Origin of the sequence: Burkholderia sp. BCC1999 (assembly GCF_905339975.1) — a bacterium.
GTDB lineage: Bacteria > Pseudomonadota > Gammaproteobacteria > Burkholderiales > Burkholderiaceae > Burkholderia.
Genome location: NZ_CAJPHP010000011.1, coordinates 169,144 through 225,835 on the forward strand (window position 1 = coordinate 169,144; position 56,692 = coordinate 225,835).

Genomic DNA, 56,692 nt, shown 5'->3' on the forward strand with positions numbered 1-56,692 from the left:
GTCACGGGCACCGTGATGTGGTGGAAGCGCCGCCCGGCCGGAAAGCTGGGCGCACCGTCGCGCGAACGCGGCACGCCGCCGATGCGCTGCTGGATCACCGGGCTCGTGCTGCTCGGCATCGTCTTCCCGTTGATGGGCGCGACGATCGTCGCGGTCTGGTTGATCGACCGTCTGCTGTTCGGCCGTGCGGCACGCGCGGCAGCCTGATTCATCGCGCGCCGGCGCACGCTGCGCGCCGACACGGCAAGCCCGGGCCACGGCGTGGCTCGGGCTGTTCGCGCTCGTGCTCGCGCTCGTCGCGCCACTGATCTCGCAACTGCGCGCAAGCGCGTCTGATAGCGGCCTGCCGGCCGCGCCGATCTGCTCGGCAACCGGCAACACGCTCGTGGCGCACGCGGAACCGCATGCGCCCGCCGATGCGCATGTCGACCGTTGCGGCTATTGCGGCTTGCTCGCCGGCCATCCGCCGTTGCAGTACGCGGTGTTCCTGTCCGCCTCCCCGGCCGTGCAGCATGCGCCGCCCGAGCCACCGATCCCCGCGGCCCGCCACCCGGCGAAGCGCTACGCGCTCGCCGCCCGTGGGCCACCCTCCGCCCGCGCCTGACGCACATCGCGACCGCGTCGCCGCACACCGCGCGGCGCCGTCCACTTCGCCTGCCCGCCCTGCCGGTGCCCGATGTCGAGCCCGCGCGCGTGACCACACGCGGCGGCCGGCACCGCGCGTGGCGCGCATCGTGTCCGTTTCATCATCGTCACCCTAACCCTACGTATAACGACATGTTTCCCTTGACCCGTATTGCCGTCGCGCTGTCCGGCGCGATCTCCGTGCTCTCCGCGTCAGCCGCATGCGCACAAGGCGCCGCGCCGACCGACGTCCAGACCGACGCCCCTGCCGCGGCGACGCTGCCCGCGATCAACGTCAACGCGGCCCGCGCAACGGACTCGCTGACGTCGAAATCGACCGTCGACCTGAAGCGCACGCTCGACCGGACGGTCGGCTCGGTAGGCTTCGTCGACGCCGACAGCTACCAGAACACCTACGCATTCACGCTGCGCGACGTGCTGAAGGACGTGCCCGGCGTGTTCGTCGAGAACCGCTACGGCCAGGAGTTGCGCCTGTCGATCCGCGGCTCGGGGATTGCCCGCGCATATCACGCGCGCGGCCTCGAGATCCTGCAGGACGGCATCCCGACCAACCTCGCGGACGGCAGCGGCGACTACTACCAGATCGATCCGCTCGCACTGCAGGCGGTGCAGGTCTACAAGGGCGGCAACGGCCTCGCGTACGGCGCGTCGACCCTCGGTGGCGCGATCGACTTCATCACGCCGACCGCCCACACCGCCGACGCGCCCAACATCATGCGCGTGGAAGGCGGCAGCTACGGCACGGGGCGCACGAGCGCGCAGATCTCACGCGTGATCGGCCCGCTCGACTTCCTCGCGAACTTCAGCGTCAATCATTCGGATGGTTATCGCGATCACTCGAAGGGGCAATACGAGCAGTTCAACGCGAACGTGGGCTACCGGTTCAGCCCGGCCGTCGAGACGCGCTTCTACGTCGGCGTGTACGTCATCGACCAGTTGCTGCCGGGCACGCTGTCGCTGTCCGACGCGCTGAACAATCCGACCAAGGCGGCGCCGAATGCGATATCGGGCGATCAGGCGCGCAACACGCGCACCGAGCGGATCGCAAACCGCACGACGGTGAAGCTCGATTCGGGCGAACTGCAATTCGACACGTGGGCAATTCACAAGAGCCTCTATCACCCGATCTTCCAGGCGCTCGACCAGGACGGCTGGACCTACGGATTTGCGCCGCGCTACGCGGGCCGCCTGACGCTCGGCGGGATGCGCAATGACCTGATCGTCGGCGCGCGCTTCTTCGGCGGCCGCACGCAGGCGAACCAGTACGTGAACGTCAACGGCAACAAGGGCGCACAGACGCTCGATTCGACGCAGACGGCGTTCAACTACGAGGCGTACGTCGAGAACCGGCTGTTCTTCCTGCCGACCGTCGCGCTGATGACGGGCGTGAAGGCGCTGCACTCGGTGCGCGAGTACATCGACAACGGCGGTCTGCCGCGCGACCCGAACTACAGGTCGACGAACGCGAGCTACAGCGGTGTCAATCCGAAGCTCGGGTTGATGTGGCAGCCGGACGCGAACACCCAGGCCTACGTCGACATCACGCGCAGCCAGGACGTACCCGACTTCACCGACCTCACGCAAACCTTCTCGAACACGACGCGCTTCACGCCGCTCGCATCGCAGCACGCCTGGACGATCGAGTTCGGCACGCGCGGCTCACGCGAGCGCGTGAGCTGGGACGTAACCGCCTATCGCTCGCTCGTGCGCGACCAGTTGCTGCAGTACACGACGAACCCGGACGTGCCGGCGTCGACGTTCAATGCGAACAAGACGGTGCTGCAAGGGATCGAGGCCGGCGCCTCGGTCGAACTGTTCCGCAACGTCACCGGTCGCGGCGTGGGCGACAAGATCACGCTGTCCGGCATCTGGAACCTGAACGACTTCCGCTTCAAGAACGACCCGCAGTACGGCAACAACCGGATCGCGGGCGTGCCGCTGAACGTGCTGCGCGCGACGCTGGGTTACGCGCGCCCGAGCGGCTTCCACATCGCGGCCACGCTCGACTGGGTGCCGTCGGGCGCGTGGGCCGACGATGCGAACACGTTGCGCGTGCCGAGCTACGCGCTGCTCGGGCTGCAGGCCGGCTACGACTTCCGCAACGGACTGTCGCTGTTCGTCGACGCGCGCAACCTGACCAACAAGCGCTATGTCAGCGACATCAGCACGGTCGCCGATGCGCGCACCGCGAATACCGCGATCTTCTATCCAGGCGAAGGACGCAGCGTGTTCGCCGGCATGCGGTACGCGTTCTGATGGGCCGCCTGCGGCAATGCTCGTTATACAGATTCAAAGGAAACCGAAACATGAAGTTCAGATTGATGCTGCCCGCCGCCGTTCTCGCGGCCTTCTCTCCCGCCGGGCAGGCACAGGAAAGCGGTATCGACAGCACGGGCGCCACGCTCGCCCCGATCCGCGTCGACGCGCAGAAAGCGCCCGCGCTCACGCAACCGCTCGACACCGGCAGCCATCTCGGCCTGTCGTCGCTCGAAACGCCCGCGAGCGTCGAGCAGATCGATCGCAAGACGCTCGACACGCGCGGCGACAGTTCGATCATCGACGCAGTGAGCCGCGCCGCCGGCATCAGCGCGTCGCCGCACCCCGGCAACGGCAACTCGGAGCTCGCCGCGCGCGGCTTCGTCGGTGCGTCGTCGGTCACGCAGCTCTATGACGGCGTGCGCCCGTACGGCGCGATCGGTGTCACGTTCCCGTTCGACACGTGGTCGGTCGACCATATCGACGTGCTGCGCGGCCCGGCTTCGGTGATCTACGGCGAAGGTGCGATCGGCGGCATCGTCAACATCGTGCCGAAGAAGCCGACGCGCACGCCGATCCGCAACGAGCTGCAGGTCGGCGGCGGCACCGAGGGCACGGCGCGCGCCGCGTTCGGCAGCGGCGGCGCGATCAACGACAAGCTGTCGTACCGCTTCGACATCAGCGGCAACCGCTCGTCGAACTGGGTCGACCGCGGCGATTCGCGCAACCTGTCAGTCTCCGGCGCGCTGCGCTACGATGTCACGCCCGACCTGTACGTGACGGCGTCGTATGCGCAGGGCTTCATGCACCCGATGCAGTATTTCGGTGTGCCGCTCGTGAACGGCGCGCGCGATCGCGCGCTCGACAAGAAGAACTACAACGTCGGCGACAGCGACATCGCGTTCCGCGACAGCTGGGCCACCGTGTCGGCGAACTGGCAGCCGAGCGACAGCCTGAACGTGACGACCACGCTGTACCGGATGAAGAGCAACCGTCACTGGAAGGACGCCGAGTACTACACGTACCTGCCGTCGAGCGCGCAGGTCCGGCGCAGCAGCTACACGGAAATCTTCCACGACCAGGAACAGTACGGCAACGTGACGACGGCCGCCGTGAGCAGCGCGCTGCTCGGCATGCGCAACACGTTATCGACCGGCTTCGAGTTCAACCACACGACGTTCCAGCACGACAACAACTCGCCGTATTCGGGCACGTCGACGGTCGATCCGTTCAACTTCGACCCGGGCAGTTTCATCAACACGGCCGGCACGTATCCGAAGTACCGCAGCCAGTCGAACCAGTACGCGCTGTTCGCGGAGAACCGGCTCGAGATCACGTCGCGCTGGTCGGTGATCGGCGGGCTGCGCTACGACCACGCAAGCGTGAACCGTGACGATCTCGTCAACGGCGGCGCGTTCACGAAGGTGTTCGCGAATACCGGCTGGCGCATCGGCACCGTGTACGACGTGCGGCCCGGTCTCGCCGTGTATGGCCAGTACTCGGTGTCGGCCGATCCGGTCAGCTCGCTGCTGTCGCTGAATGCGTCGAAGGCGAACTTCACGCTCGCGACCGGCAAGCAGATCGAGATCGGCGTGAAGCAGTCGTTCCTCGACGGCAAGGCGGAATGGACGCTCGCCGCGTACCGGATCGTGAAGAGCAACCTGTTGACGGCCGATCCGGTGAACCCGAACCAGTCGATCCAGGTCGGCCAGCAGTCGTCGCGCGGGCTCGAGGCGACGGTCGGCGCGGAGATCGCGAAGGACTGGCGGGTCGACGCGAACGTGTCGATCCTGCGCGCGAAATACGACGATTTCCAGCAGTCGTCCGGCGGCACGACGGTGTCGCGCGCGGGCAATGTGCCGGTGTCGGTGCCGCAGCGGCTCGCGAACCTGTGGGTGAGCTGGCGCTTCGCGCCTGACTGGACGGGCATCGCGGGCGTCAAGTACGTCGGCAAGCGTTTCGCCGATACCGCGAACCAGCTCGTGATGCCGTCGTACACGACCGTCGACCTCGGTCTCGCGTGGAAGCCGCGCAAGGACACGACGATCACCGCGCGTGCGTACAACGTGTTCAACCGCCGCTACGTGCAGTCCGCGTACTACAACGAGACGCAGTACCTGCTCGGCAACGACCGGCGCTTCGAGGTGCTGGCGAACTACCGGTTCTGACGGTACTTGCGCGGCGGCGCGGCCGGTCAGTCTCCGGCCGCGCCGCCGCGGGCACGCACACGCACATTACGCGCGCGTGCCCGCCGCCCGCCCCGCCATCCACTTCCGGTAGCGCCGCGTCTGGCACTGCGCGGCCAGTTGCTGCCGCACCAGTGCACGCAGCGGCGACACCTGCGGGTGCGTGCGCCGCCCTTCGCTGAGCCGCGTGAGCTGGAACTTGACGACGGCCATGTTGGCCAGCGCGCCCAGCGCCTTGTTCTTCCACCGGATCGGCTGCAGCACCGGCGCGCTGTCCTTGCCCGCGCGCCAGTCGCGCGGCAGGTTCGGATCGATCGACAGCGCGGTCGCGATGCCGACCATCGCCACGCCGCTGTTCACCACCTGCTCGGCAACCGCGCGGCGCCGGATCCCGCCCGTGACCATCAGCGGCATCTTTGCGACGGCCGTGATGTCGCGCGCGAATTCGAGGAAATACGCTTCACGGGCCAACGTGCGCCCGTCTCGCGCCTCGCCCTGCATCGCCGGCACTTCATAACTGCCGCCCGACAGCTCGACGAGATCGACGTCGAGCGGATTCAGCAGTTCGACCACGCGCTTCGCGTCGTCCGCGCTGAAGCCGCCACGCTGGAAATCGGCCGAGTTCAGCTTCACCGCAACGACGAACTCCGGCGACACCGTCGCGCGCACGGCCTTCACGATATCGAGCAGCAGGCGCGCGCGATTCTCGATGCTGCCGCCCCACTGGTCCTGCCGGCGGTTCGTCAGCGGCGACAGGAACTGGCTCAGCAAATAGCCGTGCGCCGCGTGAACCTGCACGCCGGTGAAGCCGCTTCGCTCCGCGAGCTGCGCGGCGCGCACGAAGCGCTGCTGCACGTCGCGGATATCGGCTTCCGTCATTTCCTTCGGCACCGGGAACTGCTTCGACAGCGCGCCGAGCGCGAGCGGCACGGCCGACGGCGCGAGCGTCGTCTGGCCGAGCGCGGCCTGCATCTGGCGCCCCGGATGATTGATCTGCATCCACACGTGCGCGCCGCCCGAGCGCGCGATCTGCGCCCAGCGACGGAAGCGGTCGAGATGCGTGTCGCTCTCGAGCACGACGCCGTTCGGCCCCGTCATCGCGCGGCCGTCCACCATCACGTTGCCGGTCAGGATCAGGCCGGCCTGGCCGTCGGCCCACGCCTGGTACAGGCGCAGCAATGCGTCGGACGGTGCGTGGTCCGCATCGGCCATGTTCTCTTCCATCGCGGCCTTGGCCAGACGGTTCGGAATCACCGCCCCGTTGGGCAGTGTCAGCGGCGCAAACAGATTCATGGTGGACATCCTCGATTGACGATGCCCAACGATAACTTTAAAGTCAACTTTAAGGTCAAGCCCTTTTGGAGTACACCATGAAAATCGGCGAACTGGCGAAGGCAAGCGGCCTCGCGGCGTCGCGCATCCGTTTTTACGAAGCGAGCGGCCTGCTCGAACCGGCCCGCCGCCAGGCCAACGGCTATCGGGAATACGGGTCGGAAGCGTTGACGCGGCTCGCGATCATCGACCGCGCGCAGCGCGCGGGCTTCGCGCTCGACGAAATCCGCGCAGTGCTGCCGCCCGATCTCTGCGCGTGGCCGCGCGACGAACTGCTGGTGGCGCTGCGGCACAAGGTCGACGAAATCGCACTGCTCGAACAACGGCTCGTGCAGAACCGGCAGCAGCTGGAGACACTGATCGACGAGATCGAGAACAAGCCCGAAGGCGAGGATTGCGCGGGCGCCGCGCAACGGATGCTCGACCGGCTCTGCGAGCAGGCCAGCCAGCCGCTCGAACCGGCGCCCGTCGTACGGCCGGCACGCAAGCGCGCGTGACGGATTGCACTGCGCCACCCATCGATCAACCCGAGCCGCGGCGAGACGAGCCGATGCAAGCGCATCGGCTTCCGCTGCGCACCCTCATGACCCTTTCCGCATGACGATCCCCCGTATCAGAGGATTTCTCGTCGCCGCGCTGCTGACGTTCGGCATCGGCAATGCCTTCGCCTCGACCTGCGACGACACGCATTCGTCGATCCGTTGCCCGGACACGTCCGCGCTGCCGGACGACATCGTCGCGCAGTTGCCCGCCGGCTACGAAGCGCTGGATGCCGCGTCGGGGCGCCTGACCGACGGCACCCGCAACGGCTATGTCGTCGTCGCGCATCAGCCCGGCGATTCGATGAGCACACCGTCGCTGCGCCCGCTGCTGATCTTCCTGCAGAGCGCGAACGGACGCTACCAACTGGCCGCTCGCAACGACACCGTGATCATGAAAGCCGACGAAGGCGGAATGGGCGATCCGTATCTCGACGGCGTCGCCGAGAACGCGCTCACGGTCGAGCCTCGCACGTTTACCGTCGAGCAGGGCGTATTCGCGGGCCACAACCACTGGCGCGACCGCGTGACGTTTCGCTATGACGTCGCGCACCGCACGTGGGTGTTCCATCGCGAAGTGTTCCGGAACTGGCAATTCAACTACGAGCAGGACGGCGATGCGCTGAAGGCCGACCCGGTACGCGTCACGCGCGCCAATGCGGCCAAGGCCGTTTCGTTCGAAGCGTGGCGGCCGAGCTACTGGTGCGAATCGAGCGAGCGGCACGACAGCGATCCGGCGTGCCGCAACAAGCATTGACGGCGGCGGCCCGGCAGCCATGCGGCGCGGCTGTCGGGATTTGCTTACGTCGCAGGTAATCGACGCGCACCGCCCGCGCCGCGATCATGGCCCCATCGACTCACGAACCGCAACGCCACGGAGCCCGCCATGACCGCCTATGCCATCGCCCACCTGCACGACGTCGACCTGTGCGACGACATCGTCGAATACCTCGAACGCATCGACGGCACGCTCGCGCCGTATGACGGCCATTTCGTGATTCACGGCGCGCGGCCGGAGGTGAGCGAAGGCGTGTGGCGCGGCGACCTGATCGCGATCGCGTTTCCCGATCTCGACACGGCGCGCGCCTGGTACGAATCGGATGCGTACGGGCAGATCCAGCCGCTGCGTGCACGACACGCGAGTGGCCCACTGATCCTGATCGACGGCGTCGACGAACGGCACAAGGCCACCGACATCCTGCGCTGAATCGCGACGCCGGCGCGGCCGGCAGCGCTTACGACGCCTTCCGCTCCATCGGCTCGCCGACGACGAAGCCGCCGCCCTGGAACCGCTGCGCGGGATCGTCGTACTCGGCGGTCGGCGCCGTCACCGGGAACAGCTCGGCGAACTGCTCGGAGCTGTCACGCGGACGGAAGCCGAGGAAGCCGGCCTTCGTGTTGTCCCACCACTTCACCGGATTGTCCGACGCGCCGTAGACGATCGCGTGCCCGACGCGATTCGTCAGCAGCGAGCAACGCACAAGCTCGATGAAGTCGCGATAACTGAGGAACGTGACCAGCATGCGCGGATTCTTCGGCACTTCGAACGACGAGCCGATCCGCAGGCACACCGTCTCGATCCCGAAGCGGTCGAAGTAATAGCGCGACAGCGATTCGCCGAAGCACTTCGTCACGCCGTACAGGCTGTCGGGACGCAACGGCGAATCGGCGTCGAGCACTTCCGTGACCGGATGGAAACCGATCGCATGGTTCGAGCTCGCGAACACGACGCGCTTCACGCCATGCTTGCGCGCGGCTTCGTACAGGTTGTACGTGCCGGTGATGTTCGCGCCGACCAGATCGTCGAACGGCGCGTCGACCGAAATGCCGCCGAGGTGGACGATCGCGTCCACGCCTTCGACGAGCGCCATCACGGCCGGGCGATCGGCCAGGTCGACCACGCGGATTTCTTCATGCGCGGCCGCGTCGTCCAGCGCCGCGATGTCGCTGACGCGCACGACGTCGGCCCAGTCGGCGAGCGCGCCGCGCAACTGGCGGCCGAGGTTGCCGGCCGCGCCCGTCAGCAGCAGGCGCCCGAACGGTTTGCGCGCCGCGGTGGATGAGGCGTTCATCGAATCTCCTTGAATCTGACCAAAATCGGAAAACGTTTTCCAACTATACGCGGTGGCGCGGCCGAACGTCAATGGTCGAACCTGTTCGCAGCCATCCGCACTTTCCCGATATCGGCCAGTGGCCGCGGGCCGGCTTTTTCTGCCACAATCCGGCGTTATCGAACGAAAACGTTACCCTTCCGATGAAAAAAGTTTCCCCGACGATCCGCGACGTGGCCGCGGAAGCCGGCGTGTCGGTCGCGACGGTATCGAAGTACGTGAACGGCACGCAGCGCTTCTCGCCGACCGTCGAGGCGCGGCTCAAGGAGGCCATCGACCGGCTCGGCTACCGTTCGAACCCGCTCGCGCGCTCGATGATCACCGGCCGCACGCGCACGATCGGCCTCGTGATCCTCGATATCAGCAACCCGCACTTCACGAACGTGGTGAAAGGCGCGAACCGCGTCGCGCTGCAGCACGACTACACGCTGCTGCTCGTCGATACGGAAGAGAGCCAGGCGCGCGAACGCTCGCTGATCGAGGCGCTCGCGCAGCGCGTCGACGGGCTGATCGTCAGCACGCGGATGCCCGACGACGAAGCCGGCTGGATGCTCGACCTCAACAAGCCGCTCGTGCTGCTGCGTCGCAGCCCTGGCCTGCCGATTCCGAGCGTCGGCATCGACAACCGGCTGTCGACCTACATGCTCGCGCGTCACCTGCTCAATCTCGGCCATACGCGCATCGCCTATCTCGGCTTCGGCACCGCGCGTGTGAACGACGAGCGGATCCAGGGCGCGCGCGACTGCCTCGCCGAAGCGGGGCTCACGCTCGACGTGCACGACGCGCATGCGCCGACCGCCGAAGCCGGCGAACGCGCGTGCTCGCGCGTGATGCTCGGGCCGCAGCGCCCGCAGGCCGTGATCTGCTACAACGACCTGATCGCGCTCGGCTTCATGAAGGAAGCCGCGTCGCTCGGCTTCCGGCTGCCGCAGGACGTGTCGGTCGCGGGCATCGACAACGTGCCGTACGGCGCATACGCGGCGCCCGCGCTGACGACCGTCGACATCCAGAGCGAGAACATGGGCGAGCTCGCGATGCAGAAGCTGATCGACGCGCTCGCGGGGCGCACCGATGCGAGTTATTCGACGTTCGAGCCGCGCCTGATCATGCGCGCGTCGACGGCATCGGCCGGCTGACCACACGCCCTTCCCGAACGCCAAAAGAAAACGCGCTGCCCTCGGGCGGCGCGTTCGCTTTCCGGGACGCAATCAAGCGTCGAGTTTCGCGGGCTTCATCTTCGGCGTGAGCACGTGCATCACGGCCAGCGCGATCAGGTAGGCCGACGCGCCGATCGCGAACAGCACCCAGTAGTGGCCCGTGCGCTGCAGCACCTGGCCGATCACTTCCGAGAACAGCACGCCGCCGATCGAGCCGGCCATCCCGCCGATGCCGACCACCGACGCGACCGCACGGCGCGGGAACAGGTCGGACGCCGTCGTGAACAGGTTCGCCGACCAGCCCTGGTGCGCGGCGGCGGCGAGGCCGACGATCAGCACCGCGGGCCACAGGCTCTGCACCTGCGACACGAACGCGATCGGCAGCACGCAGCATGCGCAGATCAGCATCGCCGTCTTGCGCGCGCCGTTCACGCTCCAGCCCGCGCGCAGCAGCACCGACGACAGCCAGCCGCCGCCGATGCTGCCGACCGTCGTCAGCGCGTAGATGCAGACGAGCGGCAGGCCGATGTGCTGCATGTCCATCCCGCGCGACTCGTTGAGCCACTTCGGCAGCCAGAACAGATAGAACCACCACACCGGATCCGTCAGGAACTTGCCGATCAGGAACGCCCACGTTTCGCGCTTGCGGATCAGTTCGCCCCAGCGCGGCGCACCGGCGTTCGCATTCGCGGCATCGAGCGCTTCGGCTTCGTCGCGCGGCTCGTCGTACTCCGCGGCGAGCGCACGCGTGTCGGCCTGGCGATAGAGCACGAGCCACACCACGAGCCACACGAGGCCGATCGCGCCGATGATCACGAACGCCGCGCGCCAGCCGTAGGCCACCGCGATCGCCGGGATGATCGCCGGCGCAAACACCGCGCCGATGTTCGCGCCCGAGTTGAAGATGCCGGTGGCCAGCGCGCGTTCGCGGCGCGGAAACCATTCGGCCGTCGTCTTGATCGCGGCCGGGAAGTTGCCGCCCTCGCCGATCCCGAGCAGCGCGCGCACGAACGCGAAGCCCGTCACCGAGCCGACCGCCGCATGGAGCATCGCGGCGATGCTCCACACCAGCATCGCCACCGCGTACGACACGCGCGTGCCGAGCCAGTCGACGATCCGCCCGAAGCCGAGCAGGCCGAGCGCATAGAACGCGGAAAACGCCATCACGATGCGGCCGTACTGCACCTGGCTCCAGCCGATGTCGTGCTGGAGCATCGGCGCGAGCAGGCCGAGGATCTGCCGGTCCATGTAGTTGATCACGGTCGCGAAAAACAGCAGCGCACACACGGTCCAGCGGTAGCGGCTGGCGGCTGCGCGCACGGCGCCGACGACGGCAGATTGCATGAATGTCTCCGATGCGCGGCCGCGCCCGTCGCGCCGCACTGTGTTCGTTGACCGGCGACCGGCGCCGGGGCGATCGGCTCGCGCGCTGTCGCACTGGCCCTTTCACCAATCAATCTGGAAAACGTTTTTCAAAGGATAGGGCGTCTGCCGGCGCCCTGTCATTCGGGGATTTCGATGAGTCATCTCAAATTGGCCGCGGCAAAAGAGACGACTGTTTCGTAGATTGGCATTAACCGTTTTTCCCGGATTTTCCCGACGCGCGCAGCGAGGGTGGCCGCCGAACCACATGTCCGATTCCAGCCAGAATCGATCGCGGGGATGGTTTACAGTCGCGACATGCGCCTCGATCCCGACACCTGCTGTGACGCCCTGCTTTCGCGGAACCGCCGCTCGACGGCGGGTTCTTCGCAGGCGTGGCGACGACGAGCGTGTGTTGCCGCCCCGTCTGCCCGGCGCAGCCGCCGAACGCGCGGAACTTCAGCTTCTACCCGACCGCCGCGGCGCGCGTATGCCGCATTGCATGTGTGGCGCCCTCATGGAGATGTAGCGCGATGACTCCCGCTCACCTGATTCCGAGCCCGCTGGGCGACATCGCCGTGCGCATCGAGGACGATGCGCTGACGGGCCTGTACTTCGTCGGCCAGAAATACTTTCCGGCAGTGGCGATCGTGACCGAAGCGGACGCGCACGCGATGTCGCCGATCGCACGCACGGTCGCGGAAGAAATCGCCGAGTACTTCACCGGCACGCGCGACACGTTCTCGGTGCCGATCCACCTGCGCGGCACGGCGTTTCAGCAACGCGTGTGGAAGGAACTGCTCGCGATTCCGTTCGGCGAACTCGTGTCGTACGGCGACATCACGGAACGCGTCGGGCTGCCGATGAGCGGCGCACGCGCCGTCGGCGGCGCGGTCGGCCGCAATCCGGTATCGATCATCGTGCCGTGCCATCGCGTGGTCGGCGCGTCGGGCAGCCTGACCGGCTATGCGGGCGGCATCGACCGCAAGCGCGCGCTGCTGTCGCTCGAAGGCGCCGAGTTCTCGCGCGGCATCCACCACCCGGTGCAGCAGGCGCTCGCGTTCTGATCGACGGCGTGCGTCACGCGCTCAACACGGGCCGGCGCGCTTCACGCTTCGCATACGCGCCGGGCGTCACGCGGAACTTCGCCTGGAACAGCGCGATGAACGACGACGTCGAGTCGTAGCCCAGTTGCGCGGCCACCGTGCCGATCGGCTCGCCCGCATCGAGCAGCGGCAGCGCCGCGAGCAGCCGCACGGCCTGCCGCCATTCGGTGAACGACAGCCCCGTGTCCTGCCGGAACAGCCGCGACAGCGTGCGCCGCGTCGCACCGACCTGATGGCCCCATTCGTCGAGGCTGCGCGTATCGCCCGGCGCGGCATGCAGCGCACGCGCGATTTTCAGCAGCCGCGGATCGCGCGGCAGCGGCACCGTCAGCGGCGCCGGCTCCATGCGTGCGATCCGGTCGGCGATCAGGCACACCAGCGCGCCGTCCGGCCCCGTCTCGTCGTAATTCACCGGCAACTCGCCCGTCGCGATCACCAGCTCGCGCAGCAGCGGCGTCATGCAGAGGATCGTGCAGTCGTCGTTCACGTCGTCGCGCGCGATCGCCGCGTCGAGATAGAGGCTGTGGAACGCGACGCAATCGCGCGTCGACACCGCATGCGGCACGTGCGGCGGAATCCACATCGCATAGTGCGGCGGCAGCAGTTGCCGGCCCGACGGCGTCGACACCTCGAGCACGCCGCTCGTCGCATACATCAGCTGGGCCCACGGATGACTGTGCGCGTCGACGCTCACGTTGCCGGGGATCCCGAACGCGCGCACGTACAGCGGCCTCGGCAGGCGCGCCATCGGCGGCACCGCGTAAGGGTCAACCGATTGTCCCGCCAGCAACATAAGACGTCCTCCGAAGGTCATTGCACGAACGAGCGCGATGCTACCGTGGCGGCTCTTCTTTCACACGGCTTCCGTTCATGAGCGCTCACACCCGCACCACCCGTAAGACCGTCACCGCGATCCGTTCGACCAAAGGCATCGGCAGCCTCGTGTCGCTGACCGCGTATTCCGCGCCGATGGCGAAGCTCGTCGACGAAGTGGCCGACGTAATCATCGTCGGCGACTCCGTCGGCATGGTGCTGTACGGGATGCCCGATACGTTGCGCGTCACGCTCGACATGATGATTGCACACGGTGCGGCCGTCGTGCGCGGTGCCGCGCAGGCGTGCGTCGTCGTCGACCTGCCGTTCTCGACCTACCAGGAATCGCCCGCGCAGGCCTATCGCTCCGCCGCGCGGCTGCTCGCCGAAACCGGCGCGCAGGCCGTGAAGCTCGAAGGCGGCAGCGAGATGGCCGACACGATCCGCTTCCTGACCGAGCGCGGCATTCCGGTGATGGCGCATGTCGGCCTCATGCCGCAGCAGGCCAACGCGACGGGAGGATTTCGCGCGCAGGGCATGGACCCGCGTTCGGCCGCGCAGGTGTTCGACGCCGCGTGCGCGGCCGAGCGGGCCGGCGCGTTCAGCGTGGTGATCGAAGGCACGGCGGAAGCCCTCGCGCGCCATCTGACCGAAACGCTGACGATCCCGACGATCGGCATCGGCGCGTCGCCGGCATGCGACGGGCAAGTGCTCGTGACCGAGGACATGATCGGCGCGTTCGATGCGTACACGCCGCGCTTCGTGAAGCGCTATGCCGATGCGAATGCGGTGACGCGTGACGCGATCCGCCAGTACGCGCACGACGTGCGGCAGCGCATGTTTCCGGAGCCCGCGCATTGCTTCGGGTACGGCAAGCCGCTGCAACTCGCGGATACAGCCGCGGCTGCGTGATGTTTGATGTGTGATGCGTGGCGAACGACGCGGTCACGTCACGCGCGCTTGCGCATCGCATGCGCGACCCGTGCATTCGCTTCGAATTTCGCGCGATGCGTCGAGAAGAACGTCCGAACGTTGCGGACGTTCGATGCGCCCGTGAACAGGCGCCGCGCGAATTCATCGTATTCGGCGACGTCGGCCAGATCGGCCACCACGACGAAATCGGGCCCCGGCGACACGCGGTAGCACTGCGTGACGGCCGGCTCCGCGCAGACGTACGTTTCGAACGCATCGTAGTCTTCGGCCGTCTGGCGATCGAGGCTGATCTCGATCAGCGCGGTGACGGCCGTGCCGATCGCGACAGGGTCGAGCACCGCGACCTGCCGACGAATCACGCCGGCTTCCGTCAGCCGCCGCACGCGGCGCATGCAGGTGGGCGGCGACGACAGCGCGCGCTCGGCCAGTTGCAGGTTCGACACCGACGCGTCGTCCTGCAGGATCGCGAGGATGCGCAGGTCGAGATCGTCGAGGGTGATGCCGGCCATCGGCGGCTCCTTCCGGTCATGAAATGAAATTTAATTTCAACATGATAGATGATCTACCATTCATTTCACTTCTTCTTATTTTTTGAAATTTAATTCCATTTCACTGATTCTACTATCGCTCTCACTGGTCCAGACGGGACATTTACGGAGCGCGATATGTGTGGAATTGTCGGGGCGGTCGCCCAGCGGGACATCCTGCCGAACCTGGTCGACGGCCTGAAGCGGCTCGAATACCGCGGCTACGATTCGTGCGGCGTCGTGGTCTACCGCGACCGTGCGCTGGCGCGCGCCCGCAGCGTCGATCGGGTAGCCAACCTGCAGCGCGAGATCGCCGAACATGTGTTGTCGGGTTACACGGGCATCGCGCATACGCGCTGGGCCACGCACGGTGCACCCGTTACGCTCAACGCACATCCGCACTTCTCGCCGAGTGACGCCAATGCACGCATCGCGCTGTCACATAACGGGATCATCGAGAACTGCGATCAGCTGCGTGCGGAGCTGCAGGCACATGGCTATGTGTTCGCCAGCCAGACCGACAGCGAAGCGATCGCGCATCTGATCGACCACCTGTACGACGGCGATCTGTTCGACGCGGTCCGGCGCGCGGTTGCGCGACTGCGCGGCAGCTATGCGATCGCGGTGATGTGCCGCGACGAGCCGCACCGGATCGTCGGTGCGCGCGACGGGATGCCACTCGTCGTCGGTGTCGGCGAAGGCGAGAATTTCCTGGCGTCCGATGCGATCGCGCTGTCGGGCATCACCGATCGCATTGCGTATCTGGAGAACGGCGATGTCGCCGACATTCAACTGCATCGCTACTGGATCGTCGATGCGAACGGCCAGCGCGTCGAGCGCGCGGTGCAACGCGTCGCCGCGCATAGCGGCGCGGCCGATCTCGGGTCGTACCGCTACTACATGCAGAAAGAGATCTTCGAGCAGCCGCAGGCCGTGGCCGATACGCTGCTCGATGTTTCGTCGATCATGCCCGAACTGTTCGGCGACGGCGCGTGGCGCGTGTTCAACGACGTCGATTCGGTGCTGCTGCTCGCGTGCGGCGGCAGTTATCACGCGGCCTTGACCGCGAAGTACTGGATCGAGAGCATCGCGAAGCTGCCCGCGAGCGTGGAAATTGCCAGCGAGTTTCGTTATCGCGACAGCGTGCCGAATCCGCGCACGCTGGTTGTCGCGGTGTCGCAGAGCGGTGAAACGGCCGATGTGCTCGGGGCCGTGCATGTCGCGAAGAAAAGCGGGATGACGCATACGCTCGCGATCTGCAACGTCGCGACGAGTGCGCTGATGCGTGAATGTGCGCTGCAGTTCGTCACGCGTGCGGGGATCGAGATCGGGGTGGCTTCGACGAAAGCGTTCACGACGCAGCTTGTGGCGTTGTTCCTGCTGACGTTGTCACTCGCGCAAGTGCGCGGGCGCTTGAGCGACGACGAGGAGAAGGCGCATCTGCGCGCGCTGCGGCACCTGCCCGATGCGATGTCGAAAGTGCTCGCGCTGGAACCGCAGATCATGGCGTGGTCGGAATTGCTCGCGCGACGCGACAACATGCTGTTTCTCGGGCGTGGAATGCATTATCCGATCGCGCTCGAAGGCGCGCTGAAGATGAAGGAGATTTCCTATATTCACGCGGAGGCTTATCCGGCCGGCGAGCTGAAGCATGGGCCGTTGGCGCTCGTCAGCAACGAGATGCCGGTGATCGCGGTTGCGCCGAACGACATGCTGCTCGAAAAGCTGCGGTCGAACATGCATGAGGTCAGCGCGCGGAATGGCCGGCTGTTCGTGTTCGCGGATGTGGACTGTGGGCTCGTGCCGAGTGAGGGGATCGAGGTGATTCGGCTCAACGAGTACTACGGGCCGCTGTCGCCGATTCTGCATACGGTGCCGATGCAGTTGCTGGCGTATCACGCGGCGTTGGCGCGGGGGACGGATATTGATAAGCCGAGGAATCTGGCGAAGTCGGTGACGGTGGAGTGAGGGGCGGCGTTTTCAGCCGGTATTGCTGATGTCAATTAGTTTCGTTTACGCCGGTCACAAAAATTTCGTTTACGAGGGATGTCGGGAACTCGCGACCCTTGCAGCACTAAGCGTATAGAAAATTAATTGATGAGACGCGTCGAAGGGGGCCGAGCAACCTGCGATTTGCGACGGCGCCTTAGATTTTTCGCAAAGCGCAAGCTTCCGCACTGTCGCTTCCTGAAACCGCCATTTGAAGGTCGCGGCCAACTTACCACCAGTTGTTCTGGCGAAAATGAAAGCGTCTCGTGGTTCCAAGTAGAAGCGTCCCGAAAGCGGGTCCCTTTTGCCGAAGGGCCGGCCCCGTAATCCGCGGGACACTATTACAGACCACTGAGAATTCCTAGAAAGGACGTGTCAAGCACCGCCACGCTCGGGGCTTATGCCCCACCGTTCGCTCGGTAGCTCGGCCAAAAGCCATAACATCCACTTGTTATGTATGCGGTTCGCCGGCGCCTTGAACGCCCGCGCAAGCAAGGGGATGTCGTCGCGCGGTCCCGCGCGTAGGATTTCGGCTGCCTGCACCGTAGAAACAGACAGAATTGCTGCCGTCTTTGGTTTCGCCATCCGCCAGTCAGCATCTCGTTGTTCCGCTGACGAATGCTGAACTTCAAGGATTGGTGTACAACAGAGAAAGCTACAGTTGGACTGCATGAGTTGCGTGTGGTTACCGTCAATTCCGCAAAGATAAATATCGGAATTGCCGCGACTGCTGAAGTCGTTCCATCTCATTACGCGTCAGAGGAGCGTATTGCTCGAATTTTGGCGCGGTTGATGCGCGGGCTTACGCCTCGCTCCAGAGCATACGGAAAGCGCATCAGCAGCAACTGCTTGAGTTCGCGGTAAAAAATCGCAGCTCACAGGAGTTGATGAACCTGTTTTCGCACGTAATGAAGCGCGCAAGAGAAGAAAATCCGGGGCCAAAGAACGTCGGTGAGGCCTGAATGGATACAACGCAACCGTGCCTTCAAAGACCATTTGCCCTCGGCTTCAGCCGAGGAGGACGCGTCGACGGCCGAGATGGACTCGCGAATAGTCGGGTACAAATTGGGCTACATCGTCGGCCATAGTTTCGGCGAAACAGTGAGGCAAGCTACTGGGGTTGAAGGAAAACGGTGCCGGAACGCCTGCAAGCACTGGTCCAAGACGCTGGGACAGAATCTCCTTCTGAGGCCGCGTGCTAGGACATATCTCGCGTAAGGAGAACTGTTGAACACTGCGCCTCCATCGCATTCCCTACGCATTGCAAAATGCATGCCTTCGGTTTGGCAGTGAAACAACATCATAAGCCCTTGTTTTTCCGGCCGAAATGGCTACGTAAGCGCAACTTCGCGGCTCGTAAACGGAATTAATCGATATCAGCAGTATGGCACCGCCACAAATGCCCCGTCCAACAGCCGCTCTCCGCTTCAATTCCGGAAACGGCTCAACCCGCCCGCACGAAATGATGCTCCACCCTCGTGCGGAGCACGCCATCAAGCGAAGCAAGCCGTTCGCGCAACCGCACCGCCTGCCCTTCCGTCATTTCACCGAGCACGATCTTTTGCTCGAGAACGTCGCCACAGCGGGTGATGGCCCACCGATCGACCGTGGCCGTTTCGCCTTCGAGCACAGCAGCCGCGGTCGAGACGATGCCCGGATTCCGTCTCGATACGAGATGAACCGTGTGCGTCAACGTGAAACCGGGAAGGAACTGCGACCAGTCTTCACAGACGGTCGGGCGGGAAGCGGAGGAAACTTGGCTCATGGTTGCTCCGGATGATTGGTGATCGAACCGGTGCCAGCCATGCTGTTCCCGTTTCGTTGCCGTGAATCGGCCGCATCGCCTCAAAGGCGTCCACCTTGCCCGGGAGGGCAGGTTGGCGTCGGAAAATCCGACTCTGGATGCTTGATTTCTTACGTTCGACATTCCGAACGTGCGTTCATTATACTGAAAAACGGGCGTCGGGCAAGAAGCTGCGGGAAAGCGGCGCTTCGGGCGGAGATGCCCCCGATCCGGCCCTCATCTGCGACTCGACAGCAAGCGCTGTAGCAGTCGCACCGAACCTGTCCGCGCTTTCATGGGCGAGGCGGTTGAACAACAGGCTAACCACGCGCCTGCATCAACCGCTCCCCGAAACCCGCTACTTCGACAAACCCAGCTTCTTCGACACCACGACGCCGCTTGACGGACTCACCAGCCGGATGTCATGGAGGTCCATGTGCAACGTGGATATCTTCGTCGTAATGTCCGTCGGCTCCTCGATACTCGGATCGGCATGTTCGGTTTGTTCGGTCAGGTAAGGCCGAACCAGGCGCCCCGAAAAAACGAGCGCGAAGTTGCCCTGCGTTTTGGCGTACTCGGCGGGCGAAAGCCGCATGCGGCTACGAACCGTGGTCTTTTTGCCTTGCCCGGACTCGAGTTCGATGATCTCGACGTGCTGGATGTACCCTTTCGCCTTCGCTTCGGGTGCAATCACGAGCCCGCGCCCTCGCGGCCCCGTCGTGACCTTGCTGAGCAGGATGCCCGTGCGATCTTCGCGCTCCCCATCGAACAGGTCGACATCCAGCGTCAGAAGGTGCCGCCGTGACCGGTACCTCACGCCGTACCGCACCGGCACCACGAACGTCACGTCACGATCCAGATCGACGGCCGCCAGGTCGGGGTTCGGGACATGCCGGTCGGCCGCGTCGGAGACCAGGCCGCGAACCCGGTCGCGCAACGAAGGCGCGAGCGTGCTGACGTGCAGCTTCTTCAACGCATCCCGGATCGCAACCGGATCGTCGCCGACAATCGGTCGCGCCGGTGACGTGTCGTGATTGACAGCCGACGCGATGCGCGTCGTGCCGTCGGCAGCCTCCGCCTCTGCATGCGCCGCGACTGTCGCCAGCATCGTCGTCAGGGCGACGATGCACGCGAAGCTCGAGCGAACCAATTTGGATTTCCGGTGAAACACGACGAACTCCTGAAGTGCTTGCAGATCGATTAACGACGAGCACTATAGAGTGGAATGCTCGGCGGCGCACCCGCCGCTCGAAATTCACCGATGGCCACGCGCCCCACATCCTAGGATCATCGTCGGCAAGGCAGCAGGTCAATGGGTACACTCCCGTGTTGCCCGGAAGACGACAACCGGCGGGAAGCCAGCGGCGGCGCCCATCAGGAATCCGCAACCGCATCCCCGCCCGTCCTCCTGACGATACGCGGCCGGCGCATTCGAGCCTCGTCTCGAATGCGCTCGACGCCCCCCCCGAAGATCCCCGTCTGCCGCCGATCGAACACCCCATTCACGCACGGATACGGCAGTGTGCGCCGCACATGAGGCGGCCGCAGCGCTCAGGAAGTCCGTTGGCAGGCTGACCTTGACATCAGATCCGCCCGCCGCCCGCCTCAAAACACCGTATGCAACCCGACCCGCGCCACGGCCTGACTCGCCGAACTCGATGCGCCATTCGGATCCAGCACGCCGTTCACCTGCGCGTTCGCGCCGCTGTTTGCCCGCTGATAATCGGCCGACACGTACACCATCGTCCGCTTCGACAACAGGTACTGAAGCGCCACGCTGACCTGATGCGCGTGGTTGTCGTTCACCGCTTCATTCCCCTTCATGTACATGTACTTCGCGCCGAGGACGACATCCGGCCTGATCCGCCACAGGCCGCCGGCTTCGGCCATCCACACAGCGGCATCGTTGAACGAATTCCGCACGGTGGTCATCAGTGCAGTCGCCTTCACGACACCGAAGTCGTAGTGCATGCCGACGCCCCAGTTGCGCACGCTGGTCGACTGCACGCCCGGCGCCGGGCCGTACTTCTCGTTCGTGTAGGCCGCGCCCACGCCGAAAGCCCCCATTTCGTAGTTCACCCCGGCACTGACGGCGTTGTCCGCGCCGACCGAGCCGGCCACCCCGCCGAACGCGTACATCACGCCGCCGGAAAAACCCGAGACCGTCGGCGACGTGTACTTGACCGAATTCGCGATCGGCTTGCTGCCTGCGGTGCGGTCCCAGTCGAACGCACCGGTCGGGTTGTCGGGGAGCGCGAGCCGCTGGAACGGGCCGTTCCGGAAACCGTACAGTCCCGAGATGTCCCTTCCGATCGCATTCCCCTTGTTGAAGAGCGCATCGACCATGAAGTCGTATTGATTGCCCAGCGTGATGCTGCCGAACCGGTCGCTGTCGATGCCTACGTAGGCGTTGCGCCCGAAAATCCCGGTTCCGATGATGCTGCCATTCGCCATGGAGAACTGGTTCACGAGCGCGAATGTCGCGTGGTACCCGCCGCCGAGATCTTCGGTGCCACGAAAGCCGAAGAGGTTGGGCGCGTAGATTCCGTCGTCGAACTTGACGTTCTTTCCGCCGCCCTCGTTGCTGACGTACGAGATGCCGGAGTCGATCAGACCGAACATCGTCACACTGCTCTGTGCCCATGCGCCTTGCGCGACGGCAAGAACCGCCACTGCTCCAAACCTGAGTTTCATGTTGTCTCCGTCTTTTTTATGGAAATACGAGTCCGTCACCGCGCCGGATGGCGGGTGATCGCTCATTGCTTCTTGGGGAATCGCCTTGATTCAGGCAGTTACATCAACACCGTGAATATGATTAGCTTTACTTACTTATAAAAACGAAATTCCTGACGCGAACCCGAGAATCAATCGCCTCTTGAAATGACCCACGCAGCGGAATCCACTTCAACCGCCACGGCTTCCAGTCCAGCCCCCGTGCACGGTCCGTCGATGCAAACCCCATCGTCGAAGCGAAACAGCGCGCTGTGATGCGCGCACATCAGCACCTGCGACCGATAGCAGGAAACATTGCCCGGCACGAAATCGAGCGGCACGGAGAAATGCGGGCAACGATTCACATACGCCCATACCTGCTCACCCCGCCGCACCACGATGACGGGACGCCCGATGCAGGCTTCATCGACGACCCGCGCGCCGCCGTCGGGCACCTCGGACACGCGGCAGAGTTGTCTCGCTTCCATCGCTCACACCCTCTGCTCGGGGTTGCCGAGGCTCCAGTCCCACGGACGCACTTCCACGCGCGAGAAGAGCCCTTCCTTCACATACGGGTCGTTCCCGACGAACTGCATCACCGCCTGGATGTCGTCGGCCTCGACGACGAGCAGCGTGCCGTTCATCGCGTCGCCTTGCGGGTCGAGCGTCGGCCCACCGAGCCGCACCACCACGCCGTGCTCGGCAGCCGAACGCAGATAGGTCCGGTGAATCGGCCGCATGCGGTCGCGCACGTGGCGCATACCGGGCTGGTCCGTCGCAAATACCGCGAAAAATCGAGCCATGACGATCAGCTCCGGTCGATGGGGTCATTCATCACGTCTTTCTCCGTTGGCGCATCGGGCCGCTCAATGCGGCGCGCGCCCTTCCCATGCATCCTGAAGCAGCGCACGAATCGCTGCGCGCTCGATCGGCCGCGGATTCGCATACGGGTTCTTGCACGCAAGATCGGCTGCTTCGTCGAGGCCTGCCTCCGGCATCCCGATGTCTGCTAGTGCCGGCGCGATACCGAGCTGCTCGTTCAGCCTGAAAAGCAGCGGGCCGGCGTCGGCCGCGTCGTTCCCACCCAGCGCCAGCGCGACGCGGCGCAGCGCATCGGGCGCCGCGGCATGGTTGTAGTGCGCGGTATGCGGCAACATCGCCGCGTGCGTCTGCGCGTGCGGCAGATTGAACGTGCCGCCGAGCGTGTGACAAAGCTTGTGGTGCAACGCCATGCCGACCGCACCGAGGCAAGTGCCGGCAAGCCACGCGCCGTACAACGCGCGACTGCGCATCGTGCGATCTTCCGGATCGCGCACCACCACGGGCAACGCTTCGCCCAGCGCGCGAATCGATTCTTCGGCCATCAAGCTGATCACCGGGTTCGCGTCTTCCGCGTAGAGCGCCTCGACCGCGTGCGCCATCGCATTGACGCCCGACGCCGCCGAAATGCCCGGCGGCAGCGACAACGTCAGCGACGGGTCGTACAGCACGGTACGCGGCAGCACGCGCACGTCGCGCCCGGTGCGCTTCAGCCGGCCTTCCGTGAGCCCGTAGATCGGCGTCATCTCCGAGCCCGCGTACGTCGTCGGCACGGCCAGGATCGGCAGCGACGATTCGAGCGCAATGGCCTTGCCAAGCCCGATCGTCGACCCGCCGCCGATCGCGATGCAACAGTCCGCGCCCAGCTCCGCGGCCATCTCTCGCGCCGCGTGTGCGACTTCGAGCGGCACGTGCATGACGGCCTGCGCACACACGCCGGCCGCGCGCTCGCCGAGTACTGCCTTCACTCGGTCGGCCAGATGCCGCTGCTCGGGCGTCGACAGAATGAGCGCGCGGCTGGCGCCGAGCGTCGACAGCTCGTCCGGCAGCCTGTCGAGCGCGCCCCATTCGAACACCACGCGGGAAGGCGTGCCTTGATAGACGAAGCGCTCCATGAAAGCCTCAGCGCTTGAAGTGCGGCGGCACGTTGCCGTCGACGTTGACCCACACCGAGCGCGCCTCCGTGTAGTCGTGCATGGCCTCGAAACCCATCTCGCGGCCATAGCCCGACTTGCCGACGCCGCCGAACGGGCTGCCCGGATTGACGCGCTTGTAGCAGTTGATCCAGCACATGCCTGCATTGATCTGCGATGCCATCTTGTGTGCACGCGACAGATTCTGGGTCCAGAGGCCGCTGCCGAGCCCGTATTCCGTTGCGTTGGCGATGGCAAGCGCTTCTTCGTCGCTGCCGAAACGCAGCACCGTGACGAACGGGCCGAACACTTCCTCCTGCGCGACGCGGTCGCTCGCGCTCTTTGCCTCGATGATCGTCGGGCGCACGTAGTAACCATTGGCGAGCGCCGGATCCTGCGGTGCGCTGCCGCCCGTCAGCACGCGGCCACCCTGCTCGCGCGCGACGTCGACATACGACAGCACGCGATCGAGGTGCTGCTTCGACGTCAGCGGGCCCATTTCGGTATTCGGATCGAGCGGATTGCCGATCCGGATCGACGACGCGAGCGCGACGAATCGCTCGAGGAACGCGTCCGCGATCCGTTCATGCAGCACGAGGCGCGAACCCGCGATGCACGCCTGCCCCTGGTTGTGAAAGATCGCCCAGGCGGCCCCGTTGATCGCCGCGTCGAGGTTGGCATCGTCGAACACGATGTTCGCACCCTTGCCGCCCAACTCCAGCTGAACGCGCTTCAGGTTGCCCTGCGACGCCTCGACGATCCGCCGGCCGGTGGCCGTCGACCCCGTGAACGCGATCTTGCCGACGCCCGGATGTTCGGCGAGCCGCTGGCCGGCCGTATGGCCGTAACCGGGGACGATATTGACGACGCCCGCGGGAAACCCGACTTCGGCCATCAGCTCGACGATGCGCAACGTCGACAGCGGCGTGATTTCCGACGGCTTGAGCACCACCGTGTTGCCGGCGGCCAGCGCCGGGCCCATCTTCCAGCTCGTGAACATCAGCGGGAAATTCCACGGCACGATCTGGCCGACCACGCCGATCGGCGCGCGCTGCACGTAGTTCAGGAAGCCGGTCTCGACCGGAATCACCGAGCCTTGCAGCTTGTCGGCCATGCCGCCGAAATAGCGGAAGCAGGCCGCCGTGCGCGGCACGTCGAGCGAACGCGAATCGCGAATCGGGTGGCCGGTGTCCAGCGATTCGAGCTGCGCCAGCTCCTCCGCGTTGGCTTCGATCGCGTCGGCCAGGCGCAGCAGCAGACGGCCGCGTTCGGCCGCCGGCAGCGCCGACCATTTGGGAAACGCGCGCGTCGCGGCGTCGACGGCCAGATCGACGTCCGCCGCGGTGGCTGCCGCGATCTTCGCGATGACGGAGCCGTCGTGCGGGTTCAGCACGTCGATCGTGCCGCGGTCGACGGCGTCAACGAAGCGCCCGTCGATGAAGAGTTGGGTTTGCATGAATCGTCCTCGGTGTATGGCTGAAGCTGAAGCAGTCGCTGGCGCGCGGCTCAGAATGCGATCGGATACGGTGCGAGCTCGCCGCTCTCGTAGCGCTGCGGCAGGTTCGGCGTCGCGTTTTCCCAGACCAGCAGCATCGATCGCTTGGTCGAGTAGCCCTGGTGACGGATGTCGGCCGGCATCGCGCAGATGTCGCCTGCGCGCATCGTGACGCGTGCGCGCGGCGCGCCGGTGTTCTTGTCGCCGATGTCCCACACGATTTCGTCGGACAGTTGCAGGAACCATTCGACGCGGTCGTTGCCATGGAACACCGGCAGGATGAATTCCTCGGTGGTCGGGCAGAACAGGCTGCGCCCGCACACCGACGTGACCGACGGATTCCACGTGACGTCCGAGCGCGACAGGTACTTGAACAGGTTGAATGCGTGCAGCTCGCCTTCGAAGCCCGGCTCGACATGCACTTCCGGCTCGTCCTGCGCGACGTCGAGGAACGCGCGGTTGACCGGCAGTTCGTCGCGCAGCGGCGAATCGCCTTCGAGGCCCGGCATGCGGCGCGTCGCGATGCGCGTGCGCTCGATCGCCGCGCCGTTTTCACCGTGCTTGCGCCCGAATGCGGTGCCGGTTTCCTCCGGCGCCGCGAACGGGTCGAAGCCTTCGTTCGTCCAGTCGTGCAGCATCGCCTTGAAGGTCGCCATGATCGTCGGCGTTTCGAAGGTCTCGGTGTAATCGACACCGGCGTCCTTCAGGATGCCGTTGAACGTGCCCGCATACATGTCGACCTTGCCGTAGTGATTGCGCGTGCCGAACACGTGATCGAAGTTCACCCAGCCGTAGAAGAAGCCCCATGCGACGTCGCGCATCATCGCGCGCAGGAACGCGTCCGCCGGCATCGCATGCGTGCGGGTCTGGCCTTTCGCGGGCCAGCTGATCTTCACGAAGTATTCGTCGCGCTGGAATTCGAATGCGCCGAGCTGGAAGCGGCGGTAGCCGGTCACGGCATCGGCTTCGGTCGATCGCACCAGATCGGCGGCAAAGCCCGTGGACGGGTCGAGGGTTTCGAGGGTGGCCATAACGTGTCTCCTGGGATAGTCGAATGAGGTCGGAAGGTCAGTGCAGGCAGATCTCGGCCCACTTCTCGACGGACAACTCGCCGAGGATGGTCTGCACGAGCGCGACGCCCGGCCGGCTCGCGGTGAAGCGATAGGCACAGCCGGCCGGCAGCAGCGCCTGATGGCCCTTGCGCAATACGACGTACCCCATGTTCCGGCCGGCCGGTTGCTCGCCGGCGCTCACGGTGCCGCGCCCCGATGCCGGCGGGTTGTCGAGCTTGATGAATTCGATCCGGACTTCGCCGTCCATCTGGATCGTGAACTCGTCATGCGCACACGCGAACCACGGCGACTGGCCGTCGGTCCTCAACACTTCGATCACGTATTCGAGATTCTTGCCGGCGACGACCTTTTCATAAGGGGCCGACTTCGACGCCACCTCGAAGACATTCGAGAAGGCGTAGTGCTGCGCGCTGCCGCTGGTGATTTCGATCTCGCCCTTCCGGTAACCATCGAGCGAGCCGAAGACGGTGTGGAATGCCGTGCTGGTCATTTCTGTCTCCTGAGTTGAACCGCTTGTTGGATTCCACTCTAGGGGCAAGGGACAGCAGCAACAAGGCAACGGATGGCGATTACGGCATTTGCGTTTCGCGAATAATCCGCCCGGTTCAACGCACCCAGCCGCGCTCCAGCAGCGGGAGATCCCACGAGGGCTCGTCGCCGATGTATTCGGCGAGGAATTCGACCAGGGCCTTCACCTTCAACGCCTGTCGCTGCGTTGCGGGATAAACGGCGGCAAAGCTCAGCGGCGCGAGCTGATAGTCGGTGAGGATCGGCACCAGGCGGCCCGCGACGAGCGCATCGCTCGCCACCAGCGTGGGCAAGCAGACCACGCCGCCGCCCGTCAGCGCGTATTCGCGCAACAGGTGAACGGAGTTCGAGCGAATCATGCCCGGCAGCTCCATTTCGACGACCTCGTCGCCGCGCGTCATCGTCCAGCGGTTGCGCGACGGATAGCCCGAATACAGCGCCGTCGTGTGCTGCAGCAGATCGCGTGGATGTTGTGGTGCACCATGCGCGTCGACGTACGCGGGCGCCGCACAAAAGAGACGCCGGACCGTGAACAGCCGTCGCTCGATCAGCGATTCGGAAATCGGCGGGAAGATCTGGAACGCGATGTCGAACCCTTCTTCGACAGGGTCCACGACACGGTCATTGACGATGATGTCGAGCTGGATGCCCGGGTAGCGCTGATTGAATGCGGCCAGCGGCACGCCGAAGTGATCGAGCGCGAAACCGGGCAGCATCTGGATGCGCAGCCGCCCGGTCGGCGTCGCGCGAAGCTCGCGCATCTGGTCCGTCAGCTCGTTGACGCGCCCGACCACCTCCGCACACTCGCGATAGAACGCCTCGCCCACTTCGGACAGACGCACGTGGCGCGTGCTGCGATGGAACAGCGGCGCGTTGACGAACTTCTCGAGCTGCTGGATGCGGTTCGTCACGACCGAACTCGTCACACCCAGTTGCCGCGCGGCCTCGGCGAAGCTGCTCGCCTCGGCCACTCTCACGAATGCTTCGATGCTCAGGAACCGGTCCATGCCCCGCCCTTTTTCGACAGCGAAAACGGCAGTCTACCTGTGCGGGTATCGGGTTGTGTCATGCGAAAGGCGTCACAGTGTCGCCAAATCGATGTCAATCGACGGACGCACCGGCATTACCGCGATTGCTCTCCGGTTGCCAGTTCCGGCTGCACGACCGCGCGGCGCTGCAACACGGCCGGTGCGGTTTCCTTCAGCAACAGGCTGACCACGATGCCCAGCACGACCGCGCACATCGGCAGCCACAGAATATTCTGGATGCCAAAGTGTGCGGCGACATAGCCGCCCATCGCCGGCGCGATGCCGCCGCCGAAGATTTCGCCGACGCCGACCACCACACCGATGGACGTCGACACGAGACCGATGGGCGCGGCCTCGGTCGCCACCGGGCCGGACAGCAGCGACACCAGCCCGAGCGTGAAGAACGACGCGACGAACAGCACGCCGAACAGCGCCAGCGGCTGCGGGCCGAGGCCGCGGAAGATGTAGAGCATTACGGCCGTTCCGGCGAAGCCGACGATGCTCGCGATGCGGCGGCCGACCAGATCGGACAGCCCCGGCAACCCGAACTGCCCGAGAAACCCGCCGAAGCCGATCGCCGACACGACGAGGCCCATCTTCTGCGTGCCGAGCGACAGGTAATCGGTCAGGTACAGCGGCAGCAGCGCGCCGAGCACGAAGACGCCGGTCATCGCGCAGCACAGCGCGGCCATCGCCACGAGGATGTTGCGGCTCTTGAGCACATGGCCGAGCGATGCCGGCGCGTGTTCCGATGCGACTTCCTTCACGACTTTCGGCTCGCGGATCACGAAGAACATGATCGCGCCGAGGATCAGGCCGGGCACGGCCACCAGCGCAAACACCCAGCGCCACGACACGAAGCCGAGCAGTTGCGTGGCGATGATCGGCGACAGCGCGAGGCCGAACAGCGCGAAGCCGCTTTGCTGCAGGCCGAGGTTCAGGCCGCGCCGCCGCGGATGCGACGCATCGGCCGTCGCCGCGAAACTCGTCGGGCAGAACGAGCCCTCCGCGACGCCCATCAACCCGCGAATCGCCATCAGGCCGAGCAGACCGCCCGCGAGCCCCGAGAAACCCGACAGCAGCGAGAACGCGATGATCGCCGGAATCAGCACCTTCCGGCGGCCGACCTTGTCGGAGATGCCGCCCATCAGCGCCGCGAAGATGCCCCATGACAAGCCAAGCACACCGATGCAGTTGCCGACGTCCTGCGCGGTCAGGTTGAGGTCCTTCATGATCGAAGGGAACAGCGGCGCGATGAGCCAGCGGTCGAGGCCGACCAGCCCGAAACCGAGCGCCAGCAGCGTGACCGCTTTCCACTCGTATGAGGTATCCCACTCGTTTGCTTTCATGTCCGTCTCCGTGGACGCCGGTTCGCCTGCGCGCGCCGGAGCGCCTGCGCATGGGTCAGGTCCGATGGTTTTGTATGCGATGTGAATCGCGAGGAAGTGTCGGCGGACGTTCGGGTTCGATGCGTCGAATACGCTCAGCCGACGCCACCACGATAGGTGCACGGCCGCCAATCGGGTATGGAACAACCGGCGAACGCGCCATTCGCGAAACGCAAATAATCGGGCGAGAAGGGCTGGGCGTGCCTGTAGAGAAGCACCGAGCGAATCCGCGCGGCGTTGAAATGCCGCTCACGCGCGTGATATCGGGGAATCCCTCATGGACTTGAAGGTTCCCGGGTACGGCACCGCCCGGAAACGCACGATGGCGCGTGGTTCATCGGGGCAGAAAGGGCGCCGCATCGACATGGAAACAAATTCTCCCATTCAATTTAACGAGAAAACGTTATTCCATATCAAGCTGAATCGCCAGCCAACTTTGGATCCTTTTTCCCTCCTGTCCCCCGTATCATTTCTCTCACTACGCAATGAGCAAGAGACGGACATGAGCGACACCAACACGCTGCACTACCTCGACTACGCCGCCACGACGCCCGCCGATCCGCGCGTGATCGAAGCGATGACGGCCTGCCTCGGCTTCGACGGCATCTTCGGCAACCCCGCATCGAGCTCGCACGCCGCCGGCCGGCTGGCGAAAGACAAGGTCGAACACGCGCGCGCGCAGGTCGCCGCGCTGATCGGCGCGGATGCCGACGAGATCGTCTGGACCTCGGGCGCCACCGAATCGAACAACCTCGCGCTGAAGGGCTATGCGGAAAACGCAACCGACAAGCGCCACCTGATCACGAGCCGCATCGAGCACAAGGCCATTCTCGACACGATGGCGAACCTGTCGAAGCACGGCTCGTCGGTCACGTTCCTGACGCCCACGCGCGACGGCGAGATCACCGCCGATGCCGTGGCGGCCGCGATCGGCCCCGAGACGGGCCTCGTGTCGCTGATGCTCGTGAACAACGAGATCGGCACGCTGACCGACATCGCCGCCATTTCCCGCATCGTGCATGCCGCCGGCGCACTGCTCCACGTCGATGCCGCGCAGGCGCTCGGCAAGACGCCGATCGACGTGCGCGCGGTCGGCATCGACATGATGTCGATGTCGGCGCACAAGGTTTACGGGCCCAAGGGTATCGGCGCACTGTTCGTCCGCCGCGATATCGCCGATCGCATCGCACCGCAGATTCACGGCGGCGGTCACGAACGCGGGTTGCGCTCGGGCACGCTCGCGACGCATCAGATCGTCGGGATGGGCGTCGCGTGCGAACTCGCTGCTGAAAAGCTCGACGGCGAAGCCGCGCGGATCGCCGCGCTCGGCGCACGCCTGACCGACGCGCTGTTCGCGCTCGGCGACATCACGCAGAACGCGGCCGCCGCGCGCCGCATCCCGCACACGCTGAGCTTGACGGTGAACGCACCGGGCTTCTTCCCGTTCATGCTCGGCGAAGCGCTCGCCGTGTCGTCGACTTCCGCGTGCAACTCGACCAGCGGCGCACCGTCGCACGTGCTGACCGCGATCGGCCTCGATGCGGAAGCGGCCGGCCGCACCGTGCGCGTCAGCTTCGGCCGCTTCACGACGGAGCAGGACGTCGACTTCGCGATCGCGTGTTTCCGCCAGGCGATCGAGCAATGCCGCGCGACCGCCGCGAACGGGTTCTCCGCGTCGCGCCAGATCACGCCGGCCGATCTGAAGGCGATCCGCAATGCCGGCTACCGCTCGGTCATCTGCAACCGGCCCGACGGCGAAGGCGACGCCCATCCGGCCTTCGACGAAATCGCCGCCGCAGCCCGTGAACTGGGCCTCGAAGCACGCTACCTGCCGGTCGAGCGCGACCGCATCGGCGACGCGGAAGTCGACGCGTTCGGGGCGCTGGTCGATGCGCTGCAGAAGCCGGTGCTCGCGTATTGCCGCAGCGGCAACCGCTCCGGCCTGTTGTGGAATCGCCTGTCCGCACGACGCACGGCCTGAGCCGGCACACCTCCCCCGTTACACCGCACCGCCCGCGTTCACGCACGAAGCCGATGCTTCGCTGCGTGAACGCGTGACGATGCCGACCAACGCAGCATTACGCCCTTGTTTGACGAAAACGGGGTCTCTCGACGAGTATTCAAGCGGCGGCACCGCTGTTCCGCAGAAGTATCCGGACGTGCCGTCCGCACAATCAATAAACACACGCGAGAGAACCCATGTCTTCCGGCGCAGCATTCATCGAAAGCAATATCGGCCGCGAGTTGGTCACCGGCATGGTCATGCAGATGCGGGCCATTCGGCAGGTGGGATGGCGAAAGCACCTTGACCTGCCGTCGAACGATCTCATGCACGAGCCCAAGAACCTGAACCGGAACTTTGCGACGCTTCGGCTGTGGTGCGTCGGCGACGACTAGGCGATGGGAGACCAGTGGGTCGGCGTGAGCGGCACCGGCGACTACTTCCCGCCGAAGGGTGTCGACGCATACGTACTGAAAAGCCGTGAAGGCGATCACGCGGTGAACATGAAAGCGTTGTATGACACGCCGGACGACTGCTACGAACCGGCCAGGTATTACCCGGCATGCGGCAACCCCGAATGTTCGGAGGTGCCGCTTCTCAATGCGCTGTCGCATGCGATCGAGCGTTGCCATATTGCAAGCGGCACTCCGGGGCATGTCATTCTGTTGACCGAGCGGCTGCCATGCCTGTCGTGCGGCAGCCTCTTCAGGCAGTTCGGCAAGGACCACCCCGGCCTGTCGCTTCATCTGCTCTACATGTTCGATCACACCGATCGCGCGGAAGAGCGCCTGTCGACCGACCTCGACTACCTGTCGGACTCGACCTTCGTCGTCGAATACATCGATCCCGACGACAACGGTCATGCCGGCCCGGGCGGTCCGGCTTTCGCGCCGCCGGGCTTTACGTCGCGCCCCAAGGGCGGGATCTTCATCGCGCAGATCACGCCTTTCTCCGGCGATGTCGTCACGACCCCGAGCGACACGACGCGGGTCCCCGCACGCGCAACGGGGTCTTCGTCGGCGCATTTTGCGGCGCGCATTCCGAATCAGAACTGGGTGACGCTTTACGACCGCAAGGCGCGTCCGCCCGTTCCGGAAGACAACCCGCGGCGGCCGCTCGAGGATGAAGACCCGGCCTAGACGTCATGGTCCGCGTCGTGCGATGTCGACTGCCCTATCCCGATCCCCAGCTCGCCGGGTTAGTGAAGTGAGCACGGCGGACACCACCGGCATTCCCCGCACGACAGCCGCTACTTCGGATACTCCAGTTGCAGTGCGACCCAACCTGATGTCGCGTCGCCGTAGCGTGCCGCAATGTCTCCGAGCACACCGGGCAGCACCGATTCGCCATGGCGTCCGGCCGGTATCGCCACGTGCTCGTGCCGGGCATTCGCCGGCTGCGCCAGCAACCGCAGCCCGTGCCTGGACTGGATCACACGCGCGTCTGCCGTCGCGACGACGTCACTGCGCCAGGTCCGCGCCCACGCATCGGCGGTCAACGCAACCGGAAGCTCGTCAAACCCGTCTTCGACCGGTAGATCGAACGTCTCGTGCCGCCAGAACGCAAGGCGGTTCATCAACGCCATCGCCACCGCACGCGTGGTCAACGCGTACCGGCTACCGTCGTGAATGTCGCTCCATGCCTGCGCGCCGACGCGCTGCGCAGTCTCGTGTGCCGCTGCCGGCCCGACCAGCGCATTCACCAATGCCAGCGAAGCGGGAATCGACGCCGACACGCCGGTCGTCGTCATGACGTTACCGTCCATCGCATAGCGGCGATCATCAACCCACGTCGTATCGGTAAAGCGGCGACGTAGTCGTTCGCGCGAATACCAGTGGGACGTCGCCGTGCGATGCCGCAGCAGGCCCGCGTTCGCGAGGACTTCGGCACCGTCGCAGATCGCCACCATCGTCGCGCCGGCGGCGGCCTGTTTGCGCAGCCAAGCCAGCACCGCCGGCCGGTCGGCACGATGCATCGCGGGCACGATCACGACATCGGCCCCCGCGGGAACAGCAGCGTCAAACCGGTCGAACGCGGTGTCGGCCAGCATGCGCAGCGCGGGCATCAGCTCGACCTCGCCTTCGTCTGCCGACACGGCGACCACGTCGACCGCACCGGACGTCTTCAGAATCGCGTACGGAACGATGAAATCGGTTGTTTCAGTTCCGGCGTTGTCTGCGACGATGGCAACGAGCGGCCGCGTGCGGCCCGACTTTGGCACACTCATCTTCAACGCTTGCGCGACCGGAGGGGTGTCCTCTGCCAGTGCCTGCACCGGCCGCCCCCATGCCCAGGCGCCCAGCAGCCCGCACACGAACAACACTGCCCCGCCTGTCTTCCGTACCCGCATCGTCCCCTCGCCTCAGTCGATTGCACGTCCGCAAAATTACAAGGATCATGCTTGCGGTCACAAGGACAACTCCACCGCACTTTCCGCCATGTCCCAGTCAACCTGCCCGGCACGCGACATCGTTGTCGTCGGCTTCGAAGGCGTCCAGTCGCTCGATATCACGGGCCCGATGGAAGTGTTCGCGGTCGCGAACCGTTACCTGTCCGAGCATGCCGTGCCATACCGGCTCACGCTTGCGTCGCAACACGGAAATGACCTCGTCACGCACGCGGGCCTGCGCCTCGCCGGCACGGCCGCGCTCGCGGCACTGCCGGGACGGATCGACACGATCATCATTGCCGGCGGCAATGAAGCGGCGCTGCGACACGCCGCGTCGAAAGCCGGCGTGCTGCCGTGGTTGCGCACGCGGATCGCGGACACGCGGCGAATCGCGAGCATCTGCACGGGTGCGTTCGTACTCGCCGCGGGCGGATGGCTGGACGGCAAGCGCGCGACCACGCACTGGAACCAGTGCGCGACGCTACAGGCGCTCTGCCCCGATGCGCGGATCGAACCGGACGCGATCTACGTGAGCGATCCGCCGTTCCATACGTCGGCTGGCGTGACGGCCGGCATCGATCTGTGCCTCGCACTCGTCGAGGCGGACTGCGGCGCACCGACCGCACTTGCGGTCGCACGCGAACTCGTGCTGTTCATGCACCGTCCCGGCGGACAGGCGCAGTTCAGCGTCGGGCTCGACATCCAGGCCGGTGCGACGCCCCGCATGCGCTCGCTGCTCGCCGACATCGCCGACAATCCGGCCGGCGACCTCGGCGTTACTGCACTGGCCGCCCGCATGCACATGAGCGAACGGACGTTTGCACGCAATTTCCTCAAGGAGACTGGACTGTCGCCTGCGCAGTACGTGCTCGCAGCGCGCGTCGAGCGCGCGAAAGCGCTGCTGGAGCGGGCCGACTGGCCGCTCGAACGGATCGCGGAACGTTCGGGATTCGGCAGCGTGGACGCGTTGCAGCGTGCCTTCGCGAAACGCGTCGGCGCCACGCCGCGCGACTATCGCGCGCGCTTCGGACCGCGAAGCGACAAGCGACAGACGGAATAGGCCGCCCCGATTCATTCCACGTTCAGGATGAAACGCGGGTGGACATGCCCTGAAACAGGGCACGCCTCCGGATTTTCACTACATTGCCGAAATCTGATAGAGCCGGGAGATTTGATTACATACCGTTCACGCATCGGACTGGAAAGCGATTGCCGATTTCCCCACGGCATCGCGTGCCGCCGACGAATCCCAGGAGCGGGCCGTATCGCACGGCCCGGGCGGCGATGACGGTCCTGCCACGCAGGACATTCGTGACGGAGCGACTATGGATGCAAAATTCCAGCCTGATTCAGGCACCGACAGTGACGTAAGCCTGCTGCACAAGATGGGCTATGCGCAGGAACTGTCGAGACGTATGAGCGGTTTCTCGAACTTCGCCGTGTCGTTTTCGGTGATCTGCATCCTGTCCGGCGGCATCACCGCGTTCCAGCTCGCGTTTTCCGCGGCCGGCGGCGCATCGATCGGCCTCGGCTGGCCACTCGGCTCGCTGTTCGCGCTGATCGTCGCCGTGTCGATGTCGCAAATCGCCTCCGCGTTTCCGACGGCCGGCGGCCTCTATCACTGGGGCGCGATCCTCGGCGGGAAGAAATGGGGGTGGATGACAGCGTGGCTCAACCTGATCGGCCTGATCTTCGTGATCGCCGCGATCAATTTCGGCACCTACGATCCGTTTTTCAAGACGCTGATCGCGCCGATGTTCGGCGTCAGCCCGGACAGCCTGACGTGGTGGCATCAAACGGCGTTCATCGCGGTCATCACGATCTCGCAGGCGATCCTGAACGCGCGCGGCATCAAGATCGCGAGCAAGATCACCGACCTGTCGGGCTACCTGATCTTCGTGGTGACGATCGCGCTGGTGGTGTCGCTGCTCTACTACTCACCCGTCGCGTTCGATGCGCACCGGCTGGTCACCTTCACCAACTTCACCGGCGTCGACGGCGGCGCGTGGCCGAAACAGACCACGCCGCTCGCGTTCCTGTCCGGCCTGCTGCTCGTGACCTACACGATCACCGGCTTCGATGCTTCCGCCCATACCTCCGAAGAGACGCATGACGCAGCCAGGAACGTGCCGCGCGGCATCATCGGCTCGGTGTTCTGGTCCGCGGTGTTCGGCTACGTGATGGTGTGCGCGTTCGTGCTCGTGATGCCCGACCTGACCGCCAGCATGAAGCAGGGCACGGGCTTCTTCGAAGCGATCCTCGCGCCGATTCCGAAGACGCTGCGCGTGACGCTCGAAATCGCGATGTTCTTCATCAACTACGTGTGCGGGCTCGCGGCGATCATGTCGACGTCGCGGATGGTGTACGCATTCGCACGCGACGGCGGCCTGCCGGCGTCGAAGCTGCTGCGCAGCGTCAGCCCGGCCCACCGGACGCCCGGGCCCGCGATCTGGACGTGTGCGGTGCTCGCGATCGTCGTCACGCTGTACGGCGACGCGTTCTCGGTACTGAGCGCCGGCAGCGCGGTGTTCCTGTTCATCTCGTACGCGATGCCGATCGGCTCCGGGATGCTGGCCGAGGGCCGCTCGTGGACCGACAAGGGCCCGTTTCAACTGGGGATCTGGTCGAAGCCGTGCGCGCTGCTCGCACTGGTCGGCGCCTGCGTGCTCGCGTATGTCGGTATCCAGCCGCCGAACGAAAAGGTGCTGTACGTGCTGGTCGGCTTCGTCGTGGTGCTGATGGTGATCTGGTACGGCTTCGGCGTGCGCAACACGTTCGCCGGGCCGCCGGTGTTGAAGGACACGCGCAATCTCGACCGCATTCGCGAACTCGAGGCGAACGTCGATCCGTCCGTCTGAAGCAGCTTCGAAGCAGGTTGAAAAAAACCGACTCGCGGGCTCGATGACGCGAGTCGGTTTTTTGTTGCAACGTGACACGATACGGTTCGACCGCCTTGCGGCAGCCGAACCTCGCGACCATCAGCCGTAGACGGGGAAACGCTTCGTCAATTCGGCGACCTGTGCTCGCACGCGCTCGAGCGTCGCCGCGTCTTCCGGCGCTTCCAGCACATCGGCGATCAGGTTACCCACGATCTCGGCCTCTTTCACGCCGAACCCGCGCGTCGTCATCGCCGGCGAACCCAGGCGCACGCCGCTCGTCACGAACGGCTTTTCCGGATCGTTCGGGATCGCGTTCTTGTTCACCGTGATGTGCGCCGCGCCGAGTGACGCTTCCGCTGCCTTGCCCGTGATGTGCTTCGCACGCAAGTCCACCAGCATCACGTGGCTTTCGGTGCGGCCCGACACGATCCGCAGCCCGCGCTTCACCAGCGTTTCAGCCAGCACGCGTGCGTTCTCGACCACCTTCTCCTGGTACGCCTTGAACTCCGGCGACAGCGCTTCCTTGAACGCCACTGCCTTGCCCGCGATCACGTGCATCAGCGGGCCGCCCTGGATCCCCGGGAAGATCGCCGAGTTGATCGGCTTCTCGTACTCGGCCTTCATCAGGATCACGCCGCCGCGCGGGCCGCGCAGGCTCTTGTGCGTCGTCGTCACGAAGTCCGCGTGCGGCACCGGGTTCGGGTACACGCCGGCCGCGATCAGGCCCGCGTAGTGCGCCATGTCACGCGACGGGCAGACAAAAAAATCGAAGGTCCGCATCGCTGCGGAACCTTCGACGAGTCTTGCCGATCATGCTGCAGGCAGGACGCCTGCCCGCCGGCTTCTTGCGAACATCCGTAATCAGACGGCCGAAAAACAGTTGTCGACGAACAGGTGGGTGCCGTTGACGAAACTCGACTCGTCGGACGCGAGGAACAGCGCGGCCGCCGCGACTTCCGACGGCTCGCACAACCGGCCCTGCTGAACCGCGATCGCCGCTTCGGTCGCATCGACGCCCATCGCCTGCAGGTCCTTCAGTTCGCGCATCCCGTGCGGCGTGCGGATGAACCCGGGCGCCAGCGCATTGCAACGAATCCCGCGATCGCGATACTCAACGGCAATGGCCCGCGCGAACATGTGGCACGCGCCCTTGGTCGCGTCGTACAGCACTTCGCCCGGCGTCGCGCAGACGGCCGAAATCGACGACGTGCAGACGATGCTGCCGCGCCCTTTCTCCAGCATCTGCGGCAGCACGGCTTGCGTCATCAGGAACATGCTCTTGACGTTCACGCCCATCAACCAGTCCCATTCCGACTCCTCGATGTCGAGGAACGGTTTGACGATCAGCGTGCCCGCGTGATTGAAGAGGATGTCCGCATTGCCGTACTGCTTGCGCGCCGCATCGACCGCGTTCCGGACCTCCGCCTGCTTCGACACGTCCGCGCCGAGGCCGATCGCCTGCAGGCCGGCGTCGCGCAGCCGCGCGGCGAGCGTTTCGGCCGCGTCGCCGTCGCGGTCGATGATCGCCACCTTCGCGCCCTGCGCGGCGAACAGTTCGGACGCCGCGCCGCCGCATCCGCCGGCCCCGCCGCTAACGATGGCGACCTTGCCGGCCAGGCGGCCGTCAATCTTGACATTCATGTGTGGTTCTCCAGTCTGGTTCGTTCGGGCTGCTTAACTGAACAGGGTCCGCAGGTGATCGTTGAGGAAGTAGCCTTCGGGATCCACGCTGCGGCGCAGCGCGCGGAATGCTTCGGCCTTGGGGAACCAGCGATCGACGTCGTCGCGGTTCGTGAAATGCAATTTGCCCCAGTGCGGACGCGACGCGTAATCGCGAAGGATGTCGTCGACGTCCTTCAGGAACGGCCAGTAGTCGACGCCGTTCGGGCCGCCCGAGCATGAAATCGTGACGCTGTCCTGGTGATGGAACGGGCTGATCCACGCCGGATCGCCCTTGGTAAAGCGGTATTCGACCGGGAAGATGCAGTCGCGGTGTTTCGTGAGAATGAGCTCGCGCACGCGGCGCAGCGCTTCCTTGCCGTGTTGCGCGGGCACCGCGTATTCGAGCTCGTGGAAGTTCGGCACGTAGTGGATCGCATACACCTCGGAGCTGTAGGCGATCTTCTCGTGCTCGCCTTCGTGGAACGTGCGTTCGTCGGTGACATCCATCACCTTGATCTCGCACACGTCGTAGTCCTTCTTCGAATTCGACGCCTTCGTGGTGTCGGGCAGGCAGTACAGGTCGCGGCTTGCGGAGGTCGGGCACCAGAAGAAGCCGAAATGCCGGTGCTTCGCCGCCAGCTCGTCGTACTGCTCCATCAACGCTTCGAAGTCCTCGCGCCACACGCGGTCGTGCAGCCAGAACGCATCGGTCACCTGCAGCGTCAGCTCCGACACCACGCCGAACATGCCGATATTCACCTGCGTCGCATGCAGCAGGTCGGGATCCTTCCGGTCGCACACGTCCAGGATCGAGCCGTCCGGGCGCACGATGCGCATCCCGACGACCTGCGACGACAGGTTGCTCAGCGTCGTCCCCGTGCCGTGCGTGCCGGTGGCGAGCGCGCCGGCGATCGCCTGCGAATCGATGTCGCCCTGGTTGACGAGCGACAGGCCGACCTCCTTCAGGTGGCGCGTCACCGCGTTCAGCTTGGTGCCGGCCTTCACCGTCACACGCTTGCGGCCCTGATCGACATCGACGATGCCCTGGTAATCCTGCAGCGACAGCAGCAGCCCGCTGGTCGCGACGACGGGCGTGAACGAGTGCCCCGATCCCGAGCAGCGGACATGCTTGCCCTGGCGCGTCGCGGTGCGCACCAGTTCCGCGATCTCGGCCTCGCTGGTCGGCGCGGCCAGGTGCGCGGCCACGCACGACTGGTTGCCGACCCAGTTTCTCCAGAATCCGCCACGGGGAAGTTCCATCGACGTCGCTCCAGCGTTGGTGTCGTGCCAAAGATAGGGCGTCGACCGGCTTTTCACTATCGGATTTCGGCAAGTTAGGGTTTTGACGAACCTGTGCCGGTTGCGGCCTTTTTGACCGGCCGGGCGAGCGGCTACAATGAATCGGTCCGGACCGCCCCCTCCCGTTCCTTCCCGCCCCCGATGACGCCGCCTGCCCATCCGAGCGATTTCTCCCGCGACCCGCTGTTCGCGCGCACGGTCGCGTTCTGCGCGTTCACCGACGTGGAAGAACAGGCGCGATCGTTCGACGGCTGGAACATGAACTACACGCAGATCTCGGGCGGGCTGTTTCACGGCTCGTCGTCGATCGTGTCGCTGGGCGGCATCAAGCTGCTGGTCGAGGATCTCGACAAGATCATCCTGCAACAAGGCGCGGTGCCTTCCGAGCGGATCGCCGTGGCCGTGCCGCTGGAACTGGAAGGCCATGCGCGCCTGTGCGGCGAGAAGAGCGGGCGCGACAGCCTGCACGTGTTCTCGAGCCAGCCGCAATTCGAGTTCTATTCGCCCGACCGGCACGTGCTCGTGAATGTCGAGATCGAGCCCGAGAAGCTGTCGACGGAGGCGATGCGGACGGTGGCCGCGTCGCTGCGCGCGCAACCCCATTCACCGGTGATTCCGATGGCGACCTATGTGGCCGACCATCTGCGCGACCTGCTGCGCCAGACACTGGCCGCAGCGGCCAGAGGCCCGCGCATCGACGACGTGGCGACCCAGGACCGGATCGAATTGCTGGAGCGCACCGTGCTGTACGCGATCTCGGAAGTGATGACGGCCGCCGTGCCCGAGGCCGGTATGCAGGCCGCGCGCCCGACGAAATACTGGTCGCTGGTCAACGCGGTGCAGGAACGGCTCCAGGACGCCTCGACCTGCCCGCTGTCGATCGCCGAACTGTGCGTCCAGCTCGGCATCAGCCGGCGTACCGCGCAGTACGCGTTCCACGATACGTTGAACCTGAACCCGATTGCGTATCTGCGGGCCGTGCGCCTGAATCACGTGCGCCGCGAGCTGCGGCTCGGCGATTCCGTCACGTCCGCCGCCACCAAGTGGGGCTTCTGGCACCTGAGCAGCTTCGCGCAGGACTATCGCGCGATGTTCGGCGAGTTGCCGTCGGCCACGGCGAAACGCTACGCCGCGCACCGCGCTATCTAGGCATCCTTCACGATCCGGCGGCCGGTGCGACGGATGTCGTACCGGCCGCCGTGCTGCCTGCTACGTCACTCGTCCTGCTGTTCCTGCTGCGCCTGCACCTGCCGCTGCTGGATGAACTGCCGCACATCGCTCATCGTCACGCGGCCGGTGTGCTTCGCATCGATCTCGTCGAAGTGCTTCGACACGAAACCGAGCCCGCTGCTCTGCGCCTGCGCCTTCGTCACGGCCGCACCGTTGCTCAGCACGGTATTGCCGCCGAGTCGTGCGTCGACACGCTGCTGCGCCTGCTGCTGCAGCGCCGAGCCGGTCGACGGCAATACCGGCGCCGCGCGCGTGGCAGGAAAGAACGGACCGTCGACACCGCGCCCGCCGTGCGGCAGCTTCACCGGCGCCACCGCTTGCGGCGGCAACGCATAGGCACTGCTCATCACGGCACCGAGGACGATCAACGTAGACATACGCCGCATCAATTTGATTAGGGACATGATCACTCGCATTCAATGGATGAATAGAGGGTTCCTTTGACAAGGAGTCCCGCTCAAGGGGCCGCCGCCAGCGTCGTCGCGGCCGTCGCGCCCGGGACGCTGCCGGTCGGCACGCTGGGCGGGTTTTCATCCGGCCACGGCGGCGGCAGCGTGTGCAGCGTCAGCGCCGTCGGAATCCGCGCGCCCTTGTAGAACGTCTTCAGGTCCCGCTTCATCTGCGGACGGGCGACGTCGTCCAGGTAGATCATGTGGCCGCCCTGGAAGAAGTTCACCTGCAGCTTCGGATTCAGGCCCTTCACCGTCTGAAGCCGCGCGAGTTGCTTCTCGGTGTTGAAGAACGGCGTCGCGAGATCGTGATAGCCGTTCTCCGCGAGCACGCGAAGCTTCGGGTTGAGCTGCAACGCACCGAGCAGATCGGGGATCGTGTCGGGCATCGGCTGGCCGTCGTGCGTGAAGTCCCAGACGCCGATGATGTTGTCGTTCAGCGGCAGGTACGTCGCGTTCGGTGCCGAGTAGCCGAGGTAATCCGGCATCTGCGTCGCGAGCGCGTTCGTGAACGGCTGCGAGATCAGGATGTCGGACGGATCGCCGTCGTTCTGCAGCCGCGGATCGGAGTTCGGCAACGACACGCGTCCGTCATACCGGCCGATCGTCGTCCCAGGCAACAGGCTCGTGCCGAACGGATTCGCGTTGAAGTAGCCCTGCAGCGCCTGCAGCGTCAGACCCGACGGTATCCCCCACAGCTTGAGCGTTGCATCGCTCGGGAACACCGGCGTGCCGAGCGCATCCGGAATGCCGAGCTGGCTCAACACCCACGACTGCGAATACTTCTGCAGCTGGTTGTAGATCAGCGTCGTGAACAGTTCCGTCTGCAGTGCGTACAGCCCCTGGTTCACCGGCGCCGGCGACACCTGGTTGAAGTACGCCGCGACCGCCGCATAACCGGGCAGATAGCCGGCCACCGTATCGGTTTCGAGCAGCAGCCCTTCCGTCGACTGCGTGATCGCCACCGCTTCCACCGCATCCGCGAAGTAGTTCAGGATTGCAGACTGCAGCACGATGCCCGTCAGGTGCACGCCTGCCGATTCGAGCGCGAGCGCCAGCATGTCGGTACGCGGCGTGCCGTACGATTCGCCGTACAGGTAGATCGGCGACGTGCTGCGGCTGTTGACGTTCAGGTAGCGCTGGATGAAGTCGCGCATGATGTTCACGTCCGCATCGGAACCCCAGTACTTCTGGTTGGTGTTCGGCAACACGGCTTCCGACAGCCCCGTTCCGGGCGGGTCGATGAACACGAGGTCGGTGGTGTCGATCAGGCTCTCAGCATTGTCGACGATCGGATAGTTCGGCCAGTTGCTGCCGAACCCCGGATCGGGCGTGGCCACCCGCGTCGGCGCGAACGAGCCGAGCCGCAGCCAGATCGACGACGAGCCGGGGCCGCCGTTATAGACGAACGTGACGGGGCGTGGCTTGCCGTTCTTGCTCGGCGCGGTGTACGCGACATACGACATCGACGCTTCCGCGTTGCCGTTTGCGTCCTGTGCGGTCAGGTGGCCGGTCGTCGTCGTGTAGTTGACCGTCGTGCCGCCGCCCTTCCACTGGTAATGCATGACGGCCGCTTTCTCGGACACCTGCGACGCGGCGAGGCCGTCGGTCGCATTCATCGAGTACGCGACCTGGTCGACGTAAGGCTGGTTGGCCGCCGGCGTCTGGCTGCCGGCCGCTTGCGCACTGGCCTGCTGGCTGGCCGTGGCCTGCGCGAGGCTCGACGCGCCGACGGACGACGAATCGTCGCCGCCGCACGCCGCGAGCGCCAGCGTCATGGCGGTCAATGCGCCTAGCCCGGCCATCCTGCCGCGACGGGCGCGGTGGCTGCCGGTACAGCTTCTGTCTGGTTTCATCTCTATCCTTGTGCCTGGTTCGAATACCACTTCACAAAGGCCGCCTTCACTGGCGAGACGCGCAGCAACACCCGCCACTCGCGCAAAGGCGGTTGGGATCGGACTGCTTCAAGAGACTGAACGTGATACAGACGCAGCAAACTGCTGGCGAGAATCGTGCTTGAACCGCCCCCTGCAGTTTGGACTTCTTTTCTGATTACCGAAATTTACGACATCGACAAAATAGGCGGTGCTGCGCCGCGTTGTCAAAGATCATTCCGATATTAAAAATCCAGTAATGATGCGAAGGGCCGCCAGTGTCTGGCATTTGAAAGAAAACTGGATTGTTCGCAGATGGCGCGCTTTATCGGCAATGCTGCGCGAAATATTTTACTTTTTTTCTCACAACACTGAAGCCTTGCCTGCATTGATGCGGCGATGACAAAACCTTCAAATCGACAGGATTTTTCTTTCATTTTTATTATTCGCGATCGATTAATACTGCAGGGCGACACTCACCCATCACGCCAGGATTCGATTAGCTTCAATCTTTCTTTAATCACCACGCCGCCGAGCATCGCACCATCCATAAAATACCGATTCCGTTAATTCGAATCGGATTTTGCGGAATTATTTACCCGATATCCGGCCGGCATTTCCGGGCGAATGACGACGTGCGGCATCGCCACACGTCGTCCGTGACAGCACTTCAGCCAGCGATTACTTCCCGCCGCCCGGCAGCGCGATATCGATCAGCACCGGATCGTGATCCGACGAGCGATACGCATCCGGCGCGTAGAACGTCTTCTGCTGCTCGGCCGACTTGTACGCGAGCGTGTACTGCAGCGCGAGCGGCTCGTCCGCGTTGATGTGCCATTCGTGCACGGCCTTCACGTGCGAGGCGAGCGGCAGCGTCGCGAGCGCGTGATCGAGATAGCCGGCTTCGCCGTTGTACACATAGCTGTACGCATTCGCGCCGATCCAGCGTGCGACGAGGTTGCGGTAGCCGCGCGATTCGAGCGTGCGGATCGGGTCTTCATACGTGTAGCTGTTGAAGTCGCCGATCAGCAGCACGCCCTGGCCCGCGACACCCGTCGGGTTGCCGGCCAGCCAGTCGGCCACCTTCGCCGCCGCGCGCGTGCGCGTCGGGTTCCAGCAGCCCTGGCCGTCACCCTGGTCGAGATCGTCGTTCGCGGCGTCCGGGCAGTTCTTCGACTTCAGGTGGTTCACGGCCACCGTCAGCGCCTGCTTGTTGCCGTTGATCAGCCGGAACGATTGCGCGAGCGGCTGGCGGTTCTTGTCGTCGATCGCGAGCGTCGCCGCGCGGCCGACCGGTTCGACCTTGCGGCTGTCGTAGATCATCGCGACCGTGATCGCATCGCCGCCGAGGCGCGACACGCCCGGATCGACGACGCGCCAGTTGTTGCCGAGCTTCGCCGCGAGCTGGCGCACCGCGCTCAGTTCGCCGTAGCCGTTGTTCTGGATTTCCATCAGGCCGATCACGTCGGCATCGATCGCCTTCAGCGCGCTGACGATCTTCGCTTCCTGACGCTGGAATTCCTGGAAGGTCTTCGCGCCGCGGTTGTTCGGATCGTCGAAGCCGCCGCCGAGCCCGTTGCCGTTGAAATAGTTCAGCACGTTGAACGACGCGACACGCAGGTTCGACTTCGGATCGCGCGCGGGGGCGTTGGTGCGCGGGTTCGTGCGCGCTTCGAACGCCGGCACGGCCGCGCCGGGCAGCGGCTGCACGCGCCATGCGCCGTAACGCACCTCGAGCACGCCTTCGACGTCGCGCACGGTGTAGCCCGCACGCAGCGTGTTCGCGGCCGACAGGCCCGGCGCCGGGTACGGCACGATCGCGGGGTTCTGCTTGTTCGAGCCGTCGTCGAGGACGAGGCGGTTGCGCGCGTTCGCATCGATCTGCGTCTGCGCCTGCGCGGGCGGCACGACGCTCGTCGGCGTGCGCAGGCGGCCGTTGCTGAGCATCACGCTGCCGTAGCGGCCAAGCTCGTAGTTGTCGGTGACGTTCAGCGTCTGCGGCAGGCGCACCAGCATCCCTTCATACGCGGCGAACGCGTTCGGGCTGTCGACCGGCAGCGTGAGCGTCGCGGGCGTGACCGTCTGGCCGTTCGCGCACACCGCGATCGCACCCGACTGCGTGAGCTGCGTCTGCCCGTACTTCTCCTCGACCTTGCCCGTCACGTGCACGAGATCGCCGGCCTTCGCGCGCACTTTCGGCGCATAGACGAACAAGCCTTCCGACACGCCCGGCTGGTTGCGGCGCTGTGCGTCGGCCTGCTGGACGAAGAAGCCGCCGAAGCCGTCCGTGCCGCCGAAATCGGCGGTGACGACGGCTTCGATCGACACGTTCTGGCCGGCGAGCGGAGACGGCGCGCCCGGCCCCTGGATATCGGCGATCGGCGTCGTGCTACCGCCGCAGTTCGGGCTGACGGGCGCGGCGGTGGCGGCGAAAACCGGCGCGGCGAGCGTCGGGAGCAGCAATAGCGGGGTAAACAGGCGGATTGTCGAGCGCATGACGGGAAATCCCGGTTGTGAGGGTGGCGAAAGCTTAGCGGCGCTCAATGACAGTTTTTGGTAATCGAAAGACAGGCCGATGTAATTGTCGTTATCGCGCTTCGATCGCCATCAAGCGCGCGTTCATGCCTGAAAAAGCGGGGAAATCGTCTGACAAGAAGCCGCCATGCCGGTGACGATTGCCCCACGTGCCTTCACCGCCGCGGCGTCACGCTATACCGTCCCCGGCAACGCGCTCGACACGAGCACGGCCGCGACCATCAGCACACCGCCGAGCACGACCGCCTCGATCCGCAACACTGTGCCGAACCGTTTCAGTGAAACAGCCGGCATCGCGGCAGCCGGATCCTTCAGCGCGGCCAACAGCTTCGGCATCCCGAAGAAGCGGTTATGCCCGCCGAGCGCCGCCGCGATCAACACCAGCGCGAGCTTCAGCAGCAGGATCTGTCCGTACGTCGACGCGAGCAGGTTGACGGGCGTATCGACGCCGCGCCAGCCGTTGTACGCGCCGGTCGCGAACAGCACGACCAGCGCATACGTCGATGCATCGGACAGCGACTGCACGAACGACGCGCCCGTCGTGCGTTCGCTCGCGGGCATGCCGGTGAGCCGCGGCATCACGCCGAACGCCGTCACGAGCACGAGCCCGACCCACGCGCTGATCGCCAGCAGATGCAGCCAGTCGACCCACACGGGCAAGCTGAACAGCCCTGCGTCCACCGGATGCCCGCCGTTGCTGCGCGCGAGCGCGACACAGGCGAGCGCGGCCCAGATCGCGAACGGAAAGCGCGTATCGTGCGCGCGCCGGACGAACGACAGCGCCACGACGACGAGCATGAATACGGCGCCGGCCAGCCATGCATGACCGAACCCCGTGCCCGCGAGCATCGCGCAGACGGCCGGCCCCGCATCGAGCAACGACACTTCGCTCATCAGCGCGCAGTGCGCCCAGAACGCGGTGATGCTCGCGAGCAGCGACACGACGGACGCGATGCGCAGCGTCGCGACGAGCCGCTGCGAGACGCCGTGCCGCCATGCCGACGCGCCGCGCGCGAGCCAGTGGCTGCCGAGCAGCGCACCGACGACGACGGCGAACCCGGCGTTCTGGATCGCCACCGCCACGAGCCGCAGCAGGCCGACGATGCCGTCGTTCATCCCTTCACCCGAAACGTATAGGTGCCCTTCGTGCGATGGGCGTCGGCCGTCATCGCCGCCCATTGCACCGTGTATGCGCCGGGCGCGAGCTTCGGCATCGCGACCGTCATCACGCGCGGGTTCGACGCATCGACCTTCGCCTTGTCCTGCGTGACGGCGTTGCCGTTCGCATCCGACACCTTCACCGAGCTGAATGCCGGTTCGAGGTCTTCGTTGAACGTGAGCCGCACCGTGTCGGGCGCCACGTCGAGCGTGCTGCCCGTCGCCGGTGCGGCGCTTTCCAGCTTGCCGTGCGCCGAGGCCGCGACCGGCGCTGCCGCGAGAATCGCGCCGGCCGCGGCGAAGCCGGCCAGCCGCTTGAGCTTCGTGATCGTCATGTTCACGCTCCGTGTCACGGCTTCTTCAGTTCGACGACGGTCAGCGCGCCGTTCACTTCTTGCGCGACGAAGTCGATCTTGTCGCCGGTCCTGACCTGCGACAGCATCGCCGGGTCCTTCACCTTGAACACCATCGTCATCGCCTCCATCCCGAGATTCTCCAGCGGGCCATGCTTGATCGTCAGCTTGCCGGCAGCCGTATCGACCTTGCGGATTTCACCGTGCGACATGCGCTGCGCCGCGTCGGCGCCCTGCTTCGCGCCTCCGCCCATGTCCATGCCGACCATGTCGCCGGCCGCGTACGTCGCGGCGGAAAACGCCAGCGCGCAACCCGTTGCCATCAAAACCAGTCCCTTCTTCATCGTGTCGACTCCCGTGTGAGTGAAATGAAACCGGCGGCCGCATCGGCGCGGCCGCCGCGTGCTGCTGCTCGGCCTCAGCCGTCCGGTAATTCGCCGGTGTATTCGTAGGCAACGGTGCCCTTCGGATGCCGGAACCAGCCCGGATCGCGATAGTCGTTGCGGCCAAGCCCCTGCCGCACCTTGCAGACCGTGAACATGCCGCCCATCTCCAGCGGCCCGAACGGGCCCGTGCCCGTCATCATCGGCAGCGTGTTGTCGGGCAGCGGCATTTCCATGCCGCCCATCGCGCCGCCCGTGCTGCCCATCGCCATGTAGTCGGGCACGAGCTTGCCGATCCGTTTCGCGAGATCCTTCTGCGGCACGCCGATCAGGTTCGGCACCTGGTGGCCCATCGCATTCATCGTGTGGTGCGACTTGTGGCAATGAAACGCCCAGTCGCCCGGGCGATCGGCGGTGAACTCGATCGCGCGCATCTGCCCCACCGCGACATCGGCCGTCACTTCCGGCCAGCGCGCCGCCGGCGGAATCCAGCCGCCGTCGGTGCCCGCGACTTCGAAGCTGTAGCCGTGCAGGTGGATCGGATGGTTCGTCATCGTCAGGTTGCCGAATCGAATCCGCACGCGGTCGCCGGCACGCACCGGCAGCGGATCGATGCCCGGGAACACGCGGGAATTGAACGTCCACATGTTGAAGTCGGTCATCTCGTTCACGCGCGGCGTGTAGCTGCCCGGATCGATGTCGTACGCGGCGAGCAGGAACACGAAATCGCGATCGACCGGCATCGTGCCGCGATCCTTCGGGTGCACGATGAACATGCCCATCATGCCCATCGCCATCTGCACCATCTCGTCGGCGTGCGGGTGATACATGAACGTGCCGTGCGATTCGAGCTGGAACTCGTAGACGAAGGTCTTACCGGGCGGGATGTGCGGCTGCGTGAGGCCGCCGACGCCGTCCATCCCGTTCGGCAGCCGCAGCCCATGCCAGTGGATCGTCGTGTGTTCGGGCAGCCGGTTGGTCACGAAGATGCGAACCTTGTCGCCTTCGACGGCCTCGATCGTCGGGCCCGGCGACTGGCTGTTGTAGCCCCACAGGTTCGCGTTCATGCCGGGCGCCATCTCGCGCACGACGGGCTCGGCCGTCAGGTGGAATTCCTTCCAGCCGTTCTTCATCCGCCACGGCAGCGACCAGCCGTTCAGCGTCGCGACGGGCGTGTACGGGCGGCCGTTCGGCGGCACGAGCGGCGGCTGCGTACCGGTTTTCGCCATCGTGGGCGCTTCGGGCAGCGAGGCGGCGCCGGCCTTGCTGACCATCGCCGCACCGAGCAGCGCGGCGCCCGAGCCGCTGAGAAATTGTCGACGGGACACCATGTCAATGACCTTCCGGATGCATTTGCGTCGCGGGCGCCGGTTGCGCCGCGGGGGTGGAAGCCGGCTGCGGGGCAGCATCGGCGTTGGGAATGGATTCGGGTGCCGGTTCGGCGGATTGCGTCGCACCCGACGACGGCAACCGGCCGCCGACGGCCATCTGCAGATCGGTTTCGGCGAGCCAGTAGTCCTTCAGCGCGTCGATGTAGCCGTTCACTGCACCGACCTGTTCGCGCGCATCGCTCAGCAGTTCGAACACGCTCGCGAGCATCCCGTTGTAGCGCAGCAGCAGTTCGTCCGAGATCGTCTTGCGCAGCGGCACGACTTCATCGCGGTAGTGCGTCGCGACGTCGTAGCTCGTCACGTACGCCGCGTACGATTCGCGCACTTCGGAGCGTGCGTCGATCGCCGTCTTCGCGAGCCGGTTCGCCGACTGCATGTAGATGGCCTCGGCGCGCGCGACCTTCGCGCCGCCCCAGTCGAACAGCGGAATCTCGATGCTGATCTCGTAGCCGTGCTCGTGGCCCTTGCCGGTTTCGTAGTTGTTCACGTAGCCGAGATCGACCGCGTTGACGAAGCGTGTCGCCTTGCTGAGGCCGAGCGACGACGCGACGCCCTGCGTCTGCAGCTTCGCGGCCTGGATGTCGAAGCGGTTGCTCATCGCGAAGCGTTCGAGATCGGGCAGGTTCGGCCGCGCTTTCGGCAGGTCGGGCAAGCGCTCGGGCAGCGCGTATTGCGTGCGCTCGCCCCACAGCCCCATCGCGCGCGTGAGTTTCTCGCGTGCGGCCACGGCCTGCTGGCGCGCCTTCGCGTGCTGCGCGACCGCGTCGGCATGAAACGCCTGTTCGCGCGCGTAGTCGAGGCGGCTGAAGTTGCCGGCCTGCCGCATGCGCTGCGCGAGTTCGGCCGCCGCGCTCGCGGCGTCGCGTACCTGTTGCGCATAGTTCGCGGCCTGCTCGGCGGCGACGGCTTCCACGTAGGCGCGGCGTGCGTCGGCCGCCACCTTCAACATAGCGTCGGCCGTTTCGAGCTTGGTCTGCTCGAAGCGGCGACGTTCGATGTTCGTCGCGAGCGGCATCGTCAGCAACGCGAACACGTTCGCCGAGAACGTGCGGCCGAGCGTCAGCTCGCCGTCGCCGGCACGGGTGCGGCTGAACGCGAAGCGCGGGTTCGGCAGCCGGCCGGCCTGGACGAGATCGGCCTCCGACAGCCCGAGTTCGGCGTACGATGCCTGCAGGCCGCGGTTGTTCAGCAGCGCGACCTGCACCGCGTCGTCCATCGACAGCGGTTTCGCAAGCAGTTCCTTCGTGCGCGTGTCGACGGCTTCGCGGTCGGCATCGGTCTTGACGATCACCGCGTCTTTGCCGATACGTTCCGATGCGGCGGACGACACGGCGTCGAACCCGCCGTCCTTCGAAAACGTCGTACAGCCCGCGAGGAACGCCAGCGCGACCGCCGCCGCGCCGATCCTCGGCGATATCGCCAGGTTCGTCATTGCGCGGGCCCTCCGTGCGTCGCATGCGCACCGCCGTTGGGCGCCGCATGGCCGGGCTTCGCGGGCCGCTCCATCACGACGCGGTTCAGTTGTTTCCAGCCCGGGCCTGCGTCGTCGCGATACGGCCGGTAGCCGTCGAACGCGGACGTCACGGTGACGTCCGGCACCGACGCGGCGGCGTCCGCCGGATCGGGTAACGGGGTTTGCGCAGGCGCGAGCGACGGCACGAGGGCCGCCGCGCTCAACAGCGCCGCAGTGATCAGTCGCATGAAAATGTCTCGTCGTGAGTCGTCCGGCGGACCGCGTGCGGCCGCCAGCGTGAATTGCAGGTCGCGGCCTGTCGGCCACGGGCAGGGACTAGACGGAGATCCGCCGAGGCGGCCGGTCGATGCCGCCGGTCAGGAACGACACGACGACGGCCGAAAGCGGTGGCGCGGCGATCGCGGCGCTGACGCTCGCGACGGCCGGCACGGCTCCCGCACCCGACATGCCCGAGCCGAAGCAGCACGACACGCACGCCGAACACGACGACGCATGCCGTGCGTGGTCGTCGTGATCGTGATGGCCCGCCTGCGCGGCCGGCATCGCGTGCGACGGCGCTTCCATCGGCGCGACGGCAACGCGTTCGCACTGCATCGAAACAGTCGCGAACGACTGGATCGGCAAGCTCAGCGCCAGCAGCACGACGAGGAGGAATTTGCGCCAGTACGACATGGATGCGGAATCAGGCAGGCAACGACCGGTTGGGCCGGCGCGGCGCCATGAAGGTGCGTGCCGGGGGACAAGACGGCTGCAGCTTATCGCCGCCGCGGTGACGACGACATGGCCGAAAGATGACCGGATTTTCATGAAAGGCGGGGATGCGGCACACGGATGCTTCATGACAATCCCGTCATCCGGCGGTCATCCTTCGCGCACGCGCGGCGCCTTAAGCTCAGGCGTTACACTGACCGGCTGGAATCACGGACAGCCTGCCTCACCATGCGGATACTGATAGTCGAAGACGAACCCAAGATGGCGTCGTACCTCCGGAAGGGGCTGATGGAGGCGAGCTACACGGTCGACATCGCGGAAACCGGCAAGGACGGGCTGTTCCTCGCGCTGCACGAGGATTTCGATCTCGTCGTGCTCGACGTGATGCTGCCGGAGCTGGACGGCTTCGAGGTGCTCAGGCGGCTGCGCGCGCAGAAGCAGACGCCCGTGCTGCTGCTCACGGCGCGCGAGGCGATCGAGGACAAGGTGACCGGGCTCGAACTCGGCGCCGACGATTACCTGCTCAAGCCGTTCGCGTATGCCGAATTCCTCGCGCGCATCCGCTCGTTGCTGCGGCGCGCGCCGCGCAACGTGCGCGACATCCTGCACGTCGCCGATCTCGAGATCGACCTGCTCAAGCGCCGCGTGCGGCGCGCCGACACCCGCATCGACCTGACCGCGCAGGAATTCGCACTGCTGCAACTGCTCGCCGAACGCGAAGGCGAAGTGCTGACGCGCACCTTCATCACGTCGCAGATCTGGGACATGAATTTCGACAGCGACACGAACGTCGTCGATGCGGCGATCAAGCGCCTGCGCGCGAAGATCGACAACGCCTATGAGAAGAAGCTGATCCACACGATCCGCGGGATGGGCTACGTGCTCGAGGATCGTTCGTGACCGTGAGCCCGGCTTCGTATTCGCTGCTGCGGCGCCTGACCGTCGCGTTCGCGGTGGTCGCCGCGCTCGTGTTCGCGCTGACCGGCGCGTACCTGTACCGCTCGCTGTCCGCCGAACTCACGCGGCGCGACGACATCGAGATCTCCGGCAAGCTCAACCAGTTCCTGCAGCTGGCGCATGCCAGCGGATCGACGGCCGCGCTGCGCGCCGATCCGGCCGTGTTTCATGAAGTGCTGCTGTCGCATCCGGGCGTCTATCTCGGCATCTACGACGCGCAAAACCGGCCACTGGTCGAACATTCCGACGAGGCCGGCAACACGCTCGTATCGGTCATCACTGCACCGCATCCGGCGGGCAACGCAGGCAGAAGCAGCAGCCCGTTCACCTGCTCGCCGCCCGGCATCGGCACGTCGCGCTGCGTGTATGCACGCACGACGCTGCCATCCGGCGAAGCGATCCAGGTCGCGCTCGCGCGCACCGCGACCGATCGCCAGTCGCTGCTCGAAAGCTATCGCGTCGACATCTGGCTCGCGGCGGCCGTCGGCGCGCTGCTGGTCGGCGCGCTCGGCTACGCGGTCGCATCGCGCGGCCTGCGCCCGGTCGAGAGCATCGGCCGGCAGACGTCGCGCATCGAGGCGCACAACCTGAACGCGCGTCTCGATGCGCGCGGCGGCCCCGTCGAGCTGCGCGAGCTCGCGACGTCGGTCAACCGGATGCTCGACCGCCTCGAACGCGCGTTCGTGCGGCTGTCGCAGTTCTCGTCCGATCTCGCGCACGACATGCGCACGCCGCTCGCGAACGTGATCAGCTCGTCGCAGGTCACGCTGTCGCGTGCGCGCACGACCGAGGAATACGAGGCGCTGATCGATTCGAACATCGAGGAATGCGAACGGCTGCAGCGGATGATCGAGAACATGCTGTTTCTCGCGCGCACCGACAATGCGCGTCAGCACCTGAAAACCGCCGAACTCGACGCGGGCAGCGAGCTGCGCCGGCTCGCGTCGTATTTCCAGGCGCTCGCCGACGAAGCCGGCGTGCGCATCGAGGTGCGCGGCGAAGCGCCGGTCGTCGCGGACGCGACGCTGTTCCGGCGCGCGGTGAGCAACCTCGCGTCGAATGCGCTCGAACACGCGGAAACCGCGTCGACGATCGAGCTGGCCGTTTCGGCACAAGGGAATTACGCGGTCGTCGAGGTCACGAATCGCGGCGCAGCGATTCCGCCCGAGCAGGTCGAACGGATCTTCGAGCGCTTCTACCGCATCGATTCGTCGCGGCACGGTGCGGCGCGCAATGCGGGCCTCGGGCTCGCGATCGTGAAGTCGATCATGGAGCTGCATCGCGGCAAGGTCGAGGTCGCGAGCCGCGACGGGCGCACGACGTTCGCGCTTTATTTTCCGCGCGGCGCACAAGGGTAAGCTGCTTGCCGCGCGGGTCGCATCGGCATGACGGCCGGTACGACGCCAGACACCGCACGACGGCCAGCGCCACCGAACACCGTCACTCCCCCGGCTCGCGCCGGATTTTCGCCTGGCGGCGATTGCGGTCGTTCAGTATCTGGTGCCGGCGATGGTCGGTCATCTTCCTCCAGTCACGCGCCTCGTCGCGCGTGCGCAGGCAGCCGACACAAAAGCCCGTCCGGCCGTCAAACGCGCAAAGTTCGATACAGGGTGATTTCACTGCCACGGTCAGGCCGCCTTCGCAGGCGTCATCACTTCGACGGTCACGTGCGACACGCCGTCGAAACCCTCGATCAGCGCATGGTAGAAACGCGCGTCGCGCACCGTATCGACGGTCTCGACCGACACGATCGCGCTCATGTGGCCGGGGCCGACACGCCACACGTGAAGATCGTTGACCTTGTCGCCAAGCGCCTCGATCGCATGACGTACGCGCGCCGCCAGCTTGCGATCGACGTTGACGTCGAGCAGGATGCCGCCCGTATCGCGCATCAGCCCGTACGACCAGTTCGCGATCACGAGCGCGCCGATAATGCCCGCGACGGGATCCATCCAGACCCAGCCGAACGCGCGGGCGAGCAGCAGGCCGACGATGGCCAGCACCGACACGGCCGCGTCGGCGATCACGTGAACGTAGGCCGACCGGATGTTGTGGTCGCGATGGGCCGCCGTTTGCGAACCGTGATCGTGATGCGCGTGATGGTCATCATCGTCGTGATCGTGATCGTGGTCGTGCCCATGATGATGACCGTGCCCATGGTCATGGCCATGCCCATGGTGATGGCCGCCGCTCAGCAGCCACACGCTGGCGAGGTTCACCGCGAGCCCCAGCACGGCAATCGGAATCGCTTCGCCGAAATGAATGGGAACGGGCGCAAGCAGACGCGCAATCGCCTCGTAGCCGATCAGGATCGCGATCATCGCCAGCACGATCGCGCTCGTGAAGCCGGCCAGGTCGCCCAGCTTGCCGGTGCCGAACACGAAGCGCGGATCGTCCGCATGCTTGCGCGCATAGGTATAGGCCAGCGCGGCGATCAGCATCGCGCCTGCGTGCGTCGACATGTGCAACCCGTCGGCGACGAGCGCGAGCGATCCGAACAGCGTGCCGCCGACGATCTCGGCCACCATCATCGCCGAGCACAGGCCGATGACCATCCACGTCTTCCGTTCGTTCTGCTCGTGCGCATCGCCGAGGAAGATATGGTCATGCCCCGCGCCGAACGCGTCATCCCGGAAAGCATTCATGCTCTGCCCCGATTACTTGAAATAGCTATGCACCACGTCGATCAGCTGCTCGGTCGCGCTGCCTTCGTGTGCGTCAGGTTCGTGCGCATCGACCAGATGCTCGCGAATGTGGTCTTCCAGCACGACGGCCAGCAACCCGTTCATTGCGCCGCGGCAACTCGTGATCAATTGCAGGACCTCGTTGCAGCCGCGCTCGTCCCCGAGCGCGCGCTCGATGGCCTCGACCTGGCCCTTGATTCGACGCACGCGGTTCAGCAACTTCTGTTTTTCACGGACGGTATGGCTCATCGACGACGGGCTCCTGAATAGGGAAGGGGAGTATATATCCGGAAGGCTTCCCCTATAGGGGAGAGGGGTATATTTTTTTGAAGTGAAGGCTTGTCGAAAGAAATCCGCTCGGCTAGACTGCCCTTCGTCTTTGGGGAGTAGCCTGCTTTCCGTCCCCGGAAAGCGAACGCGTCAACACACTCGGCCTGTGGCCGTGGCGCGTTCAGCCTGATCGGCCTGGCGAGACCATGGGCGCATCGCGTCGTTCCTGGTCGGACGTCGGCGGATGCGCCATGGTTCTTCAGCGTCCGACCACGGAGTCCCCATGTTCCCCGCCGTCTTGTCCCCGCGCTCCCCCGCCCGCCCTCCACGTGCCTGCGGAGGTGCCGCATGACCTTCATGCTCCTCGAACTGGCGTTCATGCTGATCGTCATCCTCATCGCGGCCGAGGTCTTCACCAATGCGCTCGAACATCTCGGCGAACGCCTGAAGATTTCCGAAGGCGTGACCGGTTCGCTGTTCGCGGCCGTCGGCACGGCGCTGCCCGAAACGATGGTGCCGCTGCTCGCCCTGGCCGGCGGCACGGCGAACCAGGCCGTGAACGAGGAAATCGGCGTCGGCGCGATTCTCGGCGCACCGCTGATGCTCGCGACGCTCACCACGTTCCTGATGACACTCGCCGTGATCCGCTCGCGCGGGCTGCGCGGCACGATCGCACCGGAACGCACGGGCTTCGTGCGCGACATGAACTACTTCCTCGCCGCGTTCTCGCTGGCCACCGCGGCGATGTTCGTCCCGCATCACAACTGGGCCGTGCGCGCGCTGCTCGCCGCAATGCTGGTCGGCATCTACGTGATGTACGTCGTGATGACGTTCCGCGCGTCGACCCGGCTCGTCGATGCCGGGCACGGCACCGAGGCGCCGCACACGATGTTCCTGTCGCGCGTGGGCCTGCCGACCAATCTTGCGACGATCGCGCTGCAGTTGCTGATCGGCCTCGCGCTGCTGATCGGCGGCGCGAAGGGCTTCATTCACGGCGTGGAAGGCGTGTCGCAGGTGCTCGGCATCTCGGCGCTGCTGCTGTCGCTGATCATCGTGCCGATCGCGACGGAACTGCCGGAGAAGGTCAACAGCGTGCTGTGGATCCGCCGCAAGAAGGACACGCTCGCGTTCGGCAACATCACCGGCGCGATGGTGTTCCAGGGTACGCTGCTGCCCGCGATCGGCATCATGCTGACGCCGTGGGAGCCGCGCCCCGAAGTGCTGACCGGCGTGATCATCACGCTCGCGGCGGCTGCATGGTTGCGCTTCAACGCGCGTACGCGCGGGCTCGCGATCTGGGCGTTGCTCGCGAACGGCGCGGGTTATGCAGGGTATCTGGTCCTGACGCTTGTGCGCTGACGTACTGACGCCAGGACCGGGCGCGCCGGCCGACGGACACGTCGGCGCGGCGCGCTTCAAGGTGCAGGATGCGGGCGACGGTTGCGCCCGCCCCGGACGATCAGGAACCCTTGACGAGCTTGACGATCGTCAGCGTGCCGTCGACCTTCTCGATCCGCACCTTCACCTTGTCGCCCGCATGCGCGTGCGCGAGCATCGCGGCGTCCTTCGCCTTGAACGCCATCGTCATCGCCGGCATCCCGACGTTGTCGAGGGCGCCGTGCTTCAGCGTGATCTTGCCGCTCGCGGCATCGACCTTCTTCACTTCGGCATCGGTCAGCGCGGCAGTCGAATCGGCCGCACCGTCCGACGACATCTTCATGCCGGACATGTCCATGCCCGACATCTCGCCGGCGGCAAACGCCGGTACGGCGGCAACGCCGAGCGCGACGACGGCGGTTGCGGTGGCGATCAATTGATTCATCTTCATCGTGATTCTCCGGTTGGGATGGATGGCACGTTCGTGCCGGAAGGAACTGCATCGGAATGCCGCGCCCGGCCCGCGCTTCGCGCACGACGGCGCTGAAGCAGGAGCCACGCGGCGGGAATGACGAACATCGACAGCAGCGGCGCCGTGACCATGCCGCCGACCATCGGCGCGGCGATACGCTGCATGACTTCGGAGCCGGCGCCGTGGCCGACCATGATCGGCACGAGCCCGGCGAGCACGACGGCGACC

Annotated in this window: 54 protein-coding genes, 2 pseudogenes and 2 riboswitches (2 of these 58 running past the window's edge); of the genes and pseudogenes, 21 read left to right on the plus strand and 35 right to left on the minus strand. The window is 65.6% G+C overall.

Annotated features, from left to right (window positions below; genetic code table 11):
• From U5809_RS18065 to U5809_RS18080, 4 genes are all read left to right on the plus strand, one after another.
• Positions 1-207: the 3' portion of a PepSY domain-containing protein gene (locus U5809_RS18065; protein WP_322087551.1), read on the plus strand. 1,263 nt of this gene lie to the left of the window's left edge; 207 of the gene's 1,470 nt are visible here — the last part of the coding sequence; the start codon falls outside the window, past its left edge; its stop codon occupies positions 205-207.
• Positions 185-604: a DUF2946 domain-containing protein gene (locus U5809_RS18070; RefSeq protein WP_322087552.1), complete on the plus strand. Its 420-nt coding sequence runs from the start codon at positions 185-187 to the stop codon at positions 602-604. Before U5809_RS18065 ends, U5809_RS18070 begins: the two co-directional genes overlap by 23 nt.
• Before the next feature lie 173 nt (positions 605-777).
• Entirely contained in the window at positions 778-2,901 is a 2,124-nt protein-coding gene (locus U5809_RS18075) for a TonB-dependent receptor family protein (RefSeq protein ID WP_322087553.1), read from the plus strand.
• 50 nt (positions 2,902-2,951) lie between these two features.
• Positions 2,952-5,069 carry a TonB-dependent receptor gene (locus U5809_RS18080; RefSeq protein WP_322087554.1) on the plus strand — a complete coding sequence of 706 codons (2,118 nt, stop codon included), beginning with the start codon at positions 2,952-2,954 and terminating at the stop codon, positions 5,067-5,069.
• 66 nt (positions 5,070-5,135) lie between these two features.
• On the opposite strand, the gene U5809_RS18085 is transcribed toward U5809_RS18080, so the two are convergent.
• A complete protein-coding gene (locus tag U5809_RS18085; RefSeq protein WP_282507810.1) occupies positions 5,136-6,380 on the minus strand; it encodes an NADH:flavin oxidoreductase/NADH oxidase family protein in 1,245 nt (414 codons plus the stop codon).
• Positions 6,381-6,457: 77 nt separating this feature from the next.
• On the opposite strand from U5809_RS18085, the gene U5809_RS18090 reads away from it, so the two are divergent.
• The 3 genes from U5809_RS18090 to U5809_RS18100 all read left to right on the plus strand — a co-directional run bounded on the left by U5809_RS18090 (position 6,458) and on the right by U5809_RS18100 (position 8,165).
• On the plus strand, positions 6,458-6,916 hold the full coding sequence (locus tag U5809_RS18090; protein WP_322087555.1) for a MerR family transcriptional regulator: 459 nt from the start codon (positions 6,458-6,460) through the stop codon (positions 6,914-6,916).
• 100 nt (positions 6,917-7,016) lie between these two features.
• On the plus strand, positions 7,017-7,715 hold the full coding sequence (locus tag U5809_RS18095) for a hypothetical protein (RefSeq protein WP_322087556.1): 699 nt from the start codon (positions 7,017-7,019) through the stop codon (positions 7,713-7,715).
• A gap of 129 nt (positions 7,716-7,844) precedes the next feature.
• On the plus strand, positions 7,845-8,165 hold the full coding sequence (locus U5809_RS18100; RefSeq protein WP_322087557.1) for a DUF1330 domain-containing protein: 321 nt from the start codon (positions 7,845-7,847) through the stop codon (positions 8,163-8,165).
• 28 nt (positions 8,166-8,193) lie between these two features.
• Here U5809_RS18100 and U5809_RS18105 read toward each other — a convergent pair whose 3' ends face one another.
• The gene (locus U5809_RS18105) at positions 8,194-9,030 is read right to left on the minus strand and encodes an NAD-dependent epimerase/dehydratase family protein (RefSeq protein WP_176051716.1); all 837 of its coding nucleotides are present in this window, start codon (positions 9,028-9,030) and stop codon (positions 8,194-8,196) included.
• 71 nt (positions 9,031-9,101) lie between these two features.
• Between U5809_RS18105 and U5809_RS18110 the strand changes: the two genes are divergently transcribed.
• A complete protein-coding gene (locus U5809_RS18110) occupies positions 9,102-10,205 on the plus strand; it encodes a LacI family DNA-binding transcriptional regulator (RefSeq protein WP_282507814.1) in 1,104 nt (367 codons plus the stop codon).
• A gap of 72 nt (positions 10,206-10,277) precedes the next feature.
• Here the strand turns inward: U5809_RS18110 and U5809_RS18115 are convergent, their stop codons facing one another.
• A complete protein-coding gene (locus U5809_RS18115) occupies positions 10,278-11,570 on the minus strand; it encodes an MFS transporter (protein WP_282507815.1) in 1,293 nt (430 codons plus the stop codon).
• A 318-nt stretch (positions 11,571-11,888) separates the two neighbouring features.
• Between U5809_RS18115 and U5809_RS18120 the strand changes: the two are divergent.
• A pseudogene (locus U5809_RS18120) lies at positions 11,889-12,073 on the plus strand (Ada metal-binding domain-containing protein); the annotation flags it as partial.
• Between the two features lie 48 nt (positions 12,074-12,121).
• Positions 12,122-12,655, plus strand: coding sequence for a methylated-DNA--[protein]-cysteine S-methyltransferase (locus tag U5809_RS18125; RefSeq protein WP_322087628.1), 534 nt, complete (start codon positions 12,122-12,124; stop codon positions 12,653-12,655).
• A gap of 13 nt (positions 12,656-12,668) precedes the next feature.
• Here U5809_RS18125 and U5809_RS18130 read toward each other — a convergent pair whose 3' ends face one another.
• Positions 12,669-13,487 (minus strand): helix-turn-helix transcriptional regulator, encoded by an 819-nt coding sequence (locus tag U5809_RS18130; RefSeq protein ID WP_322087558.1) that lies wholly within the window; start codon positions 13,485-13,487, stop codon positions 12,669-12,671.
• A gap of 77 nt (positions 13,488-13,564) precedes the next feature.
• Here U5809_RS18130 and panB point away from each other — a divergent pair, with 77 nt between their 5' ends.
• A complete protein-coding gene (panB, locus tag U5809_RS18135) occupies positions 13,565-14,419 on the plus strand; it encodes a 3-methyl-2-oxobutanoate hydroxymethyltransferase (protein ID WP_322087559.1) in 855 nt (284 codons plus the stop codon).
• A gap of 38 nt (positions 14,420-14,457) precedes the next feature.
• Here panB and U5809_RS18140 read toward each other — a convergent pair whose 3' ends face one another.
• Complete coding sequence (locus U5809_RS18140) at positions 14,458-14,949, minus strand: Lrp/AsnC family transcriptional regulator (protein WP_322087560.1); 492 nt, start codon at positions 14,947-14,949, stop codon at positions 14,458-14,460.
• Positions 14,950-15,105: 156 nt separating this feature from the next.
• Here U5809_RS18140 and glmS point away from each other — a divergent pair, with 156 nt between their 5' ends.
• A complete protein-coding gene (gene glmS, locus U5809_RS18145; protein ID WP_322087561.1) occupies positions 15,106-16,935 on the plus strand; it encodes a glutamine--fructose-6-phosphate transaminase (isomerizing) in 1,830 nt (609 codons plus the stop codon).
• Between the two features lie 1,465 nt (positions 16,936-18,400).
• Here the strand turns inward: glmS and U5809_RS18150 are convergent.
• The 11 genes from U5809_RS18150 to U5809_RS18200 all read right to left on the minus strand — a co-directional run bounded on the left by U5809_RS18150 (position 18,401) and on the right by U5809_RS18200 (position 28,876).
• A complete protein-coding gene (locus U5809_RS18150; RefSeq protein WP_322087562.1) occupies positions 18,401-18,721 on the minus strand; it encodes a hypothetical protein in 321 nt (106 codons plus the stop codon).
• Between the two features lie 42 nt (positions 18,722-18,763).
• Positions 18,764-18,867: riboswitch (SAM-I-IV-variant riboswitch) on the minus strand.
• 230 nt (positions 18,868-19,097) lie between these two features.
• Positions 19,098-19,910: a hypothetical protein gene (locus U5809_RS18155; protein WP_322087563.1), complete on the minus strand. Its 813-nt coding sequence runs from the start codon at positions 19,908-19,910 to the stop codon at positions 19,098-19,100.
• 434 nt (positions 19,911-20,344) lie between these two features.
• A complete protein-coding gene (locus U5809_RS18160; RefSeq protein ID WP_322087629.1) occupies positions 20,345-21,433 on the minus strand; it encodes a porin in 1,089 nt (362 codons plus the stop codon).
• Between the two features lie 170 nt (positions 21,434-21,603).
• On the minus strand, positions 21,604-21,939 hold the full coding sequence (locus U5809_RS18165) for a Rieske (2Fe-2S) protein (RefSeq protein ID WP_322087564.1): 336 nt from the start codon (positions 21,937-21,939) through the stop codon (positions 21,604-21,606).
• Between the two features lie 3 nt (positions 21,940-21,942).
• On the minus strand, positions 21,943-22,254 hold the full coding sequence (locus U5809_RS18170) for a YciI family protein (RefSeq protein ID WP_176051705.1): 312 nt from the start codon (positions 22,252-22,254) through the stop codon (positions 21,943-21,945).
• Between the two features lie 63 nt (positions 22,255-22,317).
• Positions 22,318-23,385: a maleylacetate reductase gene (locus U5809_RS18175; RefSeq protein ID WP_322087565.1), complete on the minus strand. Its 1,068-nt coding sequence runs from the start codon at positions 23,383-23,385 to the stop codon at positions 22,318-22,320.
• 7 nt (positions 23,386-23,392) lie between these two features.
• The gene (locus tag U5809_RS18180) at positions 23,393-24,859 is read right to left on the minus strand and encodes an aldehyde dehydrogenase family protein (protein WP_322087566.1); all 1,467 of its coding nucleotides are present in this window, start codon (positions 24,857-24,859) and stop codon (positions 23,393-23,395) included.
• Between the two features lie 50 nt (positions 24,860-24,909).
• Complete coding sequence (locus U5809_RS18185; RefSeq protein ID WP_176051702.1) at positions 24,910-25,929, minus strand: hydroxyquinol 1,2-dioxygenase; 1,020 nt, start codon at positions 25,927-25,929, stop codon at positions 24,910-24,912.
• Between the two features lie 37 nt (positions 25,930-25,966).
• Complete coding sequence (locus tag U5809_RS18190; RefSeq protein ID WP_282507836.1) at positions 25,967-26,461, minus strand: hydroxyquinol 1,2-dioxygenase; 495 nt, start codon at positions 26,459-26,461, stop codon at positions 25,967-25,969.
• Between the two features lie 115 nt (positions 26,462-26,576).
• Positions 26,577-27,506 (minus strand): LysR family transcriptional regulator, encoded by a 930-nt coding sequence (locus U5809_RS18195; protein ID WP_322087567.1) that lies wholly within the window; start codon positions 27,504-27,506, stop codon positions 26,577-26,579.
• A gap of 116 nt (positions 27,507-27,622) precedes the next feature.
• Positions 27,623-28,876: an MFS transporter gene (locus tag U5809_RS18200; RefSeq protein ID WP_322087568.1), complete on the minus strand. Its 1,254-nt coding sequence runs from the start codon at positions 28,874-28,876 to the stop codon at positions 27,623-27,625.
• Positions 28,877-29,417: 541 nt separating this feature from the next.
• On the opposite strand from U5809_RS18200, the gene U5809_RS18205 reads away from it, so the two are divergent.
• The 3 genes from U5809_RS18205 (at position 29,418) to U5809_RS18215 (ending at position 32,056) form a co-directional block, all read left to right on the plus strand.
• A complete protein-coding gene (locus U5809_RS18205) occupies positions 29,418-30,896 on the plus strand; it encodes an aminotransferase class V-fold PLP-dependent enzyme (protein WP_322087569.1) in 1,479 nt (492 codons plus the stop codon).
• 218 nt (positions 30,897-31,114) lie between these two features.
• Complete coding sequence (locus U5809_RS18210; protein WP_322087570.1) at positions 31,115-31,312, plus strand: hypothetical protein; 198 nt, start codon at positions 31,115-31,117, stop codon at positions 31,310-31,312.
• Positions 31,313-31,315: 3 nt separating this feature from the next.
• Positions 31,316-32,056, plus strand: coding sequence for a hypothetical protein (locus tag U5809_RS18215; protein WP_322087571.1), 741 nt, complete (start codon positions 31,316-31,318; stop codon positions 32,054-32,056).
• A 110-nt stretch (positions 32,057-32,166) separates the two neighbouring features.
• Here U5809_RS18215 and U5809_RS18220 read toward each other — a convergent pair whose 3' ends face one another.
• Positions 32,167-33,267, minus strand: coding sequence for a DJ-1/PfpI family protein (locus U5809_RS18220; protein WP_322087572.1), 1,101 nt, complete (start codon positions 33,265-33,267; stop codon positions 32,167-32,169).
• Positions 33,268-33,355: 88 nt separating this feature from the next.
• Between U5809_RS18220 and U5809_RS18225 the strand changes: the two genes are divergently transcribed.
• Complete coding sequence (locus U5809_RS18225) at positions 33,356-34,366, plus strand: GlxA family transcriptional regulator (RefSeq protein ID WP_322087573.1); 1,011 nt, start codon at positions 33,356-33,358, stop codon at positions 34,364-34,366.
• A 265-nt stretch (positions 34,367-34,631) separates the two neighbouring features.
• Positions 34,632-36,164 carry an amino acid permease gene (locus U5809_RS18230; RefSeq protein ID WP_322087574.1) on the plus strand — a complete coding sequence of 511 codons (1,533 nt, stop codon included), beginning with the start codon at positions 34,632-34,634 and terminating at the stop codon, positions 36,162-36,164.
• A 120-nt stretch (positions 36,165-36,284) separates the two neighbouring features.
• Here the strand turns inward: U5809_RS18230 and glyA are convergent.
• The 3 genes and pseudogenes from glyA to U5809_RS18245 all read right to left on the minus strand — a co-directional run.
• A pseudogene (gene glyA / locus U5809_RS18235) lies at positions 36,285-36,929 on the minus strand (serine hydroxymethyltransferase); the annotation flags it as partial.
• 117 nt (positions 36,930-37,046) lie between these two features.
• Positions 37,047-37,826 (minus strand): SDR family NAD(P)-dependent oxidoreductase, encoded by a 780-nt coding sequence (locus U5809_RS18240; RefSeq protein WP_282507843.1) that lies wholly within the window; start codon positions 37,824-37,826, stop codon positions 37,047-37,049.
• A gap of 33 nt (positions 37,827-37,859) precedes the next feature.
• Positions 37,860-39,107, minus strand: coding sequence for a D-arabinono-1,4-lactone oxidase (locus tag U5809_RS18245; protein WP_322087575.1), 1,248 nt, complete (start codon positions 39,105-39,107; stop codon positions 37,860-37,862).
• A 180-nt stretch (positions 39,108-39,287) separates the two neighbouring features.
• Here U5809_RS18245 and U5809_RS18250 point away from each other — a divergent pair, with 180 nt between their 5' ends.
• Positions 39,288-40,295: a helix-turn-helix domain-containing protein gene (locus U5809_RS18250; RefSeq protein WP_322087576.1), complete on the plus strand. Its 1,008-nt coding sequence runs from the start codon at positions 39,288-39,290 to the stop codon at positions 40,293-40,295.
• A gap of 65 nt (positions 40,296-40,360) precedes the next feature.
• Here U5809_RS18250 and U5809_RS18255 read toward each other — a convergent pair whose 3' ends face one another.
• The 10 genes from U5809_RS18255 to U5809_RS18300 all read right to left on the minus strand — a co-directional run bounded on the left by U5809_RS18255 (position 40,361) and on the right by U5809_RS18300 (position 50,665).
• Complete coding sequence (locus U5809_RS18255) at positions 40,361-40,753, minus strand: 2-oxoglutarate dehydrogenase (RefSeq protein ID WP_322087577.1); 393 nt, start codon at positions 40,751-40,753, stop codon at positions 40,361-40,363.
• A gap of 80 nt (positions 40,754-40,833) precedes the next feature.
• The gene (locus tag U5809_RS18260; RefSeq protein WP_322087578.1) at positions 40,834-42,681 is read right to left on the minus strand and encodes a S10 family serine carboxypeptidase-like protein; all 1,848 of its coding nucleotides are present in this window, start codon (positions 42,679-42,681) and stop codon (positions 40,834-40,836) included.
• A gap of 699 nt (positions 42,682-43,380) precedes the next feature.
• Positions 43,381-45,195, minus strand: coding sequence for an ExeM/NucH family extracellular endonuclease (locus U5809_RS18265; protein WP_322087579.1), 1,815 nt, complete (start codon positions 45,193-45,195; stop codon positions 43,381-43,383).
• A gap of 213 nt (positions 45,196-45,408) precedes the next feature.
• Positions 45,409-46,350, minus strand: a complete 942-nt coding sequence (locus tag U5809_RS18270; protein ID WP_322087580.1) for a CopD family protein — start codon at positions 46,348-46,350, stop codon at positions 45,409-45,411.
• The gene (copC, locus tag U5809_RS18275) at positions 46,347-46,727 is read right to left on the minus strand and encodes a copper homeostasis periplasmic binding protein CopC (RefSeq protein WP_322087581.1); all 381 of its coding nucleotides are present in this window, start codon (positions 46,725-46,727) and stop codon (positions 46,347-46,349) included. Before copC ends, U5809_RS18270 begins: the two co-directional genes overlap by 4 nt.
• A 14-nt stretch (positions 46,728-46,741) precedes the next feature.
• Positions 46,742-47,089, minus strand: coding sequence for a copper-binding protein (locus U5809_RS18280; protein WP_322087582.1), 348 nt, complete (start codon positions 47,087-47,089; stop codon positions 46,742-46,744).
• Between the two features lie 74 nt (positions 47,090-47,163).
• Complete coding sequence (locus U5809_RS18285; protein WP_322087583.1) at positions 47,164-48,459, minus strand: copper oxidase; 1,296 nt, start codon at positions 48,457-48,459, stop codon at positions 47,164-47,166.
• A gap of 1 nt (position 48,460) precedes the next feature.
• Positions 48,461-49,951 carry a TolC family protein gene (locus tag U5809_RS18290; protein ID WP_322087584.1) on the minus strand — a complete coding sequence of 497 codons (1,491 nt, stop codon included), beginning with the start codon at positions 49,949-49,951 and terminating at the stop codon, positions 48,461-48,463.
• Complete coding sequence (locus U5809_RS18295; RefSeq protein WP_322087585.1) at positions 49,948-50,220, minus strand: hypothetical protein; 273 nt, start codon at positions 50,218-50,220, stop codon at positions 49,948-49,950. The genes U5809_RS18290 and U5809_RS18295 overlap by 4 nt, the downstream gene beginning before the upstream one ends.
• An 88-nt stretch (positions 50,221-50,308) precedes the next feature.
• Positions 50,309-50,665 (minus strand): hypothetical protein, encoded by a 357-nt coding sequence (locus U5809_RS18300; protein WP_322087586.1) that lies wholly within the window; start codon positions 50,663-50,665, stop codon positions 50,309-50,311.
• A 267-nt stretch (positions 50,666-50,932) separates the two neighbouring features.
• Between U5809_RS18300 and U5809_RS18305 the strand changes: the two genes are divergently transcribed.
• Positions 50,933-51,604: a heavy metal response regulator transcription factor gene (locus U5809_RS18305; RefSeq protein ID WP_282507856.1), complete on the plus strand. Its 672-nt coding sequence runs from the start codon at positions 50,933-50,935 to the stop codon at positions 51,602-51,604.
• On the plus strand, positions 51,601-53,019 hold the full coding sequence (locus U5809_RS18310; protein ID WP_322087587.1) for a heavy metal sensor histidine kinase: 1,419 nt from the start codon (positions 51,601-51,603) through the stop codon (positions 53,017-53,019). Before U5809_RS18305 ends, U5809_RS18310 begins: the two co-directional genes overlap by 4 nt.
• Before the next feature lie 82 nt (positions 53,020-53,101).
• Here U5809_RS18310 and U5809_RS18315 read toward each other — a convergent pair whose 3' ends face one another.
• Genes U5809_RS18315 through U5809_RS18325 form a run of 3 tightly spaced genes read right to left on the minus strand, consistent with a single transcriptional unit; the run spans position 53,102 to position 54,594 of the window.
• Positions 53,102-53,287 (minus strand): DUF1289 domain-containing protein, encoded by a 186-nt coding sequence (locus tag U5809_RS18315; protein ID WP_176051456.1) that lies wholly within the window; start codon positions 53,285-53,287, stop codon positions 53,102-53,104.
• 2 nt (positions 53,288-53,289) lie between these two features.
• Positions 53,290-54,306 (minus strand): CDF family Co(II)/Ni(II) efflux transporter DmeF, encoded by a 1,017-nt coding sequence (dmeF, locus tag U5809_RS18320; protein ID WP_322087588.1) that lies wholly within the window; start codon positions 54,304-54,306, stop codon positions 53,290-53,292.
• A gap of 12 nt (positions 54,307-54,318) precedes the next feature.
• The gene (locus U5809_RS18325; protein WP_176051454.1) at positions 54,319-54,594 is read right to left on the minus strand and encodes a metal/formaldehyde-sensitive transcriptional repressor; all 276 of its coding nucleotides are present in this window, start codon (positions 54,592-54,594) and stop codon (positions 54,319-54,321) included.
• 120 nt (positions 54,595-54,714) lie between these two features.
• Positions 54,715-54,878: riboswitch (yybP-ykoY riboswitch) on the plus strand.
• Positions 54,879-54,963: 85 nt separating this feature from the next.
• Between U5809_RS18325 and U5809_RS18330 the strand changes: the two genes are divergently transcribed.
• Entirely contained in the window at positions 54,964-55,974 is a 1,011-nt protein-coding gene (locus U5809_RS18330; protein WP_322087589.1) for a sodium:calcium antiporter, read from the plus strand.
• A 100-nt stretch (positions 55,975-56,074) separates the two neighbouring features.
• On the opposite strand, the gene U5809_RS18335 is transcribed toward U5809_RS18330, so the two are convergent.
• Entirely contained in the window at positions 56,075-56,443 is a 369-nt protein-coding gene (locus U5809_RS18335; protein WP_176051452.1) for a copper-binding protein, read from the minus strand.
• Positions 56,440-56,692, minus strand: partial view of an efflux RND transporter permease subunit gene (locus tag U5809_RS18340; protein WP_322087590.1) — the end only. The gene runs 2,954 nt beyond the window's last position; only the last 253 of its 3,207 coding nucleotides appear in the window; its start codon lies off the right edge, out of view; its stop codon occupies positions 56,440-56,442. The genes U5809_RS18335 and U5809_RS18340 overlap by 4 nt, the downstream gene beginning before the upstream one ends.

Bases quoted from the DNA above. Each gene is read 5' to 3' on its own strand.
- U5809_RS18075 (WP_322087553.1), top strand. From the start codon at position 778: ATGTTTCCCTTGACCCGTATTGCCGTCGCGCTGTCCGGCGCGATCTCC.
- U5809_RS18080 (WP_322087554.1), top strand. From the start codon at position 2,952: ATGAAGTTCAGATTGATGCTGCCCGCCGCCGTTCTCGCGGCCTTCTCT.
- U5809_RS18085 (WP_282507810.1), bottom strand. From the start codon at position 6,380: ATGAATCTGTTTGCGCCGCTGACACTGCCCAACGGGGCGGTGATTCCG.
- U5809_RS18090 (WP_322087555.1), top strand. From the start codon at position 6,458: ATGAAAATCGGCGAACTGGCGAAGGCAAGCGGCCTCGCGGCGTCGCGC.
- U5809_RS18095 (WP_322087556.1), top strand. From the start codon at position 7,017: ATGACGATCCCCCGTATCAGAGGATTTCTCGTCGCCGCGCTGCTGACG.
- U5809_RS18100 (WP_322087557.1), top strand. From the start codon at position 7,845: ATGACCGCCTATGCCATCGCCCACCTGCACGACGTCGACCTGTGCGAC.
- U5809_RS18105 (WP_176051716.1), bottom strand. From the start codon at position 9,030: ATGAACGCCTCATCCACCGCGGCGCGCAAACCGTTCGGGCGCCTGCTG.
- U5809_RS18110 (WP_282507814.1), top strand. From the start codon at position 9,102: ATGGTCGAACCTGTTCGCAGCCATCCGCACTTTCCCGATATCGGCCAG.
- U5809_RS18115 (WP_282507815.1), bottom strand. From the start codon at position 11,570: ATGCAATCTGCCGTCGTCGGCGCCGTGCGCGCAGCCGCCAGCCGCTAC.
- U5809_RS18125 (WP_322087628.1), top strand. From the start codon at position 12,122: ATGACTCCCGCTCACCTGATTCCGAGCCCGCTGGGCGACATCGCCGTG.
- U5809_RS18130 (WP_322087558.1), bottom strand. From the start codon at position 13,487: ATGTTGCTGGCGGGACAATCGGTTGACCCTTACGCGGTGCCGCCGATG.
- panB (WP_322087559.1), top strand. From the start codon at position 13,565: ATGAGCGCTCACACCCGCACCACCCGTAAGACCGTCACCGCGATCCGT.
- U5809_RS18140 (WP_322087560.1), bottom strand. From the start codon at position 14,949: ATGGCCGGCATCACCCTCGACGATCTCGACCTGCGCATCCTCGCGATC.
- glmS (WP_322087561.1), top strand. From the start codon at position 15,106: ATGTGTGGAATTGTCGGGGCGGTCGCCCAGCGGGACATCCTGCCGAAC.
- U5809_RS18150 (WP_322087562.1), bottom strand. From the start codon at position 18,721: ATGAGCCAAGTTTCCTCCGCTTCCCGCCCGACCGTCTGTGAAGACTGG.
- U5809_RS18160 (WP_322087629.1), bottom strand. From the start codon at position 21,433: ATGAAACTCAGGTTTGGAGCAGTGGCGGTTCTTGCCGTCGCGCAAGGC.
- U5809_RS18165 (WP_322087564.1), bottom strand. From the start codon at position 21,939: ATGGAAGCGAGACAACTCTGCCGCGTGTCCGAGGTGCCCGACGGCGGC.
- U5809_RS18170 (WP_176051705.1), bottom strand. From the start codon at position 22,254: ATGGCTCGATTTTTCGCGGTATTTGCGACGGACCAGCCCGGTATGCGC.
- U5809_RS18175 (WP_322087565.1), bottom strand. From the start codon at position 23,385: ATGGAGCGCTTCGTCTATCAAGGCACGCCTTCCCGCGTGGTGTTCGAA.
- U5809_RS18180 (WP_322087566.1), bottom strand. From the start codon at position 24,859: ATGCAAACCCAACTCTTCATCGACGGGCGCTTCGTTGACGCCGTCGAC.
- U5809_RS18185 (WP_176051702.1), bottom strand. From the start codon at position 25,929: ATGGCCACCCTCGAAACCCTCGACCCGTCCACGGGCTTTGCCGCCGAT.
- U5809_RS18190 (WP_282507836.1), bottom strand. From the start codon at position 26,461: ATGACCAGCACGGCATTCCACACCGTCTTCGGCTCGCTCGATGGTTAC.
- U5809_RS18195 (WP_322087567.1), bottom strand. From the start codon at position 27,506: ATGGACCGGTTCCTGAGCATCGAAGCATTCGTGAGAGTGGCCGAGGCG.
- U5809_RS18200 (WP_322087568.1), bottom strand. From the start codon at position 28,876: ATGAAAGCAAACGAGTGGGATACCTCATACGAGTGGAAAGCGGTCACG.
- U5809_RS18205 (WP_322087569.1), top strand. From the start codon at position 29,418: ATGAGCGACACCAACACGCTGCACTACCTCGACTACGCCGCCACGACG.
- U5809_RS18210 (WP_322087570.1), top strand. From the start codon at position 31,115: ATGTCTTCCGGCGCAGCATTCATCGAAAGCAATATCGGCCGCGAGTTG.
- U5809_RS18215 (WP_322087571.1), top strand. From the start codon at position 31,316: ATGGGAGACCAGTGGGTCGGCGTGAGCGGCACCGGCGACTACTTCCCG.
- U5809_RS18220 (WP_322087572.1), bottom strand. From the start codon at position 33,267: ATGCGGGTACGGAAGACAGGCGGGGCAGTGTTGTTCGTGTGCGGGCTG.
- U5809_RS18225 (WP_322087573.1), top strand. From the start codon at position 33,356: ATGTCCCAGTCAACCTGCCCGGCACGCGACATCGTTGTCGTCGGCTTC.
- U5809_RS18230 (WP_322087574.1), top strand. From the start codon at position 34,632: ATGGATGCAAAATTCCAGCCTGATTCAGGCACCGACAGTGACGTAAGC.
- U5809_RS18240 (WP_282507843.1), bottom strand. From the start codon at position 37,826: ATGAATGTCAAGATTGACGGCCGCCTGGCCGGCAAGGTCGCCATCGTT.
- U5809_RS18245 (WP_322087575.1), bottom strand. From the start codon at position 39,107: ATGGAACTTCCCCGTGGCGGATTCTGGAGAAACTGGGTCGGCAACCAG.
- U5809_RS18250 (WP_322087576.1), top strand. From the start codon at position 39,288: ATGACGCCGCCTGCCCATCCGAGCGATTTCTCCCGCGACCCGCTGTTC.
- U5809_RS18255 (WP_322087577.1), bottom strand. From the start codon at position 40,753: ATGTCTACGTTGATCGTCCTCGGTGCCGTGATGAGCAGTGCCTATGCG.
- U5809_RS18260 (WP_322087578.1), bottom strand. From the start codon at position 42,681: ATGAAACCAGACAGAAGCTGTACCGGCAGCCACCGCGCCCGTCGCGGC.
- U5809_RS18265 (WP_322087579.1), bottom strand. From the start codon at position 45,195: ATGCGCTCGACAATCCGCCTGTTTACCCCGCTATTGCTGCTCCCGACG.
- U5809_RS18270 (WP_322087580.1), bottom strand. From the start codon at position 46,350: ATGAACGACGGCATCGTCGGCCTGCTGCGGCTCGTGGCGGTGGCGATC.
- copC (WP_322087581.1), bottom strand. From the start codon at position 46,727: ATGACGATCACGAAGCTCAAGCGGCTGGCCGGCTTCGCCGCGGCCGGC.
- U5809_RS18280 (WP_322087582.1), bottom strand. From the start codon at position 47,089: ATGAAGAAGGGACTGGTTTTGATGGCAACGGGTTGCGCGCTGGCGTTT.
- U5809_RS18285 (WP_322087583.1), bottom strand. From the start codon at position 48,459: ATGGTGTCCCGTCGACAATTTCTCAGCGGCTCGGGCGCCGCGCTGCTC.
- U5809_RS18290 (WP_322087584.1), bottom strand. From the start codon at position 49,951: ATGACGAACCTGGCGATATCGCCGAGGATCGGCGCGGCGGCGGTCGCG.
- U5809_RS18295 (WP_322087585.1), bottom strand. From the start codon at position 50,220: ATGCGACTGATCACTGCGGCGCTGTTGAGCGCGGCGGCCCTCGTGCCG.
- U5809_RS18300 (WP_322087586.1), bottom strand. From the start codon at position 50,665: ATGTCGTACTGGCGCAAATTCCTCCTCGTCGTGCTGCTGGCGCTGAGC.
- U5809_RS18305 (WP_282507856.1), top strand. From the start codon at position 50,933: ATGCGGATACTGATAGTCGAAGACGAACCCAAGATGGCGTCGTACCTC.
- dmeF (WP_322087588.1), bottom strand. From the start codon at position 54,306: ATGAATGCTTTCCGGGATGACGCGTTCGGCGCGGGGCATGACCATATC.
- U5809_RS18325 (WP_176051454.1), bottom strand. From the start codon at position 54,594: ATGAGCCATACCGTCCGTGAAAAACAGAAGTTGCTGAACCGCGTGCGT.
- U5809_RS18330 (WP_322087589.1), top strand. From the start codon at position 54,964: ATGACCTTCATGCTCCTCGAACTGGCGTTCATGCTGATCGTCATCCTC.
- U5809_RS18335 (WP_176051452.1), bottom strand. From the start codon at position 56,443: ATGAAGATGAATCAATTGATCGCCACCGCAACCGCCGTCGTCGCGCTC.